A 56,885-nucleotide genomic window follows, 5' to 3' on the forward strand; every position below is an offset into this window, starting at 1 on the left:
GCCTGTTTCTTGACCTGCCCACCGGCTTCCGCATCTATGATGTGGCCCACCAGCTGGGCATGAGCTCCGAGCAGGAGTATGAGCTGCTGGAAGCTGACACCGAAACTGAGCGCCAGACGCTGGCCCTGCATCACCTCGACCGCATCCTGCCCGTGCTGCAGGAAACGGAGCGCCTCAAGGAGCGCGTGCGCCTCAACGGCCACTTCAAAAACCTAACCCCGCCTACGTTTTAGTGCTCGGTGCGTAGTACAAGAACGTTAGCTGAGCTCGACCGATGCATATCTGCCGCTGGCAAACCAACGCCAGCGTAACCAAGCGACAAAGCGGTGCCGATACGTTGCCTGAGTTCAGCATGACGGTTCCTTTACCAGGCGTCAACCGATGACTATCCACTACTTATTTTACGCCTTACTGTTCCTGGCCGGGCTACTGACCCTGTGGCTGGCGCGGCACTACATGCGGGAGCGAAACTACCGGCGACGCCCCTACGTGGCCCCCGCTGAACACGACTGGGCCAGCCGGCCCCGGCCCAGCCACCCACCCCGGCACCGCGTGGCCCTGCTCGGCGACCCCGGCGCCGTGGCCACCGACGGCTCCGACCCCGTACTGCAACTGCTGGAGCAATGGCAGCAGGAAACCGGTCCGGCCGGCACGGTGGTACTGCTCGGCGACAACATCTACCCCGTGGGTTTGCCGGCCGCCGGGGCCCCGGGCCGGGCCGCCGCCGAGGCTCGCTTTAGTGCCCTGCTGTCTGCGCTGAGCCATTTTGCGGGCCGCGTAGTGCTGCTCAGCGGCAACCACGACTGGAACAAGGGCCGCCCCGACGGCTGGCAGTACCTGCGGCGCCAGGAAGCGTACGTTCGCCAGCACCTGCCCACTGCCCACTACCTGCCGGCCAATGGTGCCCCCGGCCCGGTCAGTCTGCAGCTCGATGAAGGCTTGCTCCTGATTGTACTAAACACCCAGTGGTGGGTGCAGAACGGGCCCCGCCCGGCCGCCGACGCGCGCCAGCCATTCCAAGAACTGCGGACGCTGCTCGAAGCCAACCGCCACCAGCAAGTGCTGGTAGCCGGCCACCATCCGCTGTACTCCAATGCTATGCACGGGGGCAAGTTCACGGCCAAGCAGCACGTTTTTCCGCTCACGACGGTGAACAAGCGGGCGTATGTACCGCTGCCGTTCATTGGCTCGCTGCTGCCGCTGTACCGCAAAACCGTGGGCGCGGCCGAAGACATGGCGCACCCCCGCTACCGCAAAATGCGCCGCCGCCTGCTGCGGGTGCTGCGCGACTTTCCCGGCGTCATCTACGCCGCCGGCCACGACCACAACCTGCAGTATTTCGAGCGCGACGGCGGACACTACCTCGTAAGCGGAGCGGGCAGCAAAACGGCCTTTGTACAGGCCGGCGGACGGGCCACATTTGTGCACGAGCACCAAGGCTTTTTCGGCCTCGACTTCTACGGCCCCCGCCAAACCTGGCTCCGTACCTACGAGCCGCCCACGGGCACAGCCGAAGTGTTCCGGCTGCAGCTCAGTCCCACGCCCGAGGCCACCGCGCCGACGGCCCATGCTACGGGCGCGGCAGCCTGGCCCCGGCCGTAGCGGGCGGCACCAGCACCCGCAGGCTGCACGGCTGCAGGCTGATTTCAACCGGGCAGGGCAGCATGTATGGTTCGCCATCGAGCTGCACCAGCACCTGCCGGGCCCCGGCTACTGTAATGCGGGCACGGTGGCAGCTCAGCCGCTGGGTGTAGTCCGAATCATCAAAATTACTGGTGTAGAGGCGGTAGAGCAGGCCCGGCACCGCTATACCCGGGAAAGGCGCAATCAGGCAGATTTCAAACTCGCCATCGTCCAGCGCACGGCCAGGGTTGATGACCACGTTACTGCCGAAGGTGTTGGCGTTGGCAATGGTCAGCATAAAGGCTTTGCCCTGCCAGGTGCCGTTGTCGGTTTCGATTTGGTAGGTGGCGGGCTGATAGCCGGCGTACTCCCGGGTGGCGATGCGCACGTAAGCCCCGGGCCCACGCACGCCGCCTTCGGCAAAGCGCTGCACTACGCAGGCATTGAACCCCATATCGGCCAGATGTACCGTAAACCGGCCGCCTACCCGCAGTGTATCCAGCTGCCGGATATCGTGCTGCCAGATAAGGCCCAGCGCCTCGTTCAGTGTTAGCGGAATGGCCAGGTCTTTCGCCATACCGTTGCCTGAGCCCAGCGGCAGGATACCCAACGGCACCGTGCTCCCGGCCAGCGCCTCGGCTACCAGGCTCACCGTGCCGTCGCCACCGGCGGCAAACACGGCATCGAGCGGCGAGTCGGTGGCCAGCAGGGTACGCAGGCGAATTATATCCTGGTCGCCGGTCGTGTCGAAGAACTCGGCCCGACGGCCCCGCTCGGCGCAGTACGCAGTGATGGTGGCGCGAAGCTGGCTTTTGTTGATGTCGCCCGATATGGGGTTGAGCACGAACAACAGCCGCTTCAGTTGGCCTGAAGGAAAAGTTTGCATAGCGTAGCAACAGGAACTGGCTGGTAGAGCGCCGTTCGTCCTCTAAACGACCATAGCCGGCAGATAGCCGGCTATGCGAAGTAAATAAAACGGTGCGGCTGCCACCCTACCTAAGGCTTAAGGCCTGCCGGCAGGCCCTGGGGAAAATCAGCAGCAATATCGCGCTGAATCTCCTGGATACGGTTGCCCGGGTTGGGGTGAGTGCTAAGAAACTCGGGTGGGCTGCTGCCCTTATTCCCGCGGTCCAGAATCTCCATCACCTGCAGCATGGCACGCGGGTCGTAGCCGGCAGGGGGCGTAAAGTCCACGGCCAGCCGGTCGGCTTCCAGCTCATCTTCGCGGCCGTAGCGCATCGTCAGCAGCTTGCCCACCATGGCGGCAGCGGCGGCGCTGGCGGCCGTACCGGGCCGTTCGGGGTCGTAGAGGCCAATGGCGGCGGCCCCGGTCAGGCCGTTGGTGAGCTTCGACTTAGCTACTTGTTCGGCCGAGTGCCGGGCCACTACGTGCCCGATTTCGTGGGCCAGTACGCCGGCCACCTGGCCTTCGGTCGTCAGGTTTTTCAGCAGGCCGGCCGTAATGAAAATCTGCCCGCCGGGCAGGGCAAAGGCGTTGATGGTGTTCTCATCAGCCAGCAGATGAAACTGGAACCGGTAGGGCGTCTGGCGGGCCTTGGTGCTCTGCACGATTTGCTGGCCGATGCGCTCTACTGCTGCCTGGGCCTGCTGGTCGGGGTGCAGGCCGCCGTATTGGGCCGCCATTTCGGGAGCCGCCTGCAGGCCGAGGGCAATTTCCTGGTCGGCCGACATATTGACGTGCTGCACCTCGCCGGTCACCTCATTTTTCTGCGTGTTGCAGTAGTAAGGAATAAAGGCGAAGGCGGCCATCACCAGGGCCAGTAAGTATCGAATGTTACCGCGCATGATACAAGGGAAAGGAATGGAAGAAAAGGAGCTTGGCGTTTCGTAACGCGACTGTGCGGTTATGGTTGCGCCCCCATCCGAAACCAAATAATCCCCAGCCCACGTATCAGGCTCCATACCGAGCTCTTTCCCTTTCGGTTTTCCCCTATCTCACCCTTCTTCTTCTTGATTATGAATCAGAAACGCACTTTCGGCAGCATCCTCACCATTCTGGGCATTATTGGCATTGTATGGGCGGCGCTGGCCTTCCTGCAGATTGGGGGCATGGGCCTGAGTAAAATGAATTCACTCGTACCCTTCGTTGTGGGCCTTATTTTCTTCTTTGCCGGCATCAACTTAGTGCGCACTACCAGCGACCGGGCCTAAGCAGTAGCCCAATCCAGCTAACAGAAAAGCCCGCCGCCGGTACGTACCGGCGGCGGGCTTTTTTTATAAGAAAACCCGACACAATTCGTCGGCCACGGCTAGCCTGGACGCGAAACCAACTGCTGCTGCCCCCGGGCAAAGGCCAGCAGCGCGGCATCCAGTTCCAGCAGCGACGAGCGGTAGCTGGCCTCCGTCGGACCATGAATGTAAAGCACCGTACCGCCCTTTATCGTGCGGATAATAGCGGATGATTCGGCCGCCGGCAATGCCGGGCAGCCCTGGCTGCGCCCCAGCCGGCCGTGCCGGCTCACGAAATCCTGGCTCACGTAGTCGGCCCCATGTACCACAATGGCCCGGCTCCGGGCGTTGGTGTTGTAGCCCGCATCCACGCCCCGCAGCCGCAACGACAGGCCGTGCTTGCCTTGGTACGTGGGACCGGTAACGTAAAAACCAAGGCTGCTTTTCTCGGAGCCCTCGACGTTGGAAAAGTCACGGGCATACTCCTCGCCCGTATTCTTACCGTGTGCCACCAGCGTGTGATGGAGCAGCCGGCCCGTGGCTATATCCACCACCCACAGCCGCTCGCGGTTGCTCGACTGGCTGAAATCGGCAATGCTGATTGTGTGCGAGCCGGCCCCAATCTGGCCCTGCTGCTGCAGGTTGTAGAAGCCCAGCAGCGCCTGCCGGTATACGGGCAGCGGCAGCGCGGCGGCCGCCAGCCCGGCCCCGATGTAGGTGCGGGCCACGTGCTGTTCGAATGCGACCAGGAAGCTGGCTCGCTCGGTAGGGCTCAATAGTGGAGTTCCGCCAACCGGGCCGAAGTTATCCGGTGTGGTTGCCACCCCGGCGGGCACGGCCCTCAGCCCAGCCGAAACCTGCCCGGCGGGCATGAGGCCACAAAAAAAGGTCAGGAGAAATCCGGCGGTCAGCGTCGGCAACTTCATCATGGGCCTGCGGTAAGCGTTACGGGAAGCAGAGAATTTGGCGGTAACTTGCAACGGCACCTGGTAGAGGCCAGACCAAAATTAGCATTTTTTTTCTGCACAACTGCTGCCGGTTATCTGGCTTTCCTGCTCATGAAACTCCTTACTTTGTGCTTCCATCGGCTATTATTGCCAGCAACGCTATTCGCGCTTACCAGCTGCGGCCACGCATTGCCGAGCCTGCCCGGTTTCGATGCTGCCGCCTGGAAAGCCGACCCCTACGGCTGCCGCGGCCAGCGCGCCACCCTCTTGCCAATACTCGAAAAGCATCGTACCGAGATATTTGAGGCCCGCATCAACGATATAACCAAACTACTGGGACACCCGGACGAGGAAGAATTGGGCGAGCAGAGCGACAAAGTATACATCTATTACGTGGCGCCCGGTACGCAGTGCGCCCCCAGCCACCCACGTGCCGCCCCCAACCGCGTGATGTTGCGCAGCGGTGCTACCGGCACCGTTACCGAGGTTATTCTGCCCGTACAGAATAAATAGAAAAATAGCACTATTTATCTATAATAAGAGGCTTTGTTACTCGTTTATTAGTAGCCCACTGCATTACAGTTGGCCGCCATGGCCCCAATGGTTTCGGCCGCCCCCGAATTCAATCGAGGGCGGCCGAAACCATTGGGGCCATGGCGGCCGGATACAATGAGAAGTACTTAGCCTAGGCCGCCTTCCGTGTCTGATAACGGTGCCGGAGTAGCGGGCTGTTGCCCGCGCATCAGGCTGAGTTGCGAAGGCGTTAGGATGCGGCTGCACTCTTTATCGTAGTGCGACTGCAACTCGGATAAGGCCTGCTGCATTCGTGAAGGGTTTTCGTGGTATTGCCACTGAATTTCGTCGGCCTGAGCAACTTTGATGCTGTTGATTTTGCGCAGGTGAACAATCTGGGCCTCATTGAGCCGGAGCTGGGCTGTCATTTGCTTGGTAAGGGCTTCAGCTTCCGCAACTGTCGGGTCGGCGCCTTCGGCGCGCTCAGCGTACTGTTCCTTCATTTGAGCCTGCGCTACCGAGCCCAGACTGCCGAGAAAAAGAAGGGTTAGAAAGAGCGCTTTCATGGTGGGTAAATGCTATGGTGCTGGGAGGCTGAAAAGTCAGCTGGGGGTAGAACCAACTAAATCTCCGGAAAATTCCACCCTTCCATTTATATCATGCAATAATATACATTAAAAGCCACATTACCTTCATTCATCATAAATTTAAGTAAACTATATATTGAAATAGTTTAGTTTATATATCTTCCTCTGAAGTGCCTTCCCGCGCAGTTCTATTGGTATGTTGAGTCGGCATACCCTATAGTAACTTATTGAACACCATAACGCTTGCTGCAACGCATAGCCTGGCTATTCTAGTATGCCTAAGCCCTCCAGAACATGGTTCTGGAGGGCTTAGGCATACTAGAATAGCCGTTTCGTTTACTCCAGACCTGTCATGGGCTTATGGTCGGGGCTCTTGTAATACTGCATGGCAATGAGTGAAATAATCATGCCCAGCATGGCACCCTGCAGGACGATGGCCAGGAAGGCAATAGTAACCGACAGATCGTAGCCGAACAGATCCTGCGCCTGCAGGCCATCCATAATGCTACGGTTGATGACACCGGCATAAAGGATGAAGAACAAGCCGAAGGCAACGGAAGCGACCAGCGCCGTAATAATGCCCGTACCGAAACCCGCCAGATACACTATCCGGCCGTTACCACTGCGCTTATAGCGCGCAATGGCAAAGCACACGCCCACGGCCAGAATCACCCCGTTGAGGAAACTGAATTCGATCCGGTCGGCCAGATTGATGAACGAGGCGGCCACGAAGTAAACCATCATTCCCAGTGACGTATAAAGGCCGTAGCGGACGCCGTTGGTTTCGGGGGTAATGCTGGAATCAACCATAAGAATAGCGTGAGGAGTATGGGTGGAAGAGGAGAACTTATCGGCCCGGACGACGCGGCCCCGGAACCAGTAGGGCCAGCCAGCCTGTTGGTTTGCTGCGGCTAGGTTAGGGCTAGTACACTTTATACCAGCTTGGTAGGCGTCTTGTTGTCGTTTGCCGCCATTTTTTACCCGCTCCGCCCGTTGTAAGGCCCGACAACTTAACGTCCAGGGCAATTTCCGTACTTTTGCGGCCAGCTACCCAGCTTGCAGTGCCGGGGGCCACCTGTTGCTTTCTTTTTTGCCTACTCCTTTCTATGATTAGCACCTCCAACGTAAGCCTGCGCTACGGCAAGCGCGTTTTGTTTGAAGACGTTACCATCAAGTTCATGCCCGGCAACGTGTACGGCCTCATCGGGGCCAACGGGGCCGGTAAGTCCACGTTCCTGAAAATCCTGTCGGGCGAGATTGAAGCCAACACCGGCGCGGTAGATATGCCCAAGGGTTCGCGCCTGTCGGTGCTCCGGCAGGACCAGTTTGCGGCCGACGCCTTCCCGGTGCTCCAGACCGTGATTATGGGCCATACCCGCCTTTGGAAGGTGATGGAGGAAAAGGATACGCTATACGCCAAACCTGATTTTTCCGACGCTGATGGCGAGCGGGCCGCCGAGCTGGAAGGCGAGTTTGCCGACCTTGAAGGCTGGAACGCCGAGTACGAGGCGGCCGAGTTGCTCTCGGGCCTCGGCATTGCCGAAGACAAACACCAGACCCTGATGGGCGACTTGGGCACTTCCGATAAAGTACGGGTGCTGCTGGCCCAGGCCCTGTTCGGCAACCCCGATGTGCTGCTGCTCGACGAACCCACCAACGGTCTTGATGCCGAAACGGTCCTTTGGCTTGAAAACTTCCTCGACTCGTTCCAGAATACGGTAATTGTGGTTAGCCACGACCGCCACTTCCTCGACGCGGTGTGTAATTACATGGCCGACGTTGACTTCTCGAAGATTACGATGTACCCCGGCAACTACTCGTTCTGGTACGAGAGCAGCCAGCTGGTGCTGCGCCAGCGCCAGGATGTGAACAAGAAAACCGAGGACAAGCGCAAAGAGCTGGAAGAGTTTGTGCGTCGCTTCTCGGCCAACGCCAGCAAGAGCAAGCAGGCTACTTCGCGCCAGAAGCTACTCCAGAAGCTGACGCTCGAAGAAATCAAGCCCAGCTCGCGCAAGTACCCCTACATTGCCTTCAAGCCCGAGCGCGAGGCGGGCAACCAGCTGCTGACGGTGGAAAACCTGAGCGCTAAGGTGGACGGGCAGACCGTGTTCCGCAACGTGTCGTTCATGCTCGACAAGGGCGACAAAGTGGCCCTTGTGAGCCGCGACGACCGCGCTGCCTCCCTCCTGTTCGATATTCTGTTCGAGCAGACCAAGCCCGCTACCGGCGAGTTCAAGTGGGGTACTACTATCACGCCCAGCTACTTCCCCAAGGAAAACACCGAGTTCTTCGACACCGACCTGAACCTAGTGGATTGGCTGCGCCAGTACAGCACCGAGAAGGATGAGTCGTTTATCCGCGGCTTTTTGGGCCGCATGCTGTTTTCGGGCGAGGAGTCGCTCAAGAAGAGCAACGTGCTGAGCGGTGGCGAGAAAGTGCGCTGCATGTTGAGCAAGATGATGATGGAAGGCGGCAACGTGCTCACGCTCGACGACCCGACCAACCACCTCGACCTGGAAAGCATTACGGCTCTCAACAACTCGCTACAGGAGTTCAACGGCACGCTGCTGTTTGCCTCGCACGATTTGAAGGTGATTGAAACCGTGGCCAACCGCATCATCGAGCTGACGCCCGGCGGCGTTATCGACCGCCGCATGACGTACGAAGAGTACTTGGCCGACGACAACATCCGCGAGCAGCGCCGGCGCATGTACCAACTGGTTTCGTAAGTTTAGCGGCAGAACTCAGCCTGAATACGGGAAAGGTGAAATGGTGCGTTATTGCAGAGCAGTAACGCACCATTTCACCTTTTTGCGCGTTGCAGCTTACCCACATTCCTAGTTTATTCTCTACATGAAACACCTCCTGTTTTTGCTGCTGCTGGGCGGAGCCGGCCTCGGGCTGGCCCCAACTGCTGCCCACGCCCAAACCACGCCGGCCGATACCACCCGCACCGTGAAGCCGCAGCTGAACACGGCCCCGCCCGGCGCGGCGCCCGCCCGGCCCCGGCGGGTGCCGGCCACGACTCCTGTCGAGCCGCAAGCGGCCCCCACCGCGCCACCCGTGTACCAGCCCGACCCCAACGTGCCGGCATCGCAGGCGCCTGCCTACGACCCCAACCGGCCGTCGGGCCTGGATTTGCCCCAGCGGCCGGGCGTGGCGCCCCCCCCGCCCCCGTTACGCAAGTATTTTCTGTATACCAATTTCGGGCTGGGCTACAGCAGCTACGCCGGCGACGGGCAGTTTAATGTGAGCGTATCACCGGCCATCGGCTACCGGGTGTCGGAGAAGTTTGCCATCGGACCGGGCATCAGCTACTCCTACATCAACGTCACCTATTCCCCTTTCAACCAGCAGTACTACGGCTACCCCGATAAGATACAGTACAACAACCTCGGGCTTAAAGGCTTTGCGCAGTTCATCGTGTACAAGCAGTTTTTCCTGCACGCAGAGTACGAGGTAACCCGCCTGCGGGGCAAGGCCACCGACTCATTCGGCAACGTGTACACCAGCAACACCACGGCTACCACCCCGCTGGGGGGAGCCGGGTATCGCACCCGGTTTGGCGAGCGGTTCGCAGCCGATCTGGTGGTGCTCTACAACTTCAACGACGGCATCGATAACCAGGGCAACCGCAACTCGCCCTACGGCCAGCCGGAAATCCGCTTTAATTTCCTCTTCGATCTGAAGTAAGGGAAGCAGTGCTTGGCTTCGGTCGATTTACCACACAAAAAATCCCCGCTCAATTGTTTGAGCGGGGATTTTTTGTTTTTCGGAATCAGATATTTCCAACCCAGTTGGAAGCCAGACGGTGGTTAGACCGCGCTACCGCCTCTGATGACGCGCAGCAGGATAACGATGATGGCGATTACGAGCAGTACGTGGATGATGCTACCGGTAAAGAAGCCGCCGAAGAAGCTGATAGCCCAGATGATGACCAGAATGACGGCGATGATGTACAACAGATTACCCATGGTTGAAAAGGAAGAGAGTGGGGAAAAAGGGGAGAGAGAAAAAAACAGCGTTTCCGATTCGCAGTGGATGATTAGCGGCCCGGAAGCCATTCTGCGGGTTTGTACGCGCACCTTTGCCCAAAAGGTTTTATTCAGCTTCATCTATTTTTCACTACCAGCGGATAAAGCCCTTTCTAAGCCCTGTCAGGGGTGTTTTATAGGCTACAAAAAAAACATGTAGTTCGCCCTACCTGAACCTACCGGATTGGGCGAGCCCGGGTTTCGATGTAGCTTTGCGAAGGCGCGCCCAGACCTTAGTTCCGGCGCGTTGCCGTTTCTTCCCACCCCCTTTTTCGCACCTTTATGAACGTTGCCGTTATTGGCTCGGGCACGATGGGCAATGGTATTGCCCACGTATTTGCCCAGCACGGATTTGCCGTCGCCCTCATTGATATCAACCAGCCGGCCCTTGACAAGGGTCTGGCCACTATCGGCAAAAATCTCGACCGGCAGGTAAGCAAAGGCAGCCTTGCTGAGACCGACAAAACAGCTACGCTGGGCCGCATCAGCACCCACACGAGCCTCTCGGAGGGCGTGCTCAACGCCGACCTGGTGGTGGAAGCCGCCACCGAGAACGTGGAGCTTAAGCTTAATATATTCCGCGAAATCGACCAGTACGCCCCCGAGCACGCTATTCTGGCCACCAATACTTCGTCGATTTCCATTACCCGCATTGCGGCCGTTACCAAGCGCCCGACCCAGGTTATTGGCATGCACTTCATGAACCCGGTGCCGGTGATGAAGCTGGTGGAGGTTATCCGCGGCTACGCTACCTCCGATGAGGTGACGGCCCGGGTGATGGAGATGTCGCGGCAGCTGGGCAAAACGCCCACCGAAGTTAACGACTACCCCGGTTTCGTGGCCAACCGCATCCTGATGCCCATGATCAATGAGGCCATCATCACGCTGCACGAAGGCGTGGCCGGCGTCGAGGAGATTGACACGGTGATGAAGCTGGGCATGGCCCACCCCATGGGCCCGCTGCAGTTGGCCGACTTTATTGGCCTCGATGTGTGCCTGGCCATTATGCGGGTACTGCACGACGGCCTGGGCAACCCCAAGTACGCCCCCTGCCCGCTGCTGGTAAATATGGTAATGGCCGGCCGTCTGGGCGTAAAGTCGGGCGAAGGCTTCTACTCCTGGACCCACGGCACCAAGGAACTAGTGCTGGCCGAGCGCTTCAAACGCTGATTAAATCACAGCTGTTGAATCGCGGATGTTGCAGATGAAAAGGATTACGCAGATTCGTTTTAAGTCGGTTGTTCTCTGCGCTGGCACTATAGCAATATTTTGAACAGCTACCGGCCCATGCGCGTTATAGGGGCACCGCAGAAAGAATCTGCGTAATCCTTTTCATCTGCAACATCTGCGATTTAACATCCGTGATTTATGGAACAAGCTACATTTGGCGGCGGCTGCTTCTGGTGCACCGAAGCTGTATTTCAGAACCTGAAGGGCGTGGAGAAAGTCGTGTCGGGCTATACCGGCGGACGCATTTCCAACCCCACCTACAAAGAAGTGTGCAGCGGCCTTACGGGCCACAACGAGGTCATTCAGGTTACTTATAACCCGGCAGTCATCAGCTACCAGGACCTGCTGGAGGTGTTCTGGAAAACCCACGACCCCACCACCCTCAACCGCCAGGGCAACGATGCGGGCACCCAGTACCGCTCGGGCATCTACACCCAAACCGACGAGCAGCAGCGCCTGGCTGAAGCCTACAAGCAGAAGTTGGCCGATGCCAACGCCTTCGATGGCCCCATCACCACCGAAATCATACCTCTGCCGGAGTTCTACCCGGCCGAGGCTTACCACCAGAACTACTACAACCAGAACCGTAGCCAGCCCTACTGCCAGTTTGTGGTGAAGAGCAAGGTCGATAAGGTGAAATCGGTATTCGGCGATAAGCTGAAAAGCGAAGTAGCATAAGCACATAAAGTGAACAGCCGCAGAAAAGCGGTCATCCTGAACTCAGGATGACCGCTTTTCTGCGGCTGTTCACTTTATGTGCTTATACCTGCTGATCCGTTGCTTCAATCTGGAAAGGGCCTTGGTCGCGGCCGAGGGCGTAGAAAGTAGCCACCTGATTCATCAGGGTGCGCGTGTAGAGGTCGAGGTCGCGGGTTTCGATAATCTGGTCGTTGCGCACGATGATGAAGCTGACCAGCTCGCCGGGGTAAGCCCCGTCTTCGCCTACTTCGGGCAGGGCGTCGAAGGGCGAGTGCGAGCGAATCGGAATAAACTCCTGCTTGGGCAGCGTCATCAGGGTTTTAGTGCCGAACGGTACGAAGCCTTTGATGGCCGAGTAATGGTAGTGCGGGTTCCAGACCCAGCTGCCATTGAAAATGTAGTACTCATCAGTGCCCAGGCGCAGAAACTCACGCAACGACACGTTTACGGCTACGCGCCAGTTGCTGCGTTCCTGCAGGCTCTGCTTGATAATGACCAGCCGCGTAGGGTCGGGCACATCGGTGAGCTGCTGGGTGAGGCGGGCGTGCACCACCAGCTCGCAGCCGGCATACAGGTTGAGCAGCTGCTGACGCCACGCGTTCGGCCCGCCCAACTGGTAGGCATCGGCGCGGGTGAACTCGAAGAAATTGTGGGTATAAGGCCCGGCCAGGGCCACACCGTCGCGGCCGTTGGGCTCGGCCCACTCTACCAGAAAGCAAGGCCGGGTACGACCATCTACCCAGGGCAGTTCGCGGTTGAAAGCGACACGGGTCTGGACAGTTTCCGGGTCGAGGCTCAGCTCCTGAGCCACGTAGTCGCGCACTTCCTCGCGGGCCTGCGCGGCCGATACGACATTCTTAATCACAGATGGTGCAGGTGTTGCTGATAGCGCAGATTCGTGCTGGCTTCGGATGGAAAAATGATTGGATGACGCAGATTCGGGTCGTGCCGGGCGGATGACGCGTCGTTCGGTTGGCGCTAACGGAGGCCGAAAGCTAGTTATCAAAACTTCTCAAAGATAGGTAGCCAACCAATAAGCCGGTTATCCGCTCATGGGCTGGCCACGACTTTAAGCAAATCTAGGTTATCCAGCCATTCTTTCATCCGAAGCCCGGAACGCATCTGCGCTATCGGCAACATCTGCACCATCTGTGATTTAGATGGCCACGTTGTGCTCGCGCAGGGCGTCGTTGAGGCTGGTTTTGAGGTCGGTGCTGGGCTTGCGCTGGCCGATGATGAGGGCGCAGGGCACCTGGTATTCGCCGGCCGCAAACTGCTTGGCCACCGAGCCCGGAATAACCACCGAGCGGGCCGGCACGTGGCCCCGGTACTCCTTGGGCTCGGCACCCGTCACATCGATAATACGGGTACTGCCCGTGATGGTCACGCCGGCCCCAATAACGGCCTCCCGGCCCACAAAGCAGCCTTCGACCAGAATGCTGCGCGAGCCCACGAAGGCCCCGTCTTCGATGATAACCGGCGCCGCCTGCACGGGCTCCAGCACGCCGCCGATGCCCACGCCGCCACTCAGGTGCACGCCGGCGCCAATCTGGGCGCAGGAGCCCACGGTGGCCCAGGTGTCCACCATCGTGCCCTCGCCCACCCAGGCGCCGATGTTCACGTAGCTGGGCATCAGGATAACGCCCGCGGCCAGGTAGGCGCCGTAGCGGGCCACGGCCGGCGGCACCACGCGCACGCCCTGGCCCTGGTAGTCGGTTTTGAGGCGCATTTTGTCGCGGAACTCGAAGGGGCCGACTTCGATGGTTTCCATCTGACGGATGGGGAAATAAAGGATGACGGCTTTTTTCACCCAGTCGTTCACCAGCCAGCCGCCATCGGCCTTAGGCTGGGCCACGCGCAGGCGGCCCTTGTCGAGCTCTTCGATAACGTGCTCAATGGCTTGCAGCGTGGCGGGCTGCTGCAGCAGGCTCCGGTCGTTCCAGGCGGCTTCAATCAGGGGTTGCAGGTCGGTCATTTGAATGGTTGTTGCGGGGGTTGATTTTGGGCTTAAAGGTAACGCATGCCGGCCGAGGGCCCGATTATCCGGCCAGCAATAAATTTCGCAGCAGCCAAAACCCACCTAATAAGAGCCAAAAAACCGCATCTTCGCCCCCATTATGCCGCCCGCCCTCACCATTCTATTCGCCTCCGTCCTCAAGCCCCTCGACGATACCCGAATGCTGGGCAAGTTCGGGCGGACCCTGTCGCAGCGGCCCGGCGTTCAGGTGCACGTGGCGGGCCGCGCCGCGCCCCGGCCGCCCGACCTGCCCCCCAACCTGCAGGTGCATGGGCTGCTACGCGGCTCCCGCCTGAGCCTGGCGCGGCTGCGGGCCCAGTGGCGCTACTGGCAACTGCTGCGGCGGCTGCAACCAACGGTGGTGTTTGTGCACGCCCCCGAGCTGCTGCCGGCCACCGTGCTCTGGCAGTGGCTGGGCCGGGGCCGGCGCTTTATATATGATGTGCGCGAAAACTACGCCCTCAACATCCAAACCCAGGCCGTGTACCCCCCCTGGGCCCGCCACCTGCTGGCCGGACTGGTGCGCCGCCTCGAAACGCTGGCCGCCGCCCGCGCCGCCGCCGTGCTGCTGGCCGAGCGCAGCTACGCCGCCGAGTTGCCCTTCGCGGCCGGAGCTGAGGTAAGGCCTGCGGCCACCGCAGCCTACGCTGCTAGTCCCCCCCTCTCAAAAAACGAGACACAAGCAACGAGAACTGCCCGCCCGGTTCTCATCATCGAAAACAAGTACCAGCCTTATGATGCAGTGCCGGCCACCTGGCCACGGCGGCTGCCCGAGGTTTCGGAGCCGCTGCGGCTGGTGTACTCGGGCACTATTTCGGAGCTGAACGGGGTGTGGGAGGCGTTGCGGTTTACGGCTCACTTGCGCACGGTGTGGCCGCTGGCTCACCTGACCATCATCGGGGCCTGCCAGCAGCCGGCTTTGCTGGCGCGGCTGCAAGCGGCCGTGGCGGCGGCGGGCGGGGCCGTTACGCTGGTGGGCGGCGCAGCACTGGTACCCCACGCGGCCGTGGTGGCCGAGTTGCGGCGCAGCCACCTGGGGCTGCTGCCCTACCGACCGCACCCCAGCACGGCGCGTTGCGTGCCCACCAAGCTGTTCGAGTACCTGGGCCTGGCCCTGCCGCTGGTGCTGCCGCCCAACCCGCTCTGGCAGCCGCTGGCCGAAGCTGCCGGGGCGGGCCTAGCCTTCGATTTTCAGCAGGCCACCTACCCACCGGCCGCCGAGCTGGCGGCGGCGCTGCGAGCGGGTACGTACTACCCGCAGGGGCCGCCGCCGCTGGCCTTCTGGGAGCCGGAAGCCAAAAAATTATCGGCGCTACTGGATTCTATTGGGTAACTACCGACCTTAGCAGCCCGTTTACGGAACCGGCGCCGTTTTTCTTTACCTTCGGCGTCTGCTATATTCCGCACTGTTCCGCAAATCCCTCCCCCGATGAACAACTCTCTCCGCAACTCTGAAATTGCCGGCGTCGGCCACTACGTGCCCGAGCGCGTGGTTACCAATGCCGACCTCACCACCCTGATGGACACCACCGACGAGTGGATTCAGGAACGCACCGGCATAAAGGAGCGGCGCTGGTTCACGGAAGGCACCGATACCACCTCCAATATGGGGGCCAAGGCGGCCCGCCGCGCCCTGGAAATGGCCGGCCTCGAGCCCGACGATGTGCAGATGATTGTGTTTGCCACGCTTTCGCCTGACTACTTCTTCCCGGGCTCGGGCGTGTTGCTGCAGCGCGAACTGGGCATTAAGGCCCCCGTGCCGGCGTTCGATGTGCGCAACCAGTGCTCGGGCTTCGTGTACGCGCTAAGCATGGCCGACCAGTTCATCAAAACCGGCATGTACGACAACGTGCTGGTGGTAGGCTCCGAAATTCACTCCTCAGGCCTCGATATCAGCACCCGTGGCCGGGCTGTTTCTGTTATTTTCGGTGATGGCGCCGGGGCCGTCGTGATGCGCCCCTGCACCCGCGAGGGCCACGGCGTACTGAGCACCCACCTGCACGCGCAGGGCGAGCACGCCGAGGAGTTGATTGTGAAGGAGCCCAGCTCGAACCGTCAGGACCGGACCGCGTTTATTCAAAACCTGGAGAATGAGGTCGACCTCTACCCCATCATGAACGGCCAGAACGTGTTCAAGCACGCCGTGGTACGCTTCCCGCAGGTGATCAAGGAGGCCCTCGATGCCAACGGCTACCAGCCCCAGGACCTGGACATACTCATCCCGCACCAGGCCAACCTGCGCATCACCCAGTATGTGCAGCAGAAAATGGGCCTCTCCGACGACAAAGTGTTCAGCAACATCCAGCGCTACGGCAACACTACCGCCGCCTCGGTGCCCATTGCCCTGAGCGAGGCCGTGCAGGAAGGCCGCATCAAGCGCGGCGACCTGGTGTGCCTGGCCGCTTTCGGTTCGGGCTTCACCTGGGCCTCGGCGCTCATTAAGTGGTAGATTATTAATTCTGAATTATGGATTATGAAGTATGAATTGGTCGTTCACCAGCTCGCCAAGTGGCAGTTGAACGACCAATTCATACTTCATAATCCATAATTCATAATTCCCAATGAATGCCTAGTTTCACCGAGGAAAACTATCTGAAAGCCGTTTACAAACTCTCGGAGTTTCAGCCGGGCACCGAGGTAAGTACCAATAGTGTGGCCGAGGAGTTGCAGACCCGGCCCGCTTCGGTGACCGATATGCTGCGCCGGCTCGGCGAGAAAGGCCTCGTTAATTACACCCGCTACCGGGGCGTTACGCTCAGCGAGGCCGGGCGCAAGGTGGCGCTGGCTACCATCCGCAAGCATCGGCTCTGGGAGGTTTTCCTGGTAGAGCACTTCGGGTTTCACTGGGATGAGGTGCACGATGTGGCCGAGCAGATGGAACACGTAGATTCGGAGCTGCTGGTGCGCCGCCTCGACGAGTTCCTGGGCTTCCCGCAGCTTGACCCGCACGGCGACCCGATTCCGACGGCTGAGGGCGTGCTGCACCGCCCCGAGCACCGCCTACTGGCCGACCTGCGCCCCGGCGACCAGGGCCGCGTGGTATCCGTCCGGAACACTTCCGCCCCCTTCCTGCAGTACCTCGACAAGGTGGGCGTAGGCCTCGGCACCCACATTGAAGTACTGGACAAGATATTATTCGACAATTCATTGGAAATCAAGATCAATCAAGAAGGTAAACAGCTCATTTCGGCTGAGGTAAGCCGCAACCTGATGCTTACGGATTGACGTTGAAAGTCAAAGAGAAAATGTAAAAAGTAACAGCCGTAGAACGTCAGCATCAGGCTCGTTCTACGGCTTTTCTCTTTGACTTCCTCCCCGCCGTATCTTTGTGGCCCCATCATTCCAAACTGCCGTGGCCGCCGACCTGCCCCTTTCGCTCTCCGATACTATCGTGGCCCTCTCAACTCCGCCCGGGGCCGGGGCCATTGCTTTAGTGCGCCTCTCGGGCCCCCAGGCCATAGCCATCACCGACGAGGTATTTGCCGGTAAGCGCCTGGCCGAGCAGCCCGGCCACACGCTGCACTACGGCACCCTGCGCGACGGGGCGCAGGTACTGGATGAGGTCGTCGTGTCGCTCTACCGGGGCCCTCACTCCTACACCCGCGAAGACGTGGTGGAAATCAGCACCCACGGCTCCGACTATATTGTGCGGCAGGTGCTGGCGCTGCTGCTGCGCCACGGTGCCCGCCTAGCCGAAGCCGGCGAGTTCACCAAGCGCGCCTTCCTGCACGGCGCCCTTGACCTGGCCCAGGCCGAGGCCGTAGCCGACCTGATTGCCGCCGACTCGGCCCTCAGCCACCAAGTAGCGCTACGCCAGATGCGGGGCGGCTTCTCGCGCGAGCTGCGGGAGCTGCGCGGCCAGCTGGTGCATTTTGCGGCCCTGTTGGAGCTGGAGCTGGACTTTGGGGAGGAAGACGTAGAGTTTGCCGACCGTACCGGGCTGGTGGTACTGCTACAGGAAGTACAGGCGCTGGTGCGCCGGCTGCTGCGCTCCTTCGAGCTGGGCAACGTCATCAAAAACGGCGTGACCACCGTTATTGCCGGCCGGCCCAACGCCGGCAAAAGCACTCTGCTCAACGCCCTGCTCAACGAAGACCGCGCCATCGTATCAGAAATAGCCGGCACCACCCGCGACCTGATTGAGGACGAGGTAAGCATCGAGGGCATCCGGTTCCGGTTCGTGGATACGGCCGGCCTGCGCGACACCACCGACGTGGTGGAAGCCCTGGGCGTGGAGCGCACCCGCCAGCGGGTGCAGCAGGCCGCGCTGGTTGTTTATCTGTTTGATATTACGACTACTTCGCTTGCTGAACTTCAAGCGGAGATTGAATCTCTGAACCTACCTGCTGGCGTAGGTGTGCTGGCGGTGGGCAACAAGCTCGACCTGGCTTCCGAAGACCAGACTACTCCCTTCCAGGCCCGGCCCGACACGTTGCTGCTGGCCGCCGGCCCGGGCATTGGTATTGAGGAGCTGCGCGCCTCCCTGCTGGCCCGCGTCCGCCTCGACGGCCTCGACCAGACCGGAGCCAGCACCATCGTCACCAACCTGCGCCACGCCCGCAGCCTGGAGCAGGCCGACCGCCACCTCGACGCCGTGCTGGTGGGCCTGAGCACCAATGGCGGCACCGAGCTGCTGGCCGCCGACCTGCGCCACGCCCTCGGGGCGCTGGGGCAGATAACGGGCGAAATCAGCTCCGACGACCTGCTCACCAGCATCTTCACCCAGTTCTGCATCGGCAAGTAAGCGCACTTTCTTGGGTGGCCGGGCGTCGCAGGATGCTGGGGCCGGACTGGCTGACACTCGAGGTGTGCGCAATGGGAGCTACTATAAAAAAAGCCGGCCCACGCCGTAAAAAAACGGGGTTTATGCCGCATTTATCGGCCCGGCGGCGTTTCTTTGCGCTTAGGCGGTTGGCAAACAACCACCCCATCCGGTTTGTACTATACTCAGTAACCGCCGGCCGCATGGCCGGCTTGCCGGTTAATTCTTTAATTTCGCCCTGTACCCCCACTTTTCAACCTACGCTTTATGGCAGAATCTGCTGAACTGACGCTCAACGGGCAGTCGTACATACTCCCCGTAATTGAAGGCACTGAGCACGAAAAGGCTTTCGACATCAGCAAGCTCCGCGACCAGACGGGCTACGTTACGCTCGACCCCGGCTACAAGAATACGGGAGCCTGCAAAAGCGCCATCACCTTCCTCGACGGCGAAGAAGGCATTCTGCGCTACCGCGGCTATCCGATTGAGCAGCTGGCCGAAAACTCCACTTTTATTGAAGTTGCCTACCTGCTGATTTACGGCAAGCTGCCCACCCAGGGCGAGCTCGACGCCTTCAGCTCCCAGATTACCCAGCACACGCTGGTGCACGAAGACGTGCGCAAGATTTTTGACGGCTTCCCGTCGGCGGCCCACCCGATGGCCATTCTGAGTTCCCTCATCTGCTCGCTAACCGCCTTCTACCCCGAAAGCGTGTCGCCCGACCTGAGCAAGGAGGAAATCGACCTGAACGTGATTCGGTTGATGGCTAAGATTTCGACCATCGCGGCCTGGACCTACAAAAACAACATGGGTCATCCGCTCAACTACCCGCGCAACGACCTCGACTACTGCTCCAACTTCCTCTACATGATGTTCAGCTTCCCCACGGAGAAGTACGAAATCAATCCTGTAGTCGTGAAGGCGCTCAACAAGCTGCTCATCCTGCATGCCGACCACGAGCAGAACTGCTCGACTTCGACCGTGCGCCTCGTGGGCTCGGCCAACGCCTCGCTCTACGGCTCGGTTTCGGCCGGCATCAACGCCCTGTGGGGCCCGCTGCACGGCGGCGCCAACCAGGAAGTGGTGGAGATGCTCGAATCTATCGAGCGCGATGGTGGCGACACCCAAAAGTGGATTGACAAGGCTAAGGACAAGGACGATTCGTTCCGTCTGATGGGCTTCGGCCACCGGGTGTATAAGAACTTCGACCCCCGCGCTACCATTATCAAGAAGGCTGCCGATGACGTGCTCAAGGCGCTGGGCCTCGAAGCCAGCCCCCTGCTCAAGATTGCCAAGGAACTGGAACAGGCTGCCCTCACCGACGAGTACTTCGTGCAGCGCAAGCTCTATCCCAACGTCGATTTCTACTCGGGCATCATCTACAAGGCCATCGGCATCCCGACCGAGATGTTCACGGTTATGTTTGCCCTGGGCCGCCTGCCCGGCTGGATTGCCCAGTGGAAAGAAATGCGCACCAACAAGGAACCCATCGGCCGTCCGCGCCAGATCTACGTGGGCGAAACCGAGCGCGACTACGTGGCTATCGACCAGCGTACTGCCTAAGTCAGCAGTTAGCAGGCCGCTTAGCCGATTAGCAAACCATATAGTACTCCATAAAAAAAGCCCGCATAAGCGGGCTTTTTTTATGGAGTACTATATTCGAGCAATGCCTGAGGCAACGCTCGTTAAGCCATTGTCAATCAACGGATATTAACAGCTGTAAATTCGGATTTAAGACCGTCGTAGACAGCAAGCTGCTTAGGTTGTAGCAGGGCAGCTACATCCCATTCGTAGCGCTGCAGCAAATCAGCCAAAGACTGGTCGAGGTTGGCGGGCTCAGCTTTGAGTTGCTTGCGCAACATTGCCATCTCGGAGAGTAGCCCCACATTGAGGCGACGCAGTTTTACGTATTGACCTTCGCTGAGCTGGGTGCGCTCGGCAATGCGCCAAGTCATTACGGTGGCCCGCTCGGCCAGAGTGGGTTGTTCGCCGCCATCGGCCTGGGCTACGGTTGGGGTTCCGGATGCCATCAATGCTACGAGGGCCAGTAGAGTAAGCACGTTCTTCATAGTTGTAGGAGGTTTGGTGGAAAAATCAGTACCTGTCCAACTGCACTATCCCTTCACTGTCCAGAATTGTCTTATCAAGATACTACTTAAATATGATATAAGCAATATAAATTTTAACAGTACGACAACCGGGCTTCAGCCCACGGTCCAACTCCAGCGGAGCCGGACCGTGGATGCTCAGGCCTGCTACTTCGACAGCGTACCCAGCGCCGTCATACTGACGCGGTGCTGGTCGAACAAGGACCGCTGTGCTGGCCGTAGCATGTCGAGCAGAGCCATCTCATAGTAAAGCTGGGCATCGGCCAGGCGCTGGTCGAGAATAGGCTGCTCGGCGGCGAAGCGGGATTTGAGGTCTTCCTGCTCACTTAGCATGCGAATGTTAAGCTGCTTGAGGCGCAGGTACTGACCTTCATCGAGCCGGATACGGTCAGCAATGGCACGGGTGAGGGCCGTTGCGCGGGCCGTAATGCTGGTGGGGTTATCTGTGCGTAAAGCAGCCAGCATGATACCCGGAGCCGCGACAAGCAGACAAACGAAAAGTGCAACTTTCTTCATGTGGAAAAGGGTGAGAAGATTGAAAAATGATTGCTTAAGGCTGTTAGCAGCGAATTGCGCTATAAATAGTACAGTTGCTGCCACTCCCACTGGCGCCGGCTGCTTTATGGGAATAATCAAATGTACACCAAAATGTTAAACTATAAAATGTTTTTTTATAACTATTCTAATCAATAACTTTTATTATAATTATTTACAGCCCTCATTATCAAGCTATTGATAATGCTATGAAAAAGAAAAACTCCAATCAAAAAAAGTGCAATTACTAGTGTAATTGTCCTTTTTTGATTGGAGCTGGGAGCAAAAACTACCCGTTCAGGCCACGTTTGCCAGCATTACAGAATTCGGATCTCGATACGGCGGTTCTGTTGGCGGTTGTCTTCGGAATCATTGGGAGCAAGCGGGCGGGCCTCACCGTAGCCCTTGTAGCGCAGGCGGGCGGCCTCCACGCCCTGGCTCAGCAGGTATCGGTATACCGACTTGGCCCTGTTCTGCGACAACACCAAGTTATCGTTGTCGGACCCCACGTCGTCGGTGTGGCCCGATACTTCCACCTGAATAGTAGAATACTGTTTCATGAAGCTCACCAGCCTGTTGAGCTCAGTGCGTGACTTGGGCTTGAGCTCGTACTGGCTCACATCGAAGAACAGGTTGTTGAGCACCACGCTACGGCCTGCGCCCACCGGGTCGAGGTAAAGGTCGAGGGTGAGCGGGTCGAAGCTGCGGCGGCTGCTGTAGTCGAAGCTGAGGCTGCGCAGCAGGTATTTATCGGCGGCCGCATACATGGCATACTGACGACCTTCATTGAGCACCACGGTGTACTCGCCGGTTTCAGCGTCGGAGTTCACGTACTGCACCAGTTCGTTGGTATTGAGGTCGTAAAGCTGCACGTCGGCAGCAAGAGGCTTTTTGGTGACAGCATCGAACACCCGGCCCTGGGTGTAGGTACTGGTTTCGCGGGCCCGCACGCTGCTGGGCGCCTCAAACGAGTACAGCTCCACCGGCTGGTCGCGCTGGCGCTTCACACCCGGCTCGGCCGTGCGCCAGCGCGAGCAGAAGCCCCGGCGATTGTCGGAGCTGATAAATAGCGAAGCCTCGTTCTCAAACGTATTGAGCGGGTAGCCCAGGTTGCGGGGCGCTTCCCACTTACCATCGGTGGCCAGCTCGCAGCGGTAAATATCGAGGCCACCCATGCCCACCAGCCCGTCGGTGACATAGTAGAGCGTGGTGCCGCTAGCATGGATGAAGGGGGCCATATCCTTACCCGGCGTGTTTACGGGCGCACCCAAGTTGCGGGCGGGTGTCCAGTTGCCCTGCTCGTCGAGCGTGGTCACGTAAATGTCTTCCTGCCCCTGCCCGCCGCGCCGCACGCTGGTAAAATACAGCGTGCGTCCATCGGCCGAAAGCGTGGGCTGGGAGTCCCACTCAGACGAATTGACGTTGCGACCCAGGTTTTCGGGTTTGCTCCAGCTGTTGCCGGTGCGCCGCGAAATGTACAGGTCGCAGTTGCCTACCGAGTTGGGCCGGTCGCAGGAGGCAAATACCAGCGTTTTACCGTCGCCGGAAATAGCCCCTGCCCCCTCGTTGAACGAGGTGTTGATGGCCGGCGAGATGGGGGCTGGCGCGCCCATGGTACCATCAGGGTTCTGGCGGCTTATAAACAGGTCTTCGTCGCTGTCGGAAGTGGGCCGGCCCGTGAAGAGCAGAAAGCGGCTATCGGCGGTGAGCACTGGGAAATACTGAAACCGATAGGTATTGAGCGGCTCGGGCAAGCGCGTGGGTTCGGGGCCGGTGGGCGCGGCTATGGCCTTAGCGGCGAATTCGCAGTTGAGCAACTGGCGCCGGGCCTGCGGCGTATTGCGCTGGCTTTTAGGAGCCGTTTTAAGGAACTTCTGGTACGCGTCGGCGGCCGTGGTGTACTCACCGAAACTCATGGCCAACTCGCCCAGCATAAAGTAGTCGTTGGTGCGGGCTGCATCGACAGGTAGCTTGGGCAGTCCGGTGCGGTAGGCTTCGAAAGCCGCCTGGTTTTCGCCCATGGCCTTAAGCAAAGAACCCCGTAGCAGATACGGCTCGCCCAGTGAAGGGAATTTCTGGGTGAGTTGGTCGAGTGTTTCGAGTGCCTTGTTAAAGTCACGGGCCTTGGCCTGCCCCTGGGCCTTATCCCAGAGGCTGCGGGCCTTGGTGTTAGTAGAGCTGAGCCGCGCCTGCGCCGCGGCCGGCCGCGGCGCAAGGCCACCGGCAGTCAGCAGCACCACCAACAACACGAAGAGCGAACGACGCATACAAAACGGGCTAAAGAAGTGAGGACGCTAAGGAATATCGAGGTACTTATGGGTCTGTAGCGACACCTGCCAGTGCGGGTGGGCTTTCACGTAGTCCACAATCAGCGGCGTCATGGCCGAGGCCTTGCTCCACTCGGGCTGCAGATAAAGGCGGCATTCGGGGCCGACCAGCGCGGCGTGCTCCTCGGCCCAGGCAAAGTCGCTTTTATTGAAGACCACGATTTTCAGCTCGTGGGCGGCGGCCAGCACCGCGGGTAGCGGAGCCTTAAACTTCTTGGGCGATACGCAAATCCAGTTCCAGTTTCCGCTAAGCGGGTAGGCACCGCTGGTTTCAATCCAGGTCTGGCAGCCAGCGGCCTGCAAAGCGGCCGTGAGCGGGCCCAGTTCGTGCATAAGCGGCTCGCCCCCGGTTACCACCACGTTGCGGCCGGGATGGGCCGTTACAGCCGCTACCAAGTCGGGCAGAGCGTGGCGCGGGTGCGCATCCAAGGGCCACGACTCCTTCACATCGCACCATACGCAGCCCACATCGCAGCCGCCGAGGCGGATGAAATAGGCGGCGCGGCCGGTATTGTAGCCCTCGCCCTGAATGGTATAAAATTGCTCCATCACGGGAAGCGAATCGGCGACCGGCGTGACTGAAGTTAGCGGAAGTACGTGCAGCAAAACGGGTGATCTTTTGAAAAAAAACAAGTCGGGCCGCCGGGAAATCCAACTACCGCAGTAACTGGCGCTTTTCCCGGCGGACCGACTTTAAAAGTACTACAACGCCCCGAATTCTGAAAGCCCAGCAGGGGATAATTGGATTTTAGAGTTCTGGGAAACTCGCTGTCATCCAAATTCCTATTACATCTCCCCTTTCGCAGCCCGCAGCGTATTGAGCAGTAGCATGGCAATGGTCATGGGGCCGACGCCGCCAGGTACGGGCGTGATATAGGACGTAAGCGGGGCCACCTCGGCAAAGCTCACATCACCTTTCAGGGCCCAGCCAGCTTTCTTGCTGGCGTCCTCCACGCGGGTCGTACCCACGTCAATCACCACCGCTCCGGGCTTTACCATATCAGCCGTTACGAAACCGGGACGACCTAGGGCCGCCACTAGGATGTCGGCCGTGCGGGTGATTTCGGGCAGGTTCTGGGTGCGCGAGTGGCATAAAGTAACCGTGCAGTTACCAGGCTCCAGGTTCTTGGCCAGCAAGATGCTAACCGGCGTACCTACAATGTTGGAGCGCCCAATAACCACGCAGTGCTTGCCGTCGGTGGGCAGGCCATAGCGGCGCAGCAGCTCCACGATGCCCGAGGGCGTGGCCGGCAGCAAGGCCGGCAGCCCTGCCACCATCCGCCCGATGTTCATCGGGTGGAAACCGTCCACATCCTTCTCCGGCCGCACCGCCTCAATCACCTTATTGGTGTCGATGTGGCGGGGCAACGGCAGTTGCACAATGAACCCATCGATTTGCGGGTCCTCGTTCAGCTCGGCCACCTTGGCCAGCAGTTCGGCTTCCGTGATGGAGTCCTCGTAGCGGAGCAGGGTGCTTTCGAAGCCCACCCGCTCGCAGGCCAGCACCTTGTTGCGCACATAGGTTTCCGAGCCGCCATCGTGGCCCACCAGAATGGCGGCTAGGTGCGGCGTTTTGTAGCCAGCAACCTTGCGGGCGGCTACTTCGGCCGCAATTTCAACTTTGATGTCCTCGGCGGTTTGCTTGCCGTCGATCAGGCGGTAGGTTATGGCGTCGGGGGCGCTCGTCATGCGGCAGGAAGTGGGTTAGGCGGAGGGCTTGTCGGCCGCGGCGTCGGCAACCGAGGCTTCGTAGGCGGTAATGGCTTCGGCACCGGCTTCGAGCAGGGCTTTTTCCATCACGGGCCAATCGTCGCGCCAGCGGAACTTACGCTCCTGGCCCTTACGGATTTTCTCCAGTTGGTCGTGGCTGCGACAGTTCTTCACGAGATGATGGTCAGACATGGTTTGAGGGAAAGCAACACACGCCCGGTTAAGAAGTGCATCAGATGAAAAAATGAGGATGTACGTGCAAAAAAAACGCGCCTGTCAACGGCGCGTTTTAGTCGTCAGTCAAGCTTAAGTACGGCCAAGAAGGCCTCCTGTGGAATCTCCACGGAGCCTACCTGGCGCATGCGCTTCTTGCCTTCCTTCTGCTTTTCGAGCAGCTTGCGCTTGCGGCTGATGTCGCCGCCATAGCACTTGGCAATTACGTTTTTGCGCAGGGCTTTCACCGTTTCGCGCGAAATGATTTTTTGGCCGATACTGGCCTGAATGGCAATTTCGAACTGCTGGCGGGGCAACAGCTCGCGCAGCTTTTCGCACAGCCGGCGGCCCCACTCGTAGCTCTTGCTGCGGTGCACGATGGCCGATAGCGCATCAACCTTCTCGCCGTTGAGCATGATGTCGAGCTTCACCATGTCCGACTCGCGGAAGCCGATCAACTCGTAGTCGAGCGAGGCGTAGCCGCGGCTGATGGTTTTGAGCTTGTCGAAGAAGTCGAATACGATTTCCGACAGCGGCAGCTCGAAGGTCATTTCTACCCGCTCGCTCGTCAGGTAGCTCTGGCCTTTGATAACGCCACGCTTTTCCATGCACAGCGTGATGATCGGGCCCACATAATCGGCGGCCGTGATGATCTGGGCCTTGATGAAGGGCTCCTCGATGTGCTTGATCATGTTCGGCTCCGGCATTTCGCTCGGCGCGTTGATGGTCAGCAGCTGGTCTTTGGTACCGGTGGCGTGGAACTGCACGCTGGGCACGGTGGTAATCACCGTCATGTTGAACTCGCGCTCCAGGCGCTCCTGCACGATTTCCATGTGCAGCATGCCCAGGAAACCGCAGCGGAAGCCGAAGCCCAAGGCCACCGACGTTTCGGGCTCCCACACCAGGGAGGCGTCATTGAGCTGGAGCTTCTCCATGCACGAGCGCAACTCCTCGTATTCGGTGGTATCGACGGGGTAGATGCCGGCGAAAACCATCGGCTTTACATCGGCAAAACCCTTAATGGCTTCCTTTGTGGGGTTTGCGACGTGCGTAATGGTGTCGCCCACTTTCACTTCGCGGGCTTCCTTGATGCCCGAAATGAGGTAGCCCACGTTGCCGGCGCCCATTTCCTGGCGCGGCTCCTGGTTGAGGCCCAGGATGCCGATTTCGTCGGCGCCGTACTCCTTGCCGGTGGCCATGAAGCGGAGCTTGTCGCCCTTCCGCATGGTGCCGTTCTTGATGCGGAACAGCACCTCGATACCACGGTAGGAGTTGAAAACGGAGTCGAAAATGAGGGCCTGCAACGGCGCCTCGGGGTCGCCTTTAGGGGCCGGTACCCGCTCGATGATGGCATTGAGGATGCCTTCGATGCCGAGGCCGGTTTTGCCGGAAGCGTGCAGGATGTCTTCGTACTCACAGCCGATGAGGTCCACGATTTCGTCGCTCACCTCCTCGGGCATGGCGTGGGGCAGGTCGATTTTGTTGAGGACGGGGATGATTTCCAGGTCGGCCCCGATGGCGAGGTAGAGGTTGGAAATCGTCTGGGCCTCGATGCCCTGCGAGGCATCCACGATGAGCAGCGCACCCTCGCAGGCGGCAATACTGCGGCTTACTTCGTAGCTGAAATCGACGTGGCCGGGGGTGTCAATCAGGTTGAGCGTATAGATTTCCCCTTTATAGGGATACTGCATCTGGATGGCGTGGCTCTTGATGGTAATGCCCCGCTCCCGCTCCAGGTCCATGTTGTCGAGCAGCTGGGCCTGCATGTCGCGCTTGGCCACGGTGCTCGTGAATTCGAGCAGGCGGTCGGCGAGCGTGCTTTTGCCGTGGTCGATGTGGGCAATGATGCAGAAATTGCGGATGTTCTTCACTGGAGGCAGTTTTTTCTAGGTTCAAAGGTACGCAACGACGCCCGGATATGCTACGGCCGCCTGGTAGCCTTGGCAACCGGCGGCCGTAGCAACCCTCACCGCTGCTTGGCCACGGCAGGGGCCCGACCACCATTACAGCGGCCGCAGCCGAACTATCTTTTGGGCTCCAACCCGCGTATAAAAGTATTCACCAACTAAATTCCCATGAACTCTATCAATCTCCAGCAGGCCCAGCAGATTATTGAAGCCGCCCGCCAAAAGTCGCAGGAAATGGGCGTAAAAATGAACATTGCGGTGGTAGATGCCGGGGCCAACCTCGTAGCCTTCGCCCGCATGGACGGCGCCTGGCTGGGTTCGCTTGACATCTCCATTAAGAAAGCCAAAACGGCCCGCTTCTTCGATATGCCCACCGGCGAGGTCGGCAAAATTTCGCAGCCCGGCGGTTCGCTTTTCGGCATCGAGCACTCCAACGGCGGCCTCATTACCTTCCCAGGCGGCCTGCCTATTAAGCAGGGCGACGAAATTGTGGGGGCCATCGGCGTATCGGGCGACTCGGTGGAGAACGACCACACGGTGGCCGAAGCCGGCATGAAGGCGCTGAAGTAGCCGGTTGCGGCCGGCCTGCCTTGGTGCCAACACAAACCTTATGGCGCCAACCGGCCTTGCAGTAGAACACCAAACGGCGGTCTTCCTTTATGGTGAAGGCCGCCGTCTGGCTTTTTACACCTTATCTACCACTTCCACAACCCACTATCATGGCCAACAACAGAGGCGTAGTTTACCTGGAGCCCGGCAAAGTAGCCGTTCAGGATATCGACTTTCCAGAGCTGAAAAACCCGAAAGGCAAAAAAATCACGCACGGCGTGATTCTCAAGGTTATATCGACCAACATCTGCGGCTCGGACCAGCATATGGTACGTGGCCGCACTACAGCGCCGGCCGGGCTGATTCTGGGCCACGAAATAACTGGCGAGGTGATTGAGGCGGGCGCCGATGTGGAGTTTCTCAAGAAGGGCGACCTAGTATCGGTGCCGTTTAACGTGGCCTGTGGCCGGTGCCGCACCTGCAAGGAGATGAAAACCGGCATTTGTCTGAGCGTGAATGAGGGCCGCGCCGGGGGCGCCTACGGCTACGTGGACATGGGTGGCTGGATTGGCGGGCAGGCCGAATATGTGATGGTTCCCTACGCTGATTTCAACCTGCTCCGGTTCCCGAACAAAGACCAGGCGATGGAGAAAATCCGCGACCTGACCATGCTGAGCGACATTTTCCCGACGGGTTTCCACGGGGCGGTGAAGGCCGGCGTAGGCCCGGGCACCACCGTGTACATTGCCGGCGCCGGGCCGGTAGGACTGGCCGCCGCGGCTTCGGCCCAGCTGCTGGGCGCGGCCGTGGTAATTGTGGGCGATATGAACAAGGCCCGCCTGGCGCACGCCCGCTCATTCGGCTGTGAAACCGTGGACCTGACGCTCGACGCCACCCTGACCGAGCAGATCACCCAGATTCTGGGCGTGCCGGAAATCGACTGCGCCGTTGACTGCGTGGGCTTTGAAGCCAGCGGGCACGGCACCGACTCCAAGAAGGAAGTACCGGCGGCCGTGCTCAACTCGCTCATGGAAATAACCCGCGCCGGGGGCTCCATCGGCATTCCCGGCCTCTACGTAACCGAAGACCCGGGTGCCGAGGACAAGGCCGCTCAGAAAGGCAGCCTTTCCATCCGGTTCGGGCTGGGCTGGGCCAAAAGCCACTCGTTCCATACCGGCCAGACGCCCGTGATGAGCTACAACCGCCAACTCATGCAGGCTATTTTATACGACAAAGTGCAGATTGCCAAGGCCGTGAACGTGGAGGTTATCAGCCTCGACGACGCGCCCCGCGGCTACGAGGAATTCGACAGCGGCGTGGCCAAAAAGTTTGTCATCAACCCCCACAACCTGATTCCGGACGTGAAACCCAAGGCCAAAAAGAAGGAAAAGGAAACGGCGTAAGGTCGGTTAGACTTTATAGTGGAAATGCCCCGGCGGATTCGTCGGGGCATTTTTTTGTGTCTTTATAACTCGAAAAAGGGCCGCTAGCCCGTACCGCTAAGCTTTGGCTCGGCGTATCGATGCTGACGATGAAACCAATTATGAGGGTGATGCGAAGCCGGAGCTGCACGCTACATCCCGAGTGCGTAAGCGCTGGCTGAAACACTGCTTCAGCAGCGTCTTCAGTGGCCCATACAGCCGTTGTTACCGCGCGTTGATAGCCCGCATATAGCCTGCCCGCAGAACAAGCAGCAAATAGAAGAACAGCAGCGCAGCGGCAATTGCCAGGTGGTCGCCGTCGATGATAGTCATGATGGTATAGAGGCCCGTAAACATGAGTGGTAAGAATACCACTGCATCGACCAGCACGGCTGGCCACGAATTGTATTTGGGCTTCTCGAAAAGCAGCGCGGGCAGGCGCGCGGGCCACAAAGCGAGCAGAAACAGTCCGTTGCTGATAAGCCAGCACCCGAAAAGTGCCGCCTGCCCATACATCAGCGGAATGCCAATCGAGTCAGCGAAGGGCGGGAAGTCGCCGCGGATAGCACGGTAATAGTGATACCAATAGAGGGCAGCGAGTAATGTAGCCCACCCGATATTCAGCCAGATGAGAAATCCGGCTTTACTCACCGTTTTCAGCCGCCGGAACCGTGCCCGGGTTTGTACTCGGTTGGCTCGTAAAAACAACAGAACCGTCAGGCTGCTGATAGCTATGCCGGAGCCGATATCGAGCCAGGTATTGCGGCTGGTGCGCCATGCTACTTCCGTTGCGTAGTAGGCCTGCCGGGTCTCCGCCTCGTTGCCTGAACCAAGCTGCGGCTGCAGAGCATATAGGTCGTTGATGCTCTTGCCCGGAACCAAGGCCGGCATAAAAAACCCAGTCAGCCAAACAAGTAACCCGAGCAATATCAAGCCTGCACATACAACCTGCAAATTCCGGGGCATTCGTTTCGGCATGGCGTAAAACTACCGTGTTTAAGTAGATGCCGGCCTACTACATTTGCGCACCACTCCCGGTTTCGGGTGCCTGCAACGCGCCCCCGCTGCCTGTTTCGTACCTTAGCCCTTCCAAAACCCACCCAACAACCCGCCCCTATGCAAGCTCCCGCAGCTCCTTATAAACCTAAAAACCACGTCCGCATTGTAACGGCCGCGGCCCTGTTCGATGGGCACGATGCCGCCATCAACATCATGCGCCGCATCATCCAGAGCAGCGGGGCCGAGGTTATCCACCTGGGCCACAACCGCTCGGTGCAGGAAATCGTGGACTGCGCCATTCAGGAAGACGCTCAGGCCATTGCCATTACCAGCTACCAGGGCGGCCACAACGAGTACTTCAAGTACATGCACGACCTGCTGCAAGAGCGGGGCGCAGGCCACATCAAGCTCTTCGGCGGCGGGGGCGGCGTAATTCTGCCCTCCGAAATCGAGGACCTGATGGCTCACGGCGTCACCCGCATCTACTCGCCCGACGACGGCCGCGCCATGGGCCTGCAAGGGATGATTAACGACCTGCTCGAACAGGCCGACTTCCCGACCGGCCAGAACCTCAACGGCGAGGCCGACCACCTCAAGGACAAGAACGCCCGCGACATCGGCCGCCTGATTTCGGCCGCCGAAAACTTCCCCGAGGAGTTTAAAAAAGCTTTTAGCCATCAGCTGTTAGCTGATAGCTCCCGTTCGAACGATAAGCTATCAGCTAACAGATCTGAGCTAACAGCTAAAAAATCCCCCATCCTCGGTATCACCGGCACGGGCGGCGCGGGCAAGTCGAGCCTGGTGGATGAGCTGGTGCGGCGGTTTCTGATGGACTTCCCCGAGAAGACCATTGCCATTATTTCCGTCGACCCCAGCAAGCGCAAGACCGGCGGGGCGCTGCTCGGCGACCGAATCCGGATGAACGCCATCAACAGCCCCCGCGTGTACATGCGCAGCCTGGCCACGCGCCAGAGCAACCTGGCTCTGAGCAAGTACGTGCAGGATGCCGTGGACGTGGTGCGGGCCGCCGACTTCGACCTGATTATCCTCGAAACCTCCGGCATCGGCCAGTCCGACACCGAAATCATCGAGCACTCCGACGCCAGCCTCTACGTGATGACGCCCGAATACGGGGCGGCCACCCAGCTGGAGAAAATCGACATGCTCGATTTCGCCGACGTGATTGCCCTCAACAAATTCGACAAGCGGGGCGCGCTCGATGCCCTACGTGATGTGCGCAAGCAGTACCAGCGCAACCACGGCCTTTGGGACAAGCAGACCGATACCATGCCGGTGTTCGGTACCATCGCCTCGCAGTTCAACGACCCGGGCATGAACCGGCTGTACCGCGCCGTGCTGGCCACCATGGAGGAGCGCACGGGCCACGCCTTCGCTTCGAAGCTCGAAACCTCGGTGGAGGATTCCGAGAAGATTTACATTATTCCGCCGCACCGCACGCGCTACCTTTCCGAAATAGCCGAAACCAACCGCCAATATGACCAGTGGGTTCAAAAACAGTCTGCCACAGCGCAGCAGCTCTATGGAATCCGACAAGCCGTCGGAGCCGTTGAAAGCCTCGGCAACGACCGAATTGGAAACAGTGCCGGAGGAATTGGTAACGGCAGCGGCGCAGCAGGCTCCGGAATCGAGCCCGGAGCACTCGTGGCCGGCCTGGAGAGCACCTTCGAGGAGGTCAAGCTCCGCCTGGACGGTCAGAACTGGAAACTCCTGGAGACCTGGCCGCAAACGGTAGCTGCTTATAAAGCCCCCGAGTTCGTATTCAAGGTGCGCGACAAGGAAATCCGCATCCAGACCCACACCCAGAGCCTCTCGGGCTCCCAGATTCCGAAAGTGAGCCTGCCGCGCTATACTGCCTGGGGAGATTTGCTCCGCTGGCAGCTCCAGGAGAACGTGCCCGGCGAGTTCCCCTACACGGCCGGCGTATTCCCCTTCAAGCGCGAGGGCGAAGACCCCACCCGCATGTTTGCGGGCGAAGGCGGCCCCGAGCGGACCAACCGCCGCTTCCACTACGTGAGTATGGGCCTGCCCGCCAAGCGCCTGAGCACGGCCTTCGACTCGGTGACGCTCTACGGCGAAGACCCCGACCACCGGCCCGACATCTACGGCAAAATCGGTAACGCCGGCGTGAGCATCGCCTGCCTCGACGACGCCAAGAAGCTCTATTCGGGCTTCAACCTGGCCAACCCGAGCACCTCGGTTTCCATGACCATCAACGGGCCGGCCGCCACCATTGCCGCCTTCTTCATGAACGCGGCCATCGACCAGCAGTGCGAGCTCTATATTAAGGAACACGGCCTGGAAGACGAGGTAAGCCAGAAAATCGACGAAATCTACCAGGGCTACGGCCAGCCCCGCCCCCACTATCAGGGCCCGCTGCCCGAGGGCAACGACGGCCTCGGCCTGCTGCTGCTCGGTGTAACCGGCGACCAGGTGCTGCCCGCCGACGTGTACGCCGGCATCAAAACCCGCACCCTCACGCAGGTGCGCGGCACGGTGCAGGCCGATATTCTCAAGGAAGATCAGGCCCAGAACACCTGCATTTTCTCCACCGAATTCGCCCTGCGCCTGATGGGCGACGTGCAGCAGTACTTCATCGACGAGAAGGTTCGCAACTTCTACTCGGTGTCGATTTCGGGCTACCACATTGCCGAGGCCGGCGCCAACCCCATCACCCAGCTGGCCCTCACGCTGAGCAACGGCTTCACGTTTGTGGAGTACTACGTGAGCCGGGGCATGGACGTGAACGACTTCGCCCCCAACCTCTCGTTCTTCTTCTCCAACGGCATCGACCCCGAGTACGCCGTGATTGGCCGCGTGGCGCGCCGCATCTGGGCCAAGGCTATGAAGCTGAAGTACGGCGGCAACGCCCGCTCGCAGATGCTCAAGTACCACATCCAGACCAGCGGCCGGAGCCTGCACGCCCAGGAAATCGACTTCAACGACATCCGCACCACCCTGCAGGCCCTGTACGCCATCTACGATAACTGCAACTCCCTGCACACCAACGCCTACGATGAGGCCATTACCACGCCCACCGAGGAATCGGTGCGCCGGGCCATGGCCATTCAGCTCATCATCAACCGCGAGCTGGGCCTGGCCAAGAACGAAAACCCGCTGCAAGGCTCCTTCATCATCGAGGAGCTCACCGACCTAGTGGAAGAGGCCGTGCTGCTCGAATTCGACCGCATCACGGAGCGCGGCGGCGTGCTGGGCGCCATGGAAACCATGTACCAGCGCGGCAAGATTCAAGAGGAGAGCATGCACTACGAGATGCTCAAGCACACGGGCGAGTACCCCATAATAGGAGTGAACACCTTCCTCTCCTCTAAAGGCTCGCCCACGGTGGTGCCCGCCGAGGTTATCCGCGCCACCGAGGAGGAAAAGCAGTACCAGATTACGATGCTGCAAGCCCTGCAAGCCCGCAACGCCGACGAGGCCCCGGCGCGCCTCAAGCACCTGCAACAGGCCGCCGTAGCCAACGAAAACCTGTTCAATGAGCTAATGGAAACCGTCAAGTTCTGCTCCCTTGGCCAGATTACGAACGCCCTGTTCGAGGTCGGCGGGCAGTATCGGCGGAATATGTAATTCTTTTCTTTAACTAATTTCTAACATTAACTTTTAAATATATGCTGCTGAATTTACCAGTAAAATACAAGTCTTTAGACCCTTTCAATTTAAATTTGCCTGATTTAACAATTTTAACAGGTGTAAATGGGGCCGGTAAAACACAGATTTTATCTGCAATTATTGAAACAAAGGCATCAGTATCTGAAAATAACCAAGAATTGAATCCAAAAAAATATGTAACTCACCAAACTTTGTCACCGAATGATAGCAATATAATAACAAGACAATCATCATTACAGGAAATTGAAGACATTTGGAACCCATATCATAATTTTCAACAACAAAATAAGTTAAGGCAGTACAACTTAAATCAATTTGTAAATGACCCCAAACAAGTTAAGATTTTAGTAGATATTGCAAATAAAACAAACAAAGATATTAACGAATTATCACAAGAAGATGTTTATCTTCATCGTCCAATTCATATTACTTCAGATGATATATTCTATCAAAATTTTTCAGGATTATTCAAAAGATACCAAGATAAATTCGATGAAAATAGATATCAAAGATTTATCTCTGTTGAAAACAATGACAAATCAATAATATATTTATCAAATGAGGATTTTATAACAGAAAACGGAGAAGCACCTTGGGACTTTGTGAATAAAATCATAAAGGAAGCGAATCTAGATTATCACATAAATTCGCCTAGTGGTATCCATAGAGATGCACCATTCGAACTTAAATTAGTTAATAATATAACAGGAACCGAAGTTAAATTCAGCGACTTATCATCAGGGGAAAAAGTATTGATGTCCTTAGCTTTGGCATTATACAATTCAAAATTTTCTATTGAATTTCCTAAAGTTCTATTGATGGATGAACCTGACGCTTCTCTCCATCCATCAATGTCTAAGCAATTTCTTGATGTAATTTTAAATGTTTTTGTTAAAGACAAGGGAGTGAAAGTCATAATGACTACTCACTCTCCTTCAACTGTTGCCTTAGCGCCCGAGGAGTCGTTGTTCGTTGTCAATAAATCTGGTCAACGTCTGGAAAAGTCTACTAAAGACCATGCTCTGAAAATACTTACTTCAGGCGTTCCATCTTTCAGTGTTAATTACGAAAATAGAAGACAAGTTTTTGTAGAGAGTAAGTATGATGTTATATTTTACGAAAAAATTTATAATAAACTCAAGAGTAAGCTGATTAAAGATATTTCTCTTAATTTTATTTCTTCAGGAGTAGCTGGAGCAGGTAATTGCGACCAAGTTATTGATATCGTAGAAAGGTTAACATCTTTTGGAAACAAATTTGTGTTTGGAATTATTGATTGGGATATAAAAAATAATCCTCAAGGACATATTTTAGTTCTTGGACATTCAGAAAGATATAGTTTAGAGAACTACATCTTTGATCCAATTCTACTTTGTGCGCTACTTTTAAGCGAAAGACTTATTGAAAGAGCTGATCTAGGACTCACAAATAACGAAACATACTCAGAATTCAGGAATTTATCAAATCCTCAACTTCAACTTATGTCCGATTTTATTATAAACAAAGTATCAGATGGATTTGATATTACTAAATCATCTATGAAAAAAGTTATCTACGGCAATAATTCAGAAATATCAATTCCCGAATGGTATTTAGAGAATCAAGGCCATAATTTAGAAGCTATTATTAAAAATAAATTTCCTCAATTAAATAAATTTAATAAAGAGGAAGGATTGAAGAAGGAAATAATTAATAAAATTATTGATGATATTCCTGAATTTATTCCTAAAGACATATTAGATTTATTCCATAGTATTCAGGATATGGACTAGTTGAATAAATACGCTGCTTATCAAGCCACTTTACGATGAGGCCTTGAATACCGTTAGCCACATCGAATTCAATCATTTGATGCCCTGTGCATCTCGGTAACTAAATACTGCGCCGCCTGAACCACTCCGGGCGGCGCACCTGTTTCCGCAGCTACTCCCTGGCCCGCCGCTGCCTTTACGAGCCGCTTCGGGTGGGGCCGGGGGCGCACGGTGGGGCGTTGGTGGCGGTTCGTGGTAGCGGTGGGCCGGAGGTAGCTTGGCAACCTGACCCGCGCCCCTGTTCGTAGCGTCGATTGCCCCGTTCATCGGCTCACCACTTATCCGCGCCGGGCAATTGGCTAGCTTTGATACATGCATACAGTTTTCTATAAGTGGAGGATGGGACTCCTGCTGTTGCTGCTGCTCATCGGGCAGACAGCCTGCTCCTCCCCTTCGGCCGAGGTGGCGGCGCAGGAGGTCCAGGAGCCTACCGAAACCTTCGCCCGCCGCCGCGTGGTAGTGGGTGCCGACTCGCTCGTGCGCGGCCGCCTGCTCGACCGTAACGACTCGGTGCTGGTAGCTACCGGCACGTTGCACCTGCTGAAGCTGCCGCGCAAGGGCACCCTCGATACCCTGGCGTTGGGCCAATTGCTGGGCTGGGGGCCGGCCACCATCAAGCGGCGCATTGCCAACGCCCTGCCCTACGACAACGCCCCGAATGGCTACCCCGTAAATCTGCGGCTGACGGCGGCCGAAGCAGCGCGGGTGCGTAAGGCCCGCAAGCAGTGGCCCACGCTGGTGCTCAGTACCCAAGTGGGTCGCCGCTATACTGCCAACGCCGGCGCGGCGGTACTGGGCTACCCGGCCGCCGAGGCCCAGGCCTTTTTCACGCAGGCCAAGCGCACCCAGCGCGGCCGCTTTTACCAGCTGCGCAACGGCGGCGTTGAGGGCTACTACAACGGCCTGCTGACGGGCCGCGTCGGCTACCTGCACCCGCTCATCGACTCGCTGGGCCAAAACCGCGGCAGCTGGGCCACCGATACCGTCTTTCGCCAGGGCCAGGACCTGCACCTGACCATCGACCGCAACCTGCAGGCCTACGCCGAGCAGCTCATGGGCAACCGCAAGGGCTACCTGGTAGCCCTCGACCCGAAAACCGGCGAAATCCTGGCCTACGTGTCGGGCCCCGTGTACGACCCGGCCACCCTCACGGCTCCCGACCAAGCCAAGGTGCGCTCGGAAATGCTGTATGATGAGAACCGGCCGCTTATCAACCGGCCCGCCATGCTGGCCAACCCGCCTGGTTCGGTGTTCAAGCTGGTGAATGCGGCCGTGGCCCTGCAGCTGGGCGCCATCAAGCCCGGCACCGGTTTCAAGTGCGACCAGCGGCTGATTAAGTGCGTGCACAACCATCCGGTACCCAGCAGCCTCACGGTGGGCCTCAAGTACAGCTGCAACCCCTACTTCTACCAGACCATGCGCAACCTCATCCAGCGCATGCCCGATAGCCTAGTAGTCGATACCGTGGCTGCCCGCCACGCCAACCTGGCCGAATGGCGGCGCTACGTGCGCTCCTTCGGCCTCGATTCGGTGCTGGGCGTTGACATCCCGCGCGAGGCCCCCGGCTTTTTGCCCACTCCTGAATACTACGACAAGGCCCGCGGCACCCGCCGCTGGACTTACCGCTCCATCTACTCACTGAGTATCGGGCAGGGCGAAATCAATATGACGGGCCTGCAAATGGCTAACATGACGGCCATCATCGCCAACCGCGGCTGGTACTACCCGCCCCACCTCGTGCGCAGCATCGGCGAGGATGGACCGCTCCCCCGCTTCCTCGAAAAGCGCCACACCCTCATCGACAGCGCCAACTTCGAAGCCCTGCTACCCGGCATGGTTGGGGTGATGCAGCGCGGCGGCACGGCCGAAACCTCCAGCCTCGCCGATGTAGGCATTACGGTGGCCGGCAAAACCGGCACCGTCGAAAACGGCGGCGCCGACGACGACGACCACGCCGCCTTTGTCGGTTTCGCCCCCGCCGACAACCCGAAGATTGTAGTAGCCGTGTATCTCGAAAACGCCGGTTTCGGAGCCACCGCTGCCGCGCCCTGCGCCGTTATGGTGATGGAAAAGCACCTGCGCGGCTCCATTGCCCCCAAACGCAAGCGCTGGGAAGCCCGCGTGAAGCACCGCGCCCGCAACGGGTATTAATCGCCAAACAGAACGCTGCTATTGTATATTCGGCGCGGCGTTCTGGCAGTTTAGCGGTTCTTTCCCGACTGCTGGTTTTTAGTTGATCGATGCATCACCGTGGGCGACGCCCGCCCGCTCTATCCCGCCCCCGACGAGCGCAACCGGCGCGTAGAAGTGCGGGTGGTAGAATAAGCGCCCACAATTACTGAAAGCCTGGTTCCTAAACGCCAAGAGCCCGCTTCTGACTGGCAGAAGCGGGCTCTTGGCGTTCATGTAAGTAGTTCCTACTTACGGGTTCTGGGTTTGGGTTTAGCCGGGGCGGGTGCGGGAGGAGTCCGACGGGCCTCTTCACGCTGGTAGAAAGCTACCTCATGCTGATAGGCCGAATAGTCCCAAGAGGGCCGGGCCGCGGCGGCCTGGCGGGCGGCCGAGCGGATGGCGTCCAGCTGCGCGGCGGGCAGAAACGACTGCGCCGAGTCGGCCAGCAGAGCTTGGTGGGTCTGCTCCAGTACCGTTTCGAGAGCCCCAATTTCGGCAGAACCCTTGCCGGAAAGAGCGCCTGGTTCGGTGCGCTGGCGGGCTACTTGCTGGCCCTGATAGTTAAAGGCGCTGTTGGATTTTGGAGTCGGGATAACGACCGGAGTAGTCGGCGAGGCCTCTTCTGCACCGATGGTTTTGTGCTTGGCCTTGGCTTTAGCCTTGCTATTGCGGGCGGCCATAGTGCCTATTTGGGTGGCGGCCCGCACACCGCCGAGCAGCAGGCTGGTTTGGGCTTGTGCCAAGTGTACACTGGCAAGGAAGAGAAAAGTAAACAGGTATTTCATCCGTAAAATCTTATACTGAAAAGATGGCGTGAAAGTAGACAACCAGAATGAAAATCCAGCTATACAGGGTGCTAAATGATTTTATGGGCAGTTTGATGCTCCCCCGCCAAGCTATTTGATATAGATATAGTGCAGCATTGCCTACCCACCGATTACCTGAGGGAGCTCACGCCTGTGACCAAAGCATCATCATTTTATTATGCTTGCATAACAATTTAGTAATTCAGGTGTAGTATCTTTGCAGCCAATCAGCTGATTGACACTTACCTTACCATCGAGTACCATGAAAAAGAGCACCGCCACCTTTTCGTCGCTGCTGCTGCTGGGCAGCTTCGGCTCCTACCGTTTTCTGGCCGCCCAACTGCGCGACCTGAGCCTGCATTTCGACCTGCGCGACGACGAAGAACTGCACTTCTGCTAAGCTTCACCCGTCTATTCTTTTACCGCTAGCCTCGCCCCTTTGGCGGGGCTAGCGTATTTTTGAACCTCAGAAACCGGGCTTCATTGTCAGCACCTTAGCGGCGGAGCCAGAAAAAACAACATCCATTCGCGGCGGTTTTCGGTACTTCACAGTGGCGACGGCCCGCGCGGGCTGCGCTTCCCCTTTTCCACCTGTTGATTTCGCCCCCGGCCACTGCCCGAAACAAGCGGCGGCAGCAGCGGCAGAATCAGCGCAACTCAGTGCTTTATGGAATTGAATGGCTTGAAAGAGCAAATCAGCTACATCATCGGCCGCGACATGGCCAACAACTTCGCCCAGCAGGGTCTCGACCTCGACGTCGATATTTTTGCCCAGTCGATGAAGGAGGCCCTCACCAACGAGCCCAGCCGCCTCACGCCCGAGCAGATGCAGAGCGCCATGCAGCAGCTGCAGGAGCAGCTCGGCGGCGGCATGGAAGATGACAACGACGACAACCAAAACGCCAACGATATGGGTAACAACAAAGCCGAAGGCGAAGCCTTCCTGCAGGAAAACGCCAACAAAGCCGGTGTAACCACCCTGCCCAGCGGCCTGCAGTACGAGGTCATCACCGAGGGCAGCGGCCCCAAGCCCGGTCCCGGCTCGTCGGTGACCACGCACTACCACGGCACGCTGCTCAACGGTACGGTGTTCGACAGCTCGTACCAGCGTGGCCAGCCCGCTACGTTTGGCGTAAACCAGGTAATTGCCGGCTGGACAGAGGCCCTGCAGCTGATGCCTGAAGGTTCGAAGTGGCGCCTCTATATTCCCTCCGACCTCGCCTATGGCAAGCGTGGTGCCGGCCGCGACATCGGTCCCGATACCACGCTTATTTTCGATGTGGAGCTGGTGAAGGTGAACAAGTAGCGTGGAAACGAAGCAAAAGATGAGCAGGTAAGCAGCATGTCATCACCTTTACCGCCCCATCTGTTAGCTTCGCCACCTGAACCGACCCAAACCATGCAAGCCCCGCTGCCTCCCCTGCACCACGTTCCGCCCTACTGGGTACGAACCAGCACGGGCGGCGGCGGGGCTTTTGCCGACAATACCCCCCCACCGGGACCTCCCGCAACCCCGCGCCCTACGCCGCCCGCCACAGAGCCGGCGCCAGAACCTCTGCCCCTGCCCTTAACGGAGCCGGAGCCGCTCACCGAAGCATCCGGGCCGTTGCTGTTGCCGCCCCCGCCGGCGGAGATGTTTACCACGCTGCGAAGTGAGGATGGCCGGGTAGCACTGACCAATGAGGGACTGGAGCTGAACGGCGAACAGTTTATCTGGCGCGAGCTGGAAGGCGTAGATGTGCAGCCGGTGCGCTGGCTGCTGGGCGTACTGTTGGGGGCCTTTAGTTTCTTTGGATTTCTGCTGGCCTACCTGCAGTTCTGGCTGAAAACTGCCCCGGCCGCGCTGGGTATCGGGCTGGGACTGGCCCTGCTGGCCTGGGGCCTGCGCGGCACCAACCGCTGGCGGGTACATCGGCCGGGCCGGCAGACCCGTTATTTTGCCCTGGCCGGCCCGGCCCGCAGCTGGCAGACTCTGGCCCAGGAGGCCAACCGCCGCATCGGGCAGCGCCACCACGAAACGGCCACCGCCGCCGGATACTGGCTGCAACAAACGGCGCTTACGGCATTACCCACCGGCTCCACGGCCGCCCCACCCAGCCCGCACCCGCCGGCCTGAGCCAACCACGGCTGCACTTTTGCGGCCGGTTTGCGTATGCGCCGGAGCTCGTGCGCCGCCAAGTCGGAATGGCCTGTTACCTTCGGCCCCGCTTATCGCGTTTTCGCCCTTTTTACCAGTTTCCTTATGGATGCCAAACACCAGCACTCGGCCATTTCGACGGCCGGTTTGCTTATTGCCCTGGGTATTATTTACGGCGACATCGGCACCTCGCCGCTCTATGTGATGAAGGCCATCGTGTCGGGCCAGATTGATCCGCTGCTCGTGTACGGCGGCATTTCCTGCGTTATCTGGACGCTCACACTCCAGACGACCATTAAGTACGTCCTGCTCACGCTCAATGCCGATAACAACGGCGAGGGTGGCATTTTCTCGCTTTACGCTTTGGTGCGGCGGCGCGGGGCCTGGCTCTCGGCGGTGGCCATTATCGGGGGCGCGGCCCTGCTGGCCGACGGCGTGATTACGCCGCCCATCTCGGTATCGTCGGCCATTGAGGGGCTGGAAGCCATCTATCCGGATATCCCGACGGTGCCCATTGTTATCGGCATCATTGCGGCGCTGTTCCTGCTCCAGAGCTTCGGCACCCAGATTGTGGGCAAGGCCTTCGGGCCCATTATGTTCGTTTGGTTTGCCATGCTGGGCGTATTGGGCGTGAACGGGATACTGCACCACCCCGAAATCCTGAAGGCCTTCAACCCCTATTACGCCTACAACCTGCTGGTGAACTACCCCGGCGGTTTCTGGCTGCTGGGCGCCGTGTTTCTGTGCACAACAGGGGCCGAGGCGCTGTACTCCGACCTGGGCCACTGCGGCAAGGGCAACATCCGCATCAGCTGGATTTTCGTGAAAAGCTGCCTGGTGCTCAACTACCTGGGCCAGGGCGGCTGGCTGATGTCGCAGCAGGGCCAGCAGCTGAACGGCCGCAACCCGTTCTATGAGTTGATGCCCGAGTGGTTTCTGCTCATCGGCATCTGCATTGCCACGCTGGCAGCCGTTATTGCCTCGCAAGCCCTCATTACAGGCTCGTTTACGCTGGTGGCCGAAGCCATCCGCCTCAATATGTGGCCCAAAGTGAAGCTCAACTATCCCACCGACGTGAAGGGCCAGCTGTTCGTGCCGAGCATGAACCGGCTGCTGCTGCTGGGCTGCATCGGGGTGGTACTGTACTTCCGCCGCTCCGAGAACATGGAGGCCGCGTATGGCCTGGCCATCACGCTCACTATGCTCATGACCACCATTCTGCTGAGCATCTGGTTGCAATCGAAGAAGGTGCCGCTGGCCGTTATCGGGCTGTTTGTGCTGGTGTACGGCACCATTGAGGGGTCTTTCCTGGTAGCCAACCTTATCAAGTTTCCGCATGGCGGCTGGGTGTCGCTACTGATTGGCGGGCTGCTGGTGGGCGTGATGTACGTGTGGCTGCGGGCCTACTACATCAAGCGCCGCCTCACCGAATTCGTTAAAATTGACCCCTACATCGAGGCTCTTAAGGAGCTGAGCGCCGATGAGTCCGTCTCCAAGTACGCTACTCACCTTGTGTTCCTGACCTCGGCCGAGCGGGCTTCGGAAATCGAGGCCAAAATCATCTATTCCATCTTCCAGAAACGCCCCAAGCGCGCCGACATCTACTGGTTCGTGCACGTCGATACCACCGACCAGCCCTACACCATGGAGTACAAGGTGACCGAGCTGGCCCCCGACGACGCCTTCCGCATCACGTTCCGGTTGGGCTTCCGCGTCGAGCAGAAAATCAACCTCTACTTCCGCAAGGTGATTGAGGAGCTGGTACGCAACAAGGAGGTGGACATCACCTCGCGCTACGAGTCGCTGAGCAAGCAGCACGTTACCGGCGACTTCCGCTTCGTGGTGATGGAAAAATACCTGTCGGTCGAAAACGAATTCCCGACCATGGAGAAGCTCGTAATGCAATCTTACTTCTACATCAAGCAGTTTATTGCCTCCGAAGACAAATTCTTCGGCCTCGATACCAGCTCGGTGAAAGTCGAAAAAGTGCCGCTCGTGATTTCGCCCGTCCGCGAGGTGGCGCTGCAGCGGATCAACTAACTATTCCACCCCGTAGCTAGCAACAAAAAGACCCCGCCGGAATCCGGCGGGGTCTTTTTGTTGCTAGCTACGGGGTGGAATGGGCTTAGCTCCGTACCGGCAGCCACTTATCGAACACGCGCTGCTGCTCGGCGGTGGGATTGGGCTGGCGCTCGATGCGGTAGCGGCTGACGGGGCTGGCCAGTAGCGGGAAGTTCAGCTCCTGCACCCGGCCCTCGCGGGTGACGAGCACTTTAACGCTGGAGCCCACAGGCCGGCCGGCCAGCAGCTTGTTCAGGTCGTCAGTTACGCGCACGCCGTCGAGGCTCAGAATTTCGTCGCCCACGTTGAGGCCACCCTGCCAGGCGCTGCCGTCGCGTACCACGCCGGCCACCGTCTGGCGGCCATTGGCGGGGCTGATGCGCGCCCCCAGGTCGATGTCGGTAGCTGGGGTGGGCACAACGCTCAGGCGCAGGCCGGCATAGGCCAGGGCCTGCTCGTAGGGCAGCATTTCGGTGCCATACACGTGCTTGGTGAAGAACTCATCGAAGCGCTGACCGGCTACTTTGGCCACGGCATCCTGGTACTCCTGGTCGGTGAAGCCGCGGCCCTGCTTGAGGTAGTACTGGTCATAGAGATACTGCATCACATCATCGAGCCGCTTCTGGCCCTTGGTGGCGTTAATTACCATCAAATCGAGCGTGGCCAGAATTACCTCGCCCTTGTCGTAGTAGCTGATGGCGGTGTTGCCCGAGTTTTCGTTGGGCCGGTACTGCTTGATCCAGGCATCGAAGCTGGCGTCGGCGGCCGACTGCACCTTGTTGCCGGGCGTGTTCTCGACCCGGTTAATGCCGTTGCTCAGGTCGCCGAGATACTGGTCGGGCGAAAGGAAACCGGCCCGCTGCATAATCAGGTTGGAGAAGTACTCGGTGCCGCCCTCGCTCAGCCAGAGCATGCGGGTGTAGTTCTCCTTGTCGTAATCAAACGGCCCCAATGCCACCGGGCGGATGCGCTTCACGTTCCAGAGGTGGAAATACTCGTGCGACACCAGCCCCAGGAAGCCCTTCCAGCCGGCCTCCGATGCGTACGCATTGCGCGACACCGACAGCGTGGTAGAGAACAGGTGCTCCAGCCCGCCGGTACCCCGGTCGATGTTGTGCACAATGAACAGGTAGCGGTCGAGCGGGTTGCGGTCGACCACTTTGTGCGCCTCCTCGCACACGCGCTGCATGTCGCGGGTCAGGCGCTGCTCATCCACTATGGGGTCGCCGTACATGGCCACCGTGTGGGGCGTACCATTGGCGTTGAAGGTGTAGATTTTCTGGTTGCCGATTTCAATGGGTGAGTCGGCCAGTTCGTCGTAGTTGCTGCTGCGGTACGTGAACGTGCCGCCGGCGGGCTTGAGGCTGGTGCTTACCTGGCTCCAGCCGGCGGCGGGCTTCACTTCCAGCTGGCTGGGCAGCTGCTTGTTCTCGGCCGGATACATGAATACGCTCGTGCCGTTCACGTAGCCGTGCGAGGCATCAATAAAGCTCGTGCGCACGCTTAGCTCGTAGGCATACACTTTATAGCGCACCGCAAAGGTGCGGGCCTTGGGGTGGTACACGCGCCAAGTGTTCTTGTCGACCTTCTCGGTGCGCAGCGGCTGGCTGCCGGCCGTAGCGCCAAAGTCTTCCACGTTGCGTTCGAACTCGCGAATCAGGTACGAGCCGGGAGCCCATACGGGCATTTTCACATCGGTGTAGGCTTTGTTGAAGCCGTCAAGGTTCATCTCGACCTCGAAGTAGTGGGTTTGGGGGGCCGGCATGGCCAGCGTGTAGCGCAATGTGGGCGCAGCCAGGGCAGCCGGGGCCGCGTGGCCCAGCAGCACGCCCAGGGCCGCCACCGCCAGGCGGCGGTGAGGAGCAGTCAGGAGCATTCAGAAAAAAATAAGATGGAGAACAGATGGCGCCAGCCCGACAGGCCGGCTGGGCAAAGAACGCGCAAAACCCCGAAAGGCTGCAACTACCTGCCCCTACTTAGCCGCGGCTGCCCTCAATTACCAGCGGAAGCCCAACCGCCACTGCCCCTGCCCCACCCTGCGTACCAGCCGGAACCTGCACCGTACTGCGGCCGTTAAGCAGGCCAACACCTTTTAGTTCAAGCAATGCGCTACGTCTGGTCGGTTTTCTTGCTGCTGGTTGCCCTGCTGGTTGGGCGTGCTGTATGGTCGCGCCTGGGCTCTTCCACGCCTGTAGCTGCCCCGGTCGCCGCAGTTGCCCCCCTCCCGACAGCTCGCCCAACGGCCTATACGCCCACGGCGCCGCCCGCTACCCTGCCGGTTTTGGATGCCTCGCCGGCCACTACTGCCCCGCGCCCAAAACCGGCGGCTCCGGTGCCTGACACGCGGGCCCTGGCCCCGTTTACCAAAGCCGACAGCATCGTGGCTTTTGCCTTGCGCCAGCTTGGCACCAACTACTGCTACGCCGGCACCACGCCCGAGGGTGGTTTCGACTGCTCGGGCTTCGTACTATACGTTTTCGCCCGTTATGGCGTGCCCACCCCCCACTCAACTGCCCTACTAATTGATGTGGGTCGGCCCGTAGCCCGCACCGCCGCCCGGCCCGGCGACATTGTGGTGTTTACTGGTACGGCTAAAACCTCCACCACGCCTGGTCACGCAGGTATCGTTATCAGTCCATCTGGCGAGCCTATCCGGTTCGTACACTCTTCCTCGGCCCGCCGCGAGTCGGGCGTTAAAATCAGCCAGGTGAGTGGCACCGACTACGAGCGCCGCTTTATGCAGGTGCGGCGGGTGCTTTGAAGAGGCGTTTCAGACAAACCAACTGGCGTACTGTTGCGGCCTGAGCAAGCCTGCTGAAGATTTACGTGCTGACAGTCTACATATAGCAGCACGCCCCTGCCGTGAGTACGACAGGGGCGTGCTGCTATATGTAGACTATGTTCTTTCTGAAAAAAAGATTATTTCGCTCGGGTAGGCAATTTCACTCATTCACCGAATCATCGTAAAAGAGCGATGCCCGGCTGCCTGTGCAGACCTCCTTTTCGAGGCTGCTGGGCAAACCGGGCATCTAATCCTTCAAATCTTACCAAGCGGCTGAACTGGGGTACAGCCCCGCCATCCATTTGTAAGACCTTGCCAGAATGCGAAAACCCGCCCTGAAGGGCTAACTGGGTTCTGCGCGAAAGCTGTTGTTAAGCGCGTCCGGCGGTGAAGCGGACTACATTCGACAGGCTTGGCAGGATTTGGTTGGGACTACTAGACATTTTGTACCTCCTTTCTTTAGATCCGACATAACCCCTGCTTCGCTGCCCAGCACATTAGGGTGGCCCGGCGGGGGCTGTAGCACTCGCTACGCATGGTAAAGTTAAACGCTATAGTGATGGTTCAAAATAAAAACAGCTTTTTTTACGACGCTAACCCGTATTTCATTCCATCTCCTTGATTTTCACAGTCTTTTAGCACTTGTTTTCTTTCTATTAACTGGCTCGACCAGATCTTGGCCTTATAGTTGCAACACCCCAGATGAGCCCAAAATCGGGCAGCGTAACCTATTCAGCCGGATTTCACTATCTTTTCCCACGAATCAACTCCCACTTCACCATCACCAATTCCATGAAAAAATTTCTTCTGTTAAGCGTGACTTTCCTCTTTGGTCTGTTCGCATCGGCTTCGGCCCAAACTCTCTCGCCACTGGGCGTGTGGACCAACGCTGAAAAGAAAGCCACCTTCGAGATTTACAAGTGTGGCGATAAGCTTTGCGGTAAAATTGTGTCGCTGACTGTGCCTAACGATGCGGCTGGCAAGCCCAAAACTGATACCCAGAACCCAGAACCCAAGCTCCGTACCCGCCCGCGCCTGGGCATGGTATTCATGAATGGCTTCGAGTACGACGAGAGCAACAAATGGGACGACGGAAAAATTTATGATCCGGAAACCGGCAAAACTTATTCCTGCTACATGAAAATGCTGAATGCCAACACGATGGAGGTAAAAGGCTACATTGGTTTCTCGCTCATCGGCAAATCGCAGACCTGGACGCGGATTAAATAAGGCCTACCAGCACACCAGCTTCGGCGGGGCTTCCGGTAACGGAAGCCCCGCTTTTTTTGGACCGTTGGGGCGGCTTTCGGCCCGTTATTTGGAAAGGGCCGCGGGCCGGCCGGCAAACCATTTGCCGGGCCAGTAGTTACCCCTGAAACTCTACTACCTATTTTGCTCGATCTGCTCAAACTGCTTTTTACCGGCTCCGCACCCATTTCGGGCGAGTGGCAGCCGCTGCACCGTAGCCCGGCGCAGGAGCGGCATCGGCAGCAGTGGCTGGCTCAACAGGTATACCTGAACTGGGCCGGTCCTTACTTCAAGGCCTACCACTACCAGAAGGCCGGCCTACCCGGAGCCCGCTTTCGGGTGCAGCTGGCCCGCAAGGAGGGTCAGCGCGGGGCCGTGTTCCTCTACGACCCCAGCATGGGCCCGGGCAATTTCCAGCACTTCTTCGATTTTATCCGCGACCGGGTACTGGCTTTGAGCTATCAGCTGGGCGCTGCCGATCAGCGTACCCTACGCCACGAGCGTTACGCCGAAACTACCCAGAAATACTTCCTTAAACCCCAACCTAACGACTGTACCGATACCGGCCGCTGCAACCAGCGCTTCGGTAACGTAACCATCGATTTAGTGAGCATTAACGGTCAGCCCGGCTTTATCCGGCTCGCCAACGACCCTTTCGCTGATACCATTTTTACGCCGGCCGCTACTTTCGATACCCTGGTAGATGCTGTCTTCAACCTACCCCCGGCCCCGGCCGAGGTAGAACAGTTGATTAGCAAGTATAGAAAAGGGAGTTAAAAACTGAGCGTTAAAAAGTAGAAACGGCCGCTGAACGACTCTCGAAAGAGGCAGTTCAGCGGCCGTTTTTACTTTTTAACGCTCAGTTTTTAACTCCCTTTTCTAATCCTCCTTCACGAACCGCGCACGGACCGCTGAGCCATCGGGGCTGAGCAGGCGCAGCTGGTAGAGGCCGGGAGCCAGTGCGGCGGTTTGCAGCACTGGCCGGGCGGCGGCCACCGTCTGGCGAAGCACTACACGGCCCGCGGCGTCAATTACTTCGGCCTGCGCGCTTGGGCCACTGAAATCAGCCAGACGCAACTGGTTGCGGCAGGGGTTAGGATACACGCTTAGCTGGGGCAGGCGGGCCGTTTGGTTGGCCGTGATAATACCCCCATCGCGCACCGCCGGGCCGGTAGTGGCGTTAAGCAGCCATTGGTCGGGGTCGATTTCGATGCTGACTACCGCACGCGACTCAGCTACGGCCAGCGTGCGCACGGGCTGCGTCTGGGCGAAGCGGATGATGCGGGTGCTGTTGTCGGCGAAGGTCAGGCGGTAGTCAATATCGGTCTGGAAGAAGGGCGTAACCGTGGGCATCGAGGCAGTTTGGGTGCTTTGCAGGTACACCTGGCCACCGGTCTGGTTCCAGCGCAGGGTAAATGTAGGGTAGCCCTCGCCCCGAAACCATTGGTCGAAAAAGTACTGCAGTGGGCGGCCAGCTTCGGCCTCAAACAGCCGCTGCAGGTCGCGGGTGCGGGCCGTGCTGCCACGGTAGGTGCTTTGGTAAGTACGCAGCACCCGGAAAAACTTGGCGTCGTCGTTGAGCAGGTAGCGTAGCATATGGATGACGGCCGCCCCCTTTTTGTAGCTGAGCCGCGAGCTGAAGATGCGGCCTACGTTGCTGGTATCACTCACGAACAGGCTGCCGCCGGGCTGGCTCAGGGCCGAACCGTGGGCCTGATCGAGCCAGCTGCGGGCGGCGGCCGGCGTAGAAAACGCGTTCAGCGAAAGGTACTCGCCATAGGAAGCAAAGCCTTCATTCAGCCAGATGTCCTCCCAGGCCCCGCAGGTTACGTTGTCGCCGAACCACTGGTGGAACAGCTCGTGCGCCGTGAGCGTGAAGTTGAAGCCGTCCTGGGTGGTCATGGTCTGGTGCTCCATGCCGCCGCCGATGGGCGCCATGCTGTGGCCGTACTTCTCGTTGGCAAACGGGTAGAGGCCCACCAGAGCCGAGTAGTTTTCAATGAAGCCCGGCGTACGGTCGATTTCGGTGCGGTAGAAATTGAGCGCGGCCTGGTTGTACACGTAGTTGACGATGGGGATGCGCGGGCCACCGGCGGGGTTGGCGTAATTCACGTACTCGACGTAGGGCGCCACGGCCACCGAAATCAGGTAGTAGTCAATCGGGTGGCGCGACTTCCATTCGTAGCGGGCCTCGTTGTTGGGCAGGCTGGTTACGCGCTCCAGTACACCGTTGGAGCCTACTTTATTGGTGGCGGCCGTGGTCACCCACACATCGGTCGAGTCGGCTTTGTCGGTGAGCACCTGTTTGCAGGGCCACCACTCGTAGGCGTTGTAGGGCTCCGACAGGCTCCAGGTGGTACTCACGTTGTAGGTGGGGGCAATTCGCGTATTGAGGGCGTTGCCGATGGCCGCTGCATTGCTGTTGGGGGCCGTACCGTTGTAGGTAATGCGGGCCTCAAAAACGGTGTTGGGAGCTACTGGCCGGGCCAGGCCCACGGTTACGTCGCCCTGGCCCTTGCGGCGCAGGCCGGTGCTGGCCTGCCCGTCTACTGTTATTGATCCGATGGTGAAGGTGTTGAACAGCTCGAAGGCCAGCGAATCGAGGGGCTGGTTGCCAGTGCGGGCCCGGATGGTAACCGTGCCGCCCACGTTGCGCGAGTTGTTGGCCAGCCGGATATCGAGCTTGTAATACTTCACGTCGTAGCCGGCCATTTTCTGGCGGTGGCTGAGGCTGGCGTAGGCCGGGCGGGCTGCGGCACCGGTATGCACGCGGGCGCAGGCGTCGGCCGCCGAGCCGTCGAGGTCGGTAGCGACGGGCCGGTAGGCGGGCAGCTGGGCATTGGCCGACAGGCTGCCCGCCAGCAGGCCGCCCATAGTCAGCAGAAAAGTAGAAAGGTGCATATAATTAATACGGGTGGGAAAGTGAATACGGAGCCCAAGATACGGCCCGGCCGCTCAAAACCAGCGGCTTGAACCCGCCACCCGCCACTCATTTTCTGCATCGGGGCCGACGGCTAATCAAGCAGGCCCCCAAAGTGGGAGCGGGCCGCCGGACGCAACCGAAAAGACCACCCCCAATACCTGAGCAGGTATTGGGGGTGGTCTGAAGTTTACCGGCCGGCTTGCAGGACTAATATAGAAATAGAAAGGCTCCGAATAGGGCAATCCAGAGGCCGTCGATGAAGTGCCAGTAGAGCGTAACCATGCGTAGCTGAAGACGGCGGTAAGGATTGCGGATGAACACGAGCGTGCGCACGGCGTCGGCGGCGGCATAGTGGGTGCGTATCAGCAGCACCAGCAAAAACAGCATGCCGCCCAGCAGGTGCGCAATGTGCAGGGCCGAAAGCAAATACACGAACGAGCCGCTGGCCATACCATCAAAAAATACGCCCTGGGCCATCAGCTCGCGCCAGCCCAGTACCTGCAGGCCGGCAAAAACGCAGCTTAGTAGCAGCGTGGCCCCGAGGCAGCGGCGCAGCGTGGGCAGGTCGTCGTGGGCGTAGATGCGGCTGGCCTGGGCAATAACGTAGCTGCTGGCCAGCAGTACAATGGTGCTCAGCGAAAAAAAGCGTGGCAACGCAAATACTCCGCTGGGCGCCCCGTCCCGGAAATGCGTGAAGGCGTAGGCCCCAACCAGCACCACAAACAGCGCCGTAATTCCGGCCAAGCCCACGTAAAGCATCATCAGCAGCGGAGGCAGCCGCTCCATGCGCTGGAAGGCGGAAGCCGGGCGGGTGGAACCCACTTTTCTGGGGGAGTTGTGGTCGGAATTCATGAGCGGGAAGAACGGACGGGCATACGTAGTGCAAACCAAGTGGCGGGCCTTTAGTTCCGGTGGGCCGACGGCGTGCGCCGGCCCACTGGACCATTACCAGAGTACGCAAAACAGTCCTTACCATTCGTACGTCTTTCGGGCCGGTTTTCTCGGTATTCCGCTACCGGCCCGCCCCTTACAGCTTGCGAAAAAACGAGCCTATTTTACCGAACACCGCGTTGATGGTAATCTTCGGGCTGCTGCCGGCCCCAAATGTGACGTGGGTTTTGCCGGCCACCCGCAAGTCGAGCACCAGGCCCAGCTGCCGGGCTAGGTCGTTGAGCTGCTGCAGCGGATCGGAGCCGGGTGGTGCTTTGGGTTTGGGCGGCGCGTGGGGGTCTTTGGGCGGACCGGCCGTTATCTTGTCGAATACGCGCTGGCTGGGGAAATTGACAATCAGGTAGCCCCCCGTGCCTGCTATCTGCACCTCGTCGCCATCGAGCGACACCACCAGCTGCGCTTCAATATCGAGGCCGCTAGCCAAGAGTATTGGGGCTGGGGTTGGCGGGCGGCAGGGCGCCGGAAGGGGGATTTTCGCCCCGGGTGCGGATGCGCAGCGCGCCGTTGAGCCGCCAGGTTGTGGGCGTGCCGGGGTTCTGGGCGTTGGGCACCTGCAACTCCATCTGATCGAAGTTCAGCGCCAGCTCGACGCCGCCCGAAAGCTTGGAGAGCAGCGAAGCGGCCGTGTCGGCCCAGGAGGTAGGTTGTTCGGGCATGGTTGGTAAGTAAGGTGATGGATTGGTGATGAGTGGGCTGCGGTTGGCCACTTGGTTCGGGGGCGGTGTTCAGCGCGCCGCACAGAATGACGTTCTTGCCCCGGCAACTGGCCGCCGCAACTCTGCAAACGCCATTGTGCGGCCCAAGTTACGGTTTTGAGCGGGCACGGCTTTTGCCTGCACTGCTATATACCCGGCAGAATCCAAAAGGGCCGGCCTGCGTATGCAGGGCTTGTGACCGGTTTTGCCGGTCCGTTTTCTTACTTCGCTCTTCCCTATGTCCCCCACCTACTTCGTGTCCCTGGTCACCGGCCTGCTGGCTTCGGCGGCCCTGCAGGCTCAAACGCTTCCGGCAGGCCCCGCTCCCGCCGCTACTCCAGCTGCCAACTGCCCGCACCCCTTCGGCCTAGCCGACAACATGGCCCGCCATTTTACTTTGCAGGACGGACGAGGCAAAACCACGGGTTTCGTACACCAGCGCGTGGTGAGCCTGGGCACCGAGCAGAACAAGAAAAAAACCCAGACGACCAATACCGCGCTGCTGAAAAGCGGTACTTACGACGCCAAAGGTCGCCTGTTGTATCTGCGCGACCTTACCTTCCGGTGCCGCCAGGATACAGCCTTCACCGATGGTCTCGACCAGCTTAACCCCGCTCAACTCAGTTCGTTCCGCGACCGGCTGCTCACCTACTCCCCTTCGCCTCTGCCCTGGCCCAACCAGCCCGCCGTGGGCTCAGAATTGCCCAGTGGCGGAATTATGGTTGATGTGCGGAGTTCGGCCGTGGATATTGCGAAGGTGTATGCCACCGTAAGCAAGCGCCGCGTAACGGGCCAGGAAACGGTTACGACGCCCGCCGGCACCTTCGCGTGCTACAAGGTGGAGGCCGAGCTGGAAACTGCTACCGTGGCCCGCGCCGACCTAAAGCTGGCTTCTACAATGCGGGTGGTAGACTACTATGCGCCCGCAGTAGGGCTGGTAAAGTCGGAGATGTATGATAAAAAGGGCCGGTTGGAGCAGGTACGGCTGCTGACAGGGCTGGACCAGTCGGCGGGCGCCGTTACAAAGGAGACGAGTAAGCGCAAAAAGTTATAAATTCAGGCTTTCTCCTGCTTTTCTTTCCTCCGGCCTATGCGTCCTCTACTTCTTCTGCCCGCGGCGCTGCTCCTATTTGGTGCCTGCCAGCAATCGGCTTGCACTTCAGAAACGGCTACTACCGGCGGCGCCAAAGCTGCCCCGGCCACCAACGCTACGCCGCAGGGCAAAACCTACGGCGCGGCCGTTACGCGTGCGGGCGCTCAGCCGCTTTCGGCCCTGCCTACGCTGCTCGGGACCCAGGACTCAGCCCAGGTGAAGCTGGTGGGCACCGCCAACGAGGTGTGCCAGGCCAAGGGTTGCTGGATGACGATGAAGCTGGCCGATGGCCGCGACATGCGCGTGAAGTTCAAGGATTATGCCTTCTTCGTGCCCAAGGACATCAGCGGCAAAACCATTGTCATCAACGGCTGGGCCCACCGCGAAACCGTACCCGTAGCCGACCTGCAGCATTACGCCAAGGATGCCGGTAAATCGGCCGCCGAAATTGCCGCCATTACCGAGCCGCAACAGCAGCTCAACTTCGAAGCCGACGGCGTATTGGTGCAGGAGTAGCACTATGTCAACTGCCTGCGGAAGCCGTTCAACTGCCTTTTGGGTGTAGTTGAGCGGCTTTCGCTTTTGACTTTCTTCTGACACCCGTAGCTTGCGGCCCCAACCCGTGCCCCTCCCCTATGAGCCCCGATATAGAAGCGCGCATCATCGCCCTTACCGAGCAGCTGCACCACCTCAACTACCAGTACTACCAACTCGACCAGTCCGAAATATCCGATCAGGAGTTCGATGGCCTGCTGGCCGAGCTAGCCCGGCTGGAGGCCGAACACCCGTCCCTGGCGCACCCAAATTCGCCGACTCAGCGGGTGGGCGGCACCATTACCAAGCAGTTCCCCACGGCCGAGCACCGCTACCCCATGCTGAGCCTGGGCAACACGTACTCGGAGGCCGATTTACGCGAGTTTGATGAGCGGGTGCGCAAGGGCCTGGAGGGTGCCGAGATGCAGTACGTGTGCGAGCTAAAGTTCGATGGCGTGGCCATGAGCCTGAGCTACGAGCACGACCAATTGGCGCAGGGCGTTACGCGCGGCGACAGCACCCGCGGCGACGTGGTAACCAACAACGTGCGTACCATCCGCAACCTGCCGCTGCACCTGCGGCCCGCCGGTCCGGCCCGCCCACCCGGGTTCGAGGTGCGGGGCGAAATCTTCATGCCGCTGCCGGTTTTCGAAGAGTTGAACGAGCAGCGCGAGGCCGATGGCGAGGCCCTGCTGGCCAACCCGCGCAATGCCGCCAGCGGCGCCCTCAAGCTCCAGGATTCAACCCAGGTAGCGGCCCGCAAGCTGCGCTTCTACGCCTATTCCTTCCTGATGCCCGGCCGCTCGCAGTTCGAAACCCACAGCGCCTCGCTCGAAGCCCTGAGCGCCTGGGGCCTGCCGGTATCAGATACCTGGCGGCGGTGTGCTACCATCGAGCAGGTGCTCGATTTCGTGCATGAGTGGGACAAGAAGCGGTTTGACTTGCCGGTGGCTACCGACGGCATCGTGATTAAGGTGGATGATTTCCGGCAGCAGGAATTGCTGGGCTACACCGCCAAAAGCCCCCGCTGGGCCATTGCCTACAAGTACCCCGCCGAGGCCGGCCGTACCCGGCTGCAAGCAATCCAGTACCAGGTGGGCCGCACCGGAGCCGTTACGCCAGTGGCTCTGCTCGACCCCGTGCCGCTGGCCGGTACCGTGGTAAAGCGCGCCTCGCTGCACAACGCCAACCAGATTGCCGCCCTCGATTTACGCCTGGGCGACCTTGTTTTCGTGGAGAAGGGCGGCGAAATTATCCCCAAAATAACGGGGGTTGACTTGGACGCTCGTCCTGCCGACAGCCAGCCCATCGTGTACCCCACCGCGTGCCCGGCCTGCAACACGCCGCTCATCCGCCCCGAAGGAGAGGCCCACTTCCGCTGCCCCAACGACCGGGGCTGCCCGCCCCAGCTCAAGGCCAAGCTCGAACATTTCGTTTCGCGCAAAGCCCTCGATATTGATGGGTTGGGCGCCGAAACCGTGGGCCGCTTCTTCGATCTGGGCCTGGTAACCGATGCGGCTTCGCTCTACGGGCTACCGGCTAGGGCCGAGGAGCTGGCCCATCTGGAGCGCATGGGCGAGAAGTCGGTGCAGCGGCTGCTGGCGGGGCTGGAGGCCAGCAAGCAGGTGCCGTTTGATCGGGTGCTGTTCGGGCTGGGCATCCGCTACGTGGGCGAAACCGTGGCCGAGAAGCTGGCCGCCCATTACCGCACCGTGGAGGCGCTGGCAGCTGCCACGGCCCCCGAGTTGGCCGCCGTGCCGGAGGTAGGTGGCGTTATTGCCGAATCGACGGCCGCGTGGTTTCAGGAACCCGAAAACCAGGACTTGATGGAACGCCTACGGACGGCCGGCGTGCAGCTGGCCCTTACGGGCGAGGCGCCCCAGCCCCAGAGCGACCGGCTGGCGGGCCTCACGTTCGTGCTTTCGGGCGTGTTTGAGCTGCACAGCCGCGACGAGCTGCAGGAGTTGATTCAGCAACACGGCGGCAAAATAACGGGCAGCATCAGCAAGAAGCTCAGCTTTTTGGTAGCCGGTGATAAAATGGGCCCCGCCAAGCGCGAAAAAGCTATTGGCTTGAAAGTACCCATCATCAGCGAAAACGACCTGCTAGCCATGCTGCCGACGGCTGGCGAAGCGCCAGCTGCCCCAACCGACGAAAGCCCGGCCGCTGCCGCCAACGCGGCTTCGGGCACTCTCACACAGGGCTCGTTGTTCTAGCGCCTGGCAGCCTGGCCGTGCAACAAGACTGGCTTGGCTGCGTTTTTACATATCTCTCACTTAACTATTTACCATGTTTCGGTACCTGTTTCTCACTGTTCTGGCTTTCGCCCCACTAACCTTGCTGGCCCAAGCCCCTGCACCAATCGTACCGGCATCTCTGCCTACGGCCGTAATCGGAGCTATTGTGCCATCGGCCGTCCCGGTATCATCGGTAGCCGAGGTCAATAAAACGCTCCGGCAGCCCAACGTGGTGCTGCTCGATGTGCGCACGCCCGAGGAGTACGCTACGGGGCACCTTGCCGGCGCCGGCAACCTCGACTTCCGCGCCCCCGATTTAGGCGCGCAGCTGCAGCAGCTGGACCGCAACAAAACCTACGTCCTCTACTGTGCCTCTGGCAACCGCAGCAACAAAACGGCTATGCTAATGCAGGAAAAAGGCTTTCTGCACGTTGTGAATGCCGGTGCTTACCAAGATTTAAAGGACAAAGTGCAGCTCGAAGTCAAAAAGAAAAAGTAGCAAGCCGAAGCTCGCCACACAAAAAATCCCCTGACGTCAGCACAGACATCAGGGGCTTTTTGCTTTTGCTCTTCGACTTCAGCCTAGAAGCTTTGCACCATGCTGTTGTGCAGGGTGCGGGGGCTCCAGTAGCCGCTGGCAATAATGCGGCGGATGGTGAAAAGCGGGTCCTGCTGGTCGCGCTTTTCGGCCAGGATGAAGGCCGCGTCCATGCCACGCTTCTTCAGCTCCGGAATGGCTTCGGGGTTCCAGAGGCCAAAGGGGAAGGCGAAGTAGTTGACTTTCTTGCCCGTAATTTCTTCGAGCACTTTGGTCGGCTTCTCAATCTGAGTTACCCAATCCTGGCCCTGGTATTTCTTCACGTTGTGGTGGTCCCAGGTGTGCGAACCGATGACGTTGCCCTCGTCGGAGAGCTGCTTTACCTGCGCCTTGCTCATGTAGCGGGGCCGGCCCAGGCTCACCGTCATAATAAAGTACACGGCCTTGAAACCGTGCTTTTCGAGCGTGGGGCGGGCCACCGTGAACTGGTCGAGGTCGGTATCGTCGAAGGTGAGCATAACCGGCTTGCTGGGCAGCGGGGCGCCGGTGGTGAGGTTGGCATACAGCTGGTCGGGCAGGATGGCGTGGTAGCCCGAGTCGGCCAGCATCTGCATCTGGGCCTTGAACTGGGCCACCGGAATGATGTAATCCTTAGCGCCTTTGGAGTCGGATGATTTCCAATCGCGAATCTGGTGGTAGCACAGAATGGGTACCTGCGGGCGGGCCAGGATAGTAACGGCATCGGCCCGCTGGCCGACCGGGATGGTAGCCGGGGTGCCGTTGTTCAGGTCGGCAGCCGTGGCGTTGCCGGCGGTGGGGGTGTTAGCCGTCAGGGCCGAGTCGGCGGCTATTTCGGTGGCGGCCGCGGCGGCTTCGGTA

The 56,885-nt window shown here is 59.2% G+C and carries 53 protein-coding genes (2 of these 53 cut by a window edge); 30 read left to right on the forward strand and 23 right to left on the reverse strand.

Going from position 1 to position 56,885, the window contains the following annotated elements; translation table 11 throughout:
* Positions 1-233 carry the end of an LON peptidase substrate-binding domain-containing protein gene (locus BLW21_RS02715; RefSeq protein ID WP_092737673.1) on the forward strand. 400 nt of this gene lie to the left of the window's left edge, so 233 of the gene's 633 nt are visible here — the last part of the coding sequence; its start codon lies beyond the left edge, outside the window; the stop codon is at positions 231-233.
* A gap of 148 nt (positions 234-381) precedes the next feature.
* Positions 382-1,602 carry a metallophosphoesterase gene (locus BLW21_RS02720; RefSeq protein ID WP_092737675.1) on the forward strand — a complete coding sequence of 407 codons (1,221 nt, stop codon included), beginning with the start codon at positions 382-384 and terminating at the stop codon, positions 1,600-1,602.
* Here BLW21_RS02720 and BLW21_RS02725 read toward each other — a convergent pair.
* Positions 1,571-2,509, reverse strand: a complete 939-nt coding sequence (locus tag BLW21_RS02725; protein WP_245711789.1) for a diacylglycerol/lipid kinase family protein — start codon at positions 2,507-2,509, stop codon at positions 1,571-1,573. The genes BLW21_RS02720 and BLW21_RS02725 overlap by 32 nt on opposite strands.
* A gap of 110 nt (positions 2,510-2,619) precedes the next feature.
* Positions 2,620-3,429 (reverse strand): M48 family metallopeptidase, encoded by an 810-nt coding sequence (locus BLW21_RS02730; protein ID WP_092737677.1) that lies wholly within the window; start codon positions 3,427-3,429, stop codon positions 2,620-2,622.
* Positions 3,430-3,600: 171 nt separating this feature from the next.
* Here BLW21_RS02730 and BLW21_RS02735 point away from each other — a divergent pair, with 171 nt between their 5' ends.
* Positions 3,601-3,795, forward strand: coding sequence for a hypothetical protein (locus tag BLW21_RS02735; protein WP_092737679.1), 195 nt, complete (start codon positions 3,601-3,603; stop codon positions 3,793-3,795).
* A gap of 98 nt (positions 3,796-3,893) precedes the next feature.
* Here BLW21_RS02735 and BLW21_RS02740 read toward each other — a convergent pair whose 3' ends face one another.
* Positions 3,894-4,742, reverse strand: a complete 849-nt coding sequence (locus BLW21_RS02740) for a murein L,D-transpeptidase catalytic domain family protein (protein WP_092737682.1) — start codon at positions 4,740-4,742, stop codon at positions 3,894-3,896.
* A gap of 129 nt (positions 4,743-4,871) precedes the next feature.
* Between BLW21_RS02740 and BLW21_RS02745 the strand changes: the two genes are divergently transcribed.
* A complete protein-coding gene (locus tag BLW21_RS02745; RefSeq protein ID WP_139255062.1) occupies positions 4,872-5,273 on the forward strand; it encodes a hypothetical protein in 402 nt (133 codons plus the stop codon).
* Positions 5,274-5,440: 167 nt separating this feature from the next.
* Here BLW21_RS02745 and BLW21_RS02750 read toward each other — a convergent pair whose 3' ends face one another.
* Together BLW21_RS02750 and BLW21_RS02755 are read right to left on the reverse strand one after the other, a co-directional pair.
* A complete protein-coding gene (locus BLW21_RS02750) occupies positions 5,441-5,839 on the reverse strand; it encodes a hypothetical protein (protein WP_092737686.1) in 399 nt (132 codons plus the stop codon).
* 357 nt (positions 5,840-6,196) lie between these two features.
* Complete coding sequence (locus BLW21_RS02755) at positions 6,197-6,670, reverse strand: DUF4199 domain-containing protein (RefSeq protein ID WP_092737688.1); 474 nt, start codon at positions 6,668-6,670, stop codon at positions 6,197-6,199.
* Positions 6,671-6,966: 296 nt separating this feature from the next.
* Here BLW21_RS02755 and BLW21_RS02760 point away from each other — a divergent pair, with 296 nt between their 5' ends.
* Together BLW21_RS02760 and BLW21_RS02765 are read left to right on the forward strand one after the other, a co-directional pair.
* Positions 6,967-8,589, forward strand: a complete 1,623-nt coding sequence (locus BLW21_RS02760; protein WP_092737691.1) for an ABC-F family ATP-binding cassette domain-containing protein — start codon at positions 6,967-6,969, stop codon at positions 8,587-8,589.
* 124 nt (positions 8,590-8,713) lie between these two features.
* A complete protein-coding gene (locus BLW21_RS02765; RefSeq protein ID WP_092737693.1) occupies positions 8,714-9,553 on the forward strand; it encodes a hypothetical protein in 840 nt (279 codons plus the stop codon).
* Positions 9,554-9,675: 122 nt separating this feature from the next.
* Here the strand turns inward: BLW21_RS02765 and BLW21_RS21030 are convergent, their stop codons facing one another.
* The gene (locus BLW21_RS21030) at positions 9,676-9,834 is read right to left on the reverse strand and encodes a lmo0937 family membrane protein (protein ID WP_019946626.1); all 159 of its coding nucleotides are present in this window, start codon (positions 9,832-9,834) and stop codon (positions 9,676-9,678) included.
* Here BLW21_RS21030 and BLW21_RS02770 point away from each other — a divergent pair.
* The 3 genes from BLW21_RS02770 to msrA all read left to right on the forward strand — a co-directional run bounded on the left by BLW21_RS02770 (position 9,833) and on the right by msrA (position 11,802).
* The gene (locus tag BLW21_RS02770) at positions 9,833-10,054 is read left to right on the forward strand and encodes a hypothetical protein (protein WP_092737695.1); all 222 of its coding nucleotides are present in this window, start codon (positions 9,833-9,835) and stop codon (positions 10,052-10,054) included. The genes BLW21_RS21030 and BLW21_RS02770 overlap by 2 nt on opposite strands.
* Positions 10,055-10,176: 122 nt before the next feature.
* Entirely contained in the window at positions 10,177-11,064 is an 888-nt protein-coding gene (locus tag BLW21_RS02775; RefSeq protein WP_092737697.1) for a 3-hydroxyacyl-CoA dehydrogenase family protein, read from the forward strand.
* Positions 11,065-11,262: 198 nt separating this feature from the next.
* The gene (gene msrA / locus BLW21_RS02780; protein WP_092737699.1) at positions 11,263-11,802 is read left to right on the forward strand and encodes a peptide-methionine (S)-S-oxide reductase MsrA; all 540 of its coding nucleotides are present in this window, start codon (positions 11,263-11,265) and stop codon (positions 11,800-11,802) included.
* 82 nt (positions 11,803-11,884) lie between these two features.
* Here the strand turns inward: msrA and BLW21_RS02785 are convergent, their stop codons facing one another.
* A complete protein-coding gene (locus BLW21_RS02785) occupies positions 11,885-12,688 on the reverse strand; it encodes a hypothetical protein (RefSeq protein WP_092737701.1) in 804 nt (267 codons plus the stop codon).
* Between the two features lie 291 nt (positions 12,689-12,979).
* The gene (locus tag BLW21_RS02790) at positions 12,980-13,798 is read right to left on the reverse strand and encodes a 2,3,4,5-tetrahydropyridine-2,6-dicarboxylate N-succinyltransferase (RefSeq protein ID WP_092737703.1); all 819 of its coding nucleotides are present in this window, start codon (positions 13,796-13,798) and stop codon (positions 12,980-12,982) included.
* A 142-nt stretch (positions 13,799-13,940) separates the two neighbouring features.
* Here BLW21_RS02790 and BLW21_RS02795 point away from each other — a divergent pair, with 142 nt between their 5' ends.
* The 5 genes from BLW21_RS02795 to BLW21_RS02815 all read left to right on the forward strand — a co-directional run bounded on the left by BLW21_RS02795 (position 13,941) and on the right by BLW21_RS02815 (position 20,165).
* A complete protein-coding gene (locus BLW21_RS02795; RefSeq protein ID WP_092737705.1) occupies positions 13,941-15,173 on the forward strand; it encodes a glycosyltransferase family protein in 1,233 nt (410 codons plus the stop codon).
* Positions 15,174-15,269: 96 nt separating this feature from the next.
* A complete protein-coding gene (locus BLW21_RS02800; RefSeq protein WP_092737707.1) occupies positions 15,270-16,289 on the forward strand; it encodes a 3-oxoacyl-ACP synthase III family protein in 1,020 nt (339 codons plus the stop codon).
* A 116-nt stretch (positions 16,290-16,405) separates the two neighbouring features.
* Positions 16,406-17,065, forward strand: coding sequence for a metal-dependent transcriptional regulator (locus BLW21_RS02805; RefSeq protein WP_092737709.1), 660 nt, complete (start codon positions 16,406-16,408; stop codon positions 17,063-17,065).
* Positions 17,066-17,168: 103 nt separating this feature from the next.
* Complete coding sequence (mnmE, locus tag BLW21_RS02810) at positions 17,169-18,584, forward strand: tRNA uridine-5-carboxymethylaminomethyl(34) synthesis GTPase MnmE (RefSeq protein WP_245711790.1); 1,416 nt, start codon at positions 17,169-17,171, stop codon at positions 18,582-18,584.
* 285 nt (positions 18,585-18,869) lie between these two features.
* Positions 18,870-20,165, forward strand: a complete 1,296-nt coding sequence (locus BLW21_RS02815; RefSeq protein ID WP_092737711.1) for a citrate synthase — start codon at positions 18,870-18,872, stop codon at positions 20,163-20,165.
* Between the two features lie 137 nt (positions 20,166-20,302).
* Here BLW21_RS02815 and BLW21_RS02820 read toward each other — a convergent pair whose 3' ends face one another.
* The 7 genes from BLW21_RS02820 to lepA form a co-directional block, all read right to left on the reverse strand.
* On the reverse strand, positions 20,303-20,671 hold the full coding sequence (locus BLW21_RS02820) for a hypothetical protein (protein ID WP_092737713.1): 369 nt from the start codon (positions 20,669-20,671) through the stop codon (positions 20,303-20,305).
* Positions 20,672-20,857: 186 nt separating this feature from the next.
* Positions 20,858-21,226 (reverse strand): hypothetical protein, encoded by a 369-nt coding sequence (locus tag BLW21_RS02825; RefSeq protein ID WP_139255063.1) that lies wholly within the window; start codon positions 21,224-21,226, stop codon positions 20,858-20,860.
* A gap of 335 nt (positions 21,227-21,561) precedes the next feature.
* On the reverse strand, positions 21,562-23,511 hold the full coding sequence (locus BLW21_RS02830; protein WP_245711791.1) for an OmpA family protein: 1,950 nt from the start codon (positions 23,509-23,511) through the stop codon (positions 21,562-21,564).
* Positions 23,512-23,538: 27 nt separating this feature from the next.
* Entirely contained in the window at positions 23,539-24,120 is a 582-nt protein-coding gene (locus BLW21_RS02835; RefSeq protein WP_092737717.1) for a 7-carboxy-7-deazaguanine synthase QueE, read from the reverse strand.
* A 237-nt stretch (positions 24,121-24,357) separates the two neighbouring features.
* Positions 24,358-25,260, reverse strand: coding sequence for a bifunctional 5,10-methylenetetrahydrofolate dehydrogenase/5,10-methenyltetrahydrofolate cyclohydrolase (locus BLW21_RS02840; RefSeq protein ID WP_092737719.1), 903 nt, complete (start codon positions 25,258-25,260; stop codon positions 24,358-24,360).
* 15 nt (positions 25,261-25,275) lie between these two features.
* Positions 25,276-25,473, reverse strand: coding sequence for a hypothetical protein (locus tag BLW21_RS02845; protein ID WP_139255064.1), 198 nt, complete (start codon positions 25,471-25,473; stop codon positions 25,276-25,278).
* A gap of 104 nt (positions 25,474-25,577) precedes the next feature.
* Positions 25,578-27,365, reverse strand: coding sequence for a translation elongation factor 4 (lepA, locus tag BLW21_RS02850; RefSeq protein WP_092737723.1), 1,788 nt, complete (start codon positions 27,363-27,365; stop codon positions 25,578-25,580).
* A gap of 204 nt (positions 27,366-27,569) precedes the next feature.
* On the opposite strand from lepA, the gene BLW21_RS02855 reads away from it, so the two are divergent.
* Both BLW21_RS02855 and fdhA read left to right on the forward strand, forming a co-directional pair.
* Positions 27,570-27,971 carry a GlcG/HbpS family heme-binding protein gene (locus BLW21_RS02855; RefSeq protein WP_092737725.1) on the forward strand — a complete coding sequence of 134 codons (402 nt, stop codon included), beginning with the start codon at positions 27,570-27,572 and terminating at the stop codon, positions 27,969-27,971.
* Between the two features lie 149 nt (positions 27,972-28,120).
* Positions 28,121-29,353 carry a formaldehyde dehydrogenase, glutathione-independent gene (gene fdhA / locus BLW21_RS02860; protein ID WP_092737727.1) on the forward strand — a complete coding sequence of 411 codons (1,233 nt, stop codon included), beginning with the start codon at positions 28,121-28,123 and terminating at the stop codon, positions 29,351-29,353.
* 243 nt (positions 29,354-29,596) lie between these two features.
* On the opposite strand, the gene BLW21_RS02865 is transcribed toward fdhA, so the two are convergent.
* Positions 29,597-30,349, reverse strand: a complete 753-nt coding sequence (locus tag BLW21_RS02865; protein ID WP_139255065.1) for a hypothetical protein — start codon at positions 30,347-30,349, stop codon at positions 29,597-29,599.
* Positions 30,350-30,487: 138 nt separating this feature from the next.
* Here BLW21_RS02865 and BLW21_RS02870 point away from each other — a divergent pair, with 138 nt between their 5' ends.
* From BLW21_RS02870 to BLW21_RS02880, 3 genes are all read left to right on the forward strand, one after another.
* Positions 30,488-33,976, forward strand: coding sequence for a methylmalonyl-CoA mutase family protein (locus BLW21_RS02870; protein WP_092737731.1), 3,489 nt, complete (start codon positions 30,488-30,490; stop codon positions 33,974-33,976).
* A 41-nt stretch (positions 33,977-34,017) separates the two neighbouring features.
* On the forward strand, positions 34,018-35,790 hold the full coding sequence (locus BLW21_RS02875; protein WP_092737733.1) for an AAA family ATPase: 1,773 nt from the start codon (positions 34,018-34,020) through the stop codon (positions 35,788-35,790).
* Positions 35,791-36,168: 378 nt separating this feature from the next.
* Positions 36,169-37,980: a peptidoglycan D,D-transpeptidase FtsI family protein gene (locus BLW21_RS02880; RefSeq protein ID WP_175470838.1), complete on the forward strand. Its 1,812-nt coding sequence runs from the start codon at positions 36,169-36,171 to the stop codon at positions 37,978-37,980.
* Between the two features lie 266 nt (positions 37,981-38,246).
* Here BLW21_RS02880 and BLW21_RS02885 read toward each other — a convergent pair whose 3' ends face one another.
* Positions 38,247-38,744, reverse strand: a complete 498-nt coding sequence (locus tag BLW21_RS02885; protein ID WP_139255066.1) for a hypothetical protein — start codon at positions 38,742-38,744, stop codon at positions 38,247-38,249.
* A 325-nt stretch (positions 38,745-39,069) separates the two neighbouring features.
* Here BLW21_RS02885 and BLW21_RS21440 point away from each other — a divergent pair, with 325 nt between their 5' ends.
* The 4 genes from BLW21_RS21440 to BLW21_RS02900 all read left to right on the forward strand — a co-directional run bounded on the left by BLW21_RS21440 (position 39,070) and on the right by BLW21_RS02900 (position 42,984).
* On the forward strand, positions 39,070-39,207 hold the full coding sequence (locus BLW21_RS21440; protein ID WP_175470839.1) for a hypothetical protein: 138 nt from the start codon (positions 39,070-39,072) through the stop codon (positions 39,205-39,207).
* A 267-nt stretch (positions 39,208-39,474) separates the two neighbouring features.
* Positions 39,475-40,113: a BamJ family beta-barrel-assembly machinery protein gene (locus BLW21_RS02890; protein WP_092737739.1), complete on the forward strand. Its 639-nt coding sequence runs from the start codon at positions 39,475-39,477 to the stop codon at positions 40,111-40,113.
* 327 nt (positions 40,114-40,440) lie between these two features.
* Positions 40,441-40,923: a hypothetical protein gene (locus BLW21_RS02895; RefSeq protein WP_092737741.1), complete on the forward strand. Its 483-nt coding sequence runs from the start codon at positions 40,441-40,443 to the stop codon at positions 40,921-40,923.
* A 126-nt stretch (positions 40,924-41,049) separates the two neighbouring features.
* A complete protein-coding gene (locus BLW21_RS02900; RefSeq protein ID WP_092737742.1) occupies positions 41,050-42,984 on the forward strand; it encodes a KUP/HAK/KT family potassium transporter in 1,935 nt (644 codons plus the stop codon).
* 85 nt (positions 42,985-43,069) lie between these two features.
* Here BLW21_RS02900 and BLW21_RS02905 read toward each other — a convergent pair whose 3' ends face one another.
* Positions 43,070-44,881 carry a M61 family metallopeptidase gene (locus BLW21_RS02905; RefSeq protein WP_092737744.1) on the reverse strand — a complete coding sequence of 604 codons (1,812 nt, stop codon included), beginning with the start codon at positions 44,879-44,881 and terminating at the stop codon, positions 43,070-43,072.
* A gap of 228 nt (positions 44,882-45,109) precedes the next feature.
* On the opposite strand from BLW21_RS02905, the gene BLW21_RS02910 reads away from it, so the two are divergent.
* From BLW21_RS02910 to BLW21_RS02920, 3 genes are all read left to right on the forward strand, one after another.
* Positions 45,110-45,766, forward strand: coding sequence for a C40 family peptidase (locus BLW21_RS02910; protein WP_092737746.1), 657 nt, complete (start codon positions 45,110-45,112; stop codon positions 45,764-45,766).
* Between the two features lie 813 nt (positions 45,767-46,579).
* Positions 46,580-47,017: a DUF2147 domain-containing protein gene (locus BLW21_RS02915; RefSeq protein WP_092737748.1), complete on the forward strand. Its 438-nt coding sequence runs from the start codon at positions 46,580-46,582 to the stop codon at positions 47,015-47,017.
* Positions 47,018-47,179: 162 nt separating this feature from the next.
* Positions 47,180-47,812, forward strand: coding sequence for a hypothetical protein (locus BLW21_RS02920; protein ID WP_092737750.1), 633 nt, complete (start codon positions 47,180-47,182; stop codon positions 47,810-47,812).
* Between the two features lie 102 nt (positions 47,813-47,914).
* Here BLW21_RS02920 and BLW21_RS02925 read toward each other — a convergent pair whose 3' ends face one another.
* The 4 genes from BLW21_RS02925 to BLW21_RS02940 form a co-directional block, all read right to left on the reverse strand.
* Positions 47,915-49,936: a M1 family metallopeptidase gene (locus BLW21_RS02925; protein ID WP_092737752.1), complete on the reverse strand. Its 2,022-nt coding sequence runs from the start codon at positions 49,934-49,936 to the stop codon at positions 47,915-47,917.
* Positions 49,937-50,165: 229 nt separating this feature from the next.
* Complete coding sequence (locus tag BLW21_RS02930) at positions 50,166-50,810, reverse strand: cytochrome c oxidase subunit 3 (protein ID WP_092737754.1); 645 nt, start codon at positions 50,808-50,810, stop codon at positions 50,166-50,168.
* A gap of 175 nt (positions 50,811-50,985) precedes the next feature.
* Positions 50,986-51,333 carry a hypothetical protein gene (locus BLW21_RS02935; RefSeq protein WP_092737756.1) on the reverse strand — a complete coding sequence of 116 codons (348 nt, stop codon included), beginning with the start codon at positions 51,331-51,333 and terminating at the stop codon, positions 50,986-50,988.
* Positions 51,326-51,565 (reverse strand): hypothetical protein, encoded by a 240-nt coding sequence (locus tag BLW21_RS02940; protein ID WP_092737758.1) that lies wholly within the window; start codon positions 51,563-51,565, stop codon positions 51,326-51,328. Before BLW21_RS02940 ends, BLW21_RS02935 begins: the two co-directional genes overlap by 8 nt.
* A 277-nt stretch (positions 51,566-51,842) precedes the next feature.
* Between BLW21_RS02940 and BLW21_RS02945 the strand changes: the two genes are divergently transcribed.
* The 4 genes from BLW21_RS02945 to BLW21_RS02960 all read left to right on the forward strand — a co-directional run bounded on the left by BLW21_RS02945 (position 51,843) and on the right by BLW21_RS02960 (position 55,967).
* A complete protein-coding gene (locus BLW21_RS02945) occupies positions 51,843-52,658 on the forward strand; it encodes a TapB family protein (RefSeq protein WP_092737760.1) in 816 nt (271 codons plus the stop codon).
* A 36-nt stretch (positions 52,659-52,694) separates the two neighbouring features.
* On the forward strand, positions 52,695-53,213 hold the full coding sequence (locus BLW21_RS02950; protein ID WP_092737762.1) for a DUF4920 domain-containing protein: 519 nt from the start codon (positions 52,695-52,697) through the stop codon (positions 53,211-53,213).
* Between the two features lie 119 nt (positions 53,214-53,332).
* Complete coding sequence (gene ligA, locus BLW21_RS02955) at positions 53,333-55,447, forward strand: NAD-dependent DNA ligase LigA (protein WP_092737764.1); 2,115 nt, start codon at positions 53,333-53,335, stop codon at positions 55,445-55,447.
* A 73-nt stretch (positions 55,448-55,520) separates the two neighbouring features.
* Complete coding sequence (locus BLW21_RS02960; protein ID WP_092737766.1) at positions 55,521-55,967, forward strand: rhodanese-like domain-containing protein; 447 nt, start codon at positions 55,521-55,523, stop codon at positions 55,965-55,967.
* Between the two features lie 83 nt (positions 55,968-56,050).
* Here BLW21_RS02960 and BLW21_RS02965 read toward each other — a convergent pair whose 3' ends face one another.
* Positions 56,051-56,885 carry the 3' portion of a polysaccharide deacetylase family protein gene (locus tag BLW21_RS02965; protein ID WP_092737768.1) on the reverse strand. It continues 89 nt past the right edge of the window, so 835 of the gene's 924 nt are visible here — the last part of the coding sequence; its start codon lies off the right edge, out of view — the gene reads right to left on this strand; it ends in the stop codon at positions 56,051-56,053.

Origin of the sequence: Hymenobacter psychrophilus (assembly GCF_900107135.1) — a bacterium.
Lineage (GTDB): Bacteria > Bacteroidota > Bacteroidia > Cytophagales > Hymenobacteraceae > Hymenobacter > Hymenobacter psychrophilus.

Coding starts and splice junctions, on each gene's coding strand:
- BLW21_RS02790 (WP_092737703.1), bottom strand. CDS start 13,798: ATGACCGACCTGCAACCCCTGATTGAAGCCGCCTGGAACGACCGGAGC.
- BLW21_RS02730 (WP_092737677.1), bottom strand. CDS start 3,429: ATGCGCGGTAACATTCGATACTTACTGGCCCTGGTGATGGCCGCCTTC.
- BLW21_RS02880 (WP_175470838.1), top strand. CDS start 36,169: ATGGGACTCCTGCTGTTGCTGCTGCTCATCGGGCAGACAGCCTGCTCC.
- BLW21_RS02865 (WP_139255065.1), bottom strand. CDS start 30,349: ATGCCGAAACGAATGCCCCGGAATTTGCAGGTTGTATGTGCAGGCTTG.
- BLW21_RS02960 (WP_092737766.1), top strand. CDS start 55,521: ATGTTTCGGTACCTGTTTCTCACTGTTCTGGCTTTCGCCCCACTAACC.
- BLW21_RS02750 (WP_092737686.1), bottom strand. CDS start 5,839: ATGAAAGCGCTCTTTCTAACCCTTCTTTTTCTCGGCAGTCTGGGCTCG.
- BLW21_RS02945 (WP_092737760.1), top strand. CDS start 51,843: ATGTCCCCCACCTACTTCGTGTCCCTGGTCACCGGCCTGCTGGCTTCG.
- BLW21_RS02720 (WP_092737675.1), top strand. CDS start 382: ATGACTATCCACTACTTATTTTACGCCTTACTGTTCCTGGCCGGGCTA.
- BLW21_RS02855 (WP_092737725.1), top strand. CDS start 27,570: ATGAACTCTATCAATCTCCAGCAGGCCCAGCAGATTATTGAAGCCGCC.
- msrA (WP_092737699.1), top strand. CDS start 11,263: ATGGAACAAGCTACATTTGGCGGCGGCTGCTTCTGGTGCACCGAAGCT.
- BLW21_RS02870 (WP_092737731.1), top strand. CDS start 30,488: ATGCAAGCTCCCGCAGCTCCTTATAAACCTAAAAACCACGTCCGCATT.
- BLW21_RS02830 (WP_245711791.1), bottom strand. CDS start 23,511: ATGCGTCGTTCGCTCTTCGTGTTGTTGGTGGTGCTGCTGACTGCCGGT.
- BLW21_RS02845 (WP_139255064.1), bottom strand. CDS start 25,473: ATGTCTGACCATCATCTCGTGAAGAACTGTCGCAGCCACGACCAACTG.
- BLW21_RS02735 (WP_092737679.1), top strand. CDS start 3,601: ATGAATCAGAAACGCACTTTCGGCAGCATCCTCACCATTCTGGGCATT.
- BLW21_RS02760 (WP_092737691.1), top strand. CDS start 6,967: ATGATTAGCACCTCCAACGTAAGCCTGCGCTACGGCAAGCGCGTTTTG.
- BLW21_RS21440 (WP_175470839.1), top strand. CDS start 39,070: ATGAAAAAGAGCACCGCCACCTTTTCGTCGCTGCTGCTGCTGGGCAGC.
- BLW21_RS02875 (WP_092737733.1), top strand. CDS start 34,018: ATGCTGCTGAATTTACCAGTAAAATACAAGTCTTTAGACCCTTTCAAT.
- BLW21_RS02825 (WP_139255063.1), bottom strand. CDS start 21,226: ATGAAGAAAGTTGCACTTTTCGTTTGTCTGCTTGTCGCGGCTCCGGGT.
- BLW21_RS02800 (WP_092737707.1), top strand. CDS start 15,270: ATGAACAACTCTCTCCGCAACTCTGAAATTGCCGGCGTCGGCCACTAC.
- BLW21_RS02805 (WP_092737709.1), top strand. CDS start 16,406: ATGCCTAGTTTCACCGAGGAAAACTATCTGAAAGCCGTTTACAAACTC.
- BLW21_RS02820 (WP_092737713.1), bottom strand. CDS start 20,671: ATGAAGAACGTGCTTACTCTACTGGCCCTCGTAGCATTGATGGCATCC.
- BLW21_RS02895 (WP_092737741.1), top strand. CDS start 40,441: ATGTTTACCACGCTGCGAAGTGAGGATGGCCGGGTAGCACTGACCAAT.
- BLW21_RS02900 (WP_092737742.1), top strand. CDS start 41,050: ATGGATGCCAAACACCAGCACTCGGCCATTTCGACGGCCGGTTTGCTT.
- BLW21_RS02815 (WP_092737711.1), top strand. CDS start 18,870: ATGGCAGAATCTGCTGAACTGACGCTCAACGGGCAGTCGTACATACTC.
- BLW21_RS02775 (WP_092737697.1), top strand. CDS start 10,177: ATGAACGTTGCCGTTATTGGCTCGGGCACGATGGGCAATGGTATTGCC.
- BLW21_RS02840 (WP_092737719.1), bottom strand. CDS start 25,260: ATGACGAGCGCCCCCGACGCCATAACCTACCGCCTGATCGACGGCAAG.
- BLW21_RS02940 (WP_092737758.1), bottom strand. CDS start 51,565: ATGCCCGAACAACCTACCTCCTGGGCCGACACGGCCGCTTCGCTGCTC.
- BLW21_RS02835 (WP_092737717.1), bottom strand. CDS start 24,120: ATGGAGCAATTTTATACCATTCAGGGCGAGGGCTACAATACCGGCCGC.
- BLW21_RS02930 (WP_092737754.1), bottom strand. CDS start 50,810: ATGAATTCCGACCACAACTCCCCCAGAAAAGTGGGTTCCACCCGCCCG.
- BLW21_RS02925 (WP_092737752.1), bottom strand. CDS start 49,936: ATGCACCTTTCTACTTTTCTGCTGACTATGGGCGGCCTGCTGGCGGGC.
- BLW21_RS21030 (WP_019946626.1), bottom strand. CDS start 9,834: ATGGGTAATCTGTTGTACATCATCGCCGTCATTCTGGTCATCATCTGG.
- BLW21_RS02745 (WP_139255062.1), top strand. CDS start 4,872: ATGAAACTCCTTACTTTGTGCTTCCATCGGCTATTATTGCCAGCAACG.
- BLW21_RS02795 (WP_092737705.1), top strand. CDS start 13,941: ATGCCGCCCGCCCTCACCATTCTATTCGCCTCCGTCCTCAAGCCCCTC.
- BLW21_RS02770 (WP_092737695.1), top strand. CDS start 9,833: ATGGTTGAAAAGGAAGAGAGTGGGGAAAAAGGGGAGAGAGAAAAAAAC.
- BLW21_RS02890 (WP_092737739.1), top strand. CDS start 39,475: ATGGAATTGAATGGCTTGAAAGAGCAAATCAGCTACATCATCGGCCGC.
- BLW21_RS02905 (WP_092737744.1), bottom strand. CDS start 44,881: ATGCTCCTGACTGCTCCTCACCGCCGCCTGGCGGTGGCGGCCCTGGGC.
- ligA (WP_092737764.1), top strand. CDS start 53,333: ATGAGCCCCGATATAGAAGCGCGCATCATCGCCCTTACCGAGCAGCTG.
- BLW21_RS02755 (WP_092737688.1), bottom strand. CDS start 6,670: ATGGTTGATTCCAGCATTACCCCCGAAACCAACGGCGTCCGCTACGGC.
- fdhA (WP_092737727.1), top strand. CDS start 28,121: ATGGCCAACAACAGAGGCGTAGTTTACCTGGAGCCCGGCAAAGTAGCC.
- BLW21_RS02915 (WP_092737748.1), top strand. CDS start 46,580: ATGAAAAAATTTCTTCTGTTAAGCGTGACTTTCCTCTTTGGTCTGTTC.
- BLW21_RS02950 (WP_092737762.1), top strand. CDS start 52,695: ATGCGTCCTCTACTTCTTCTGCCCGCGGCGCTGCTCCTATTTGGTGCC.
- BLW21_RS02765 (WP_092737693.1), top strand. CDS start 8,714: ATGAAACACCTCCTGTTTTTGCTGCTGCTGGGCGGAGCCGGCCTCGGG.
- BLW21_RS02910 (WP_092737746.1), top strand. CDS start 45,110: ATGCGCTACGTCTGGTCGGTTTTCTTGCTGCTGGTTGCCCTGCTGGTT.
- BLW21_RS02740 (WP_092737682.1), bottom strand. CDS start 4,742: ATGATGAAGTTGCCGACGCTGACCGCCGGATTTCTCCTGACCTTTTTT.
- BLW21_RS02725 (WP_245711789.1), bottom strand. CDS start 2,509: ATGCAAACTTTTCCTTCAGGCCAACTGAAGCGGCTGTTGTTCGTGCTC.